Consider the following 55,374-nt stretch of genomic DNA (forward strand, 5'->3'; position numbering starts at 1 on the left):
CGCGCTGCAGCCGGCCCGGTAGCCCCCTCAGACCGCGCGCGGCCAGTCGTGGATGGCCGCGCGCACCACTCCCGGCCGGGGCGCGCACCGTCGTGGGATGCGCGCCCCGGCCGTAGGAGCGCCTCCGGCCGCACGCGCCGCGCGTGACGCGCGCGCCGCCCGCCGAGGGGCACGTTGTCGTCCCTTTCGCGCGCCGAAAGCCACAACAACGTGCCCCTCGGCACCTCCCGGCACGATGGGTCGGGCGCGAACGCGCGCTAATGCTTGTGTAGCCGCGGGGTGAGATGCGGAATTTCGCATGGATCATGTATCGTCGTAGCTACGGGTCGGCGTCGAGAAATCCGCCGGCTCGTTGGTAGACGGAGGCGCGAACGGGTACGCACCTCCTGTCGATCACCATGCTGCTCCTAGTGCAGCGCTTCGATGCCCCCAGCCGGTCGGGTTCCGCTGGGGGCATCACCCGTTTCCGCTGCGCGGGCGCGCGGCACGCGCCGGCGCCGGTGCCGCGAAGATTCGTGACGAAACCCGACATTCGTGCCACGAATCCCGACATTCGTCACGAATCCCGCACTCCCGATGCGATGCGCGCGGCGTGCGCGAGGCGGTTCAGAGGGCGGCGATCGACCAGGAGGCGGTCGCCGACTCGCCGGGGGCGAGCACGATGAGGTCGTTCCCCGAGTTGTAGGCGTCGGGCGGGCAGGTCATCGGCTCGACGGCGAGACCCAGTCGGTCGAGCTCCGGGATGTCGTTGTCGGCCGTGTGCACCTGCACCCACGTGCACGCCTCGTCCCACGTCATCGCCACGCCCGTGCCGGCGGCCGAGCGCACCGTGACCGTGGCGCGGCCGTCGGCGTCGCGTCGCAGCCCGGTGAACGCGTGGTCGATGAAGGTGTCGGCGATCGGCCGAGGCGAGCGGAAGTCGAACACCCCCGCACCCTCCGTCGCCACATCGACCAGCGCGACGGGGATGAGCCGGTCCTCGGTGACCGTCAGCACGTCCGACGCGGGGAGCTCGAGCGTCCAGTCGTCCACGCGCCCGTCGCCGCCGACGAGATACGGGTGCGGACCGGTTCCCCAGGGCGCGGGCGTCGGCCCCGAGTTCGTGCCGGTGACGGTGGTGTGGAGGCCGTCCTCGTCCAGCTCGAACGCGACCGCCACCTCCACCCGGTGCGGGTAGCCGGCCTGTGCCTCGATGGTCGCCGCGAGCGTGACGCTGCTCGCCGAGCGGTCGACGGCGGTGAAGTCGAGCCAGGCGGCGAGGCCGTGGAGGGCGTGACCGCGGGTGGGCTCGGTCAGCGCGAGCTGGTACTCCTCACCGCCGAACGCGTAGCGTCCGTCGACGACGCGGTTGGGCCACGGCGCGAGCGTGGCGCCACGGAAGGCCGGACGCACTTCGTCGGCGTCGAACGGGACCACGAGGTGGCGGCCGCGGTGCTCCAGGGTGCGCAGCGAGGCGCCGACCGACGCGATCGTCGCGTGGTAGTCGCCCGCGGTCAGGCCGTAGTGGGTTCCGGAGATGGGGATGCTCATCCGCCCATTCTGGCCGGAACACCGCAGACGGCACGAATTCGTGTGGAAACCGCCGGGAGCGGCGGAGTGCCCGGCCGTTCCGCTGCTTGTGACGCGCGCGAAACGTGGGGAAACCTGCGGGAAACGGTGCATAGGTAGCGTCCTGCCATGGGCGATCTGTTCGGCGGCTACGCAGCGCAGGCCACGCGCCGCCGCCGCGGCCGGGCCCGGCCGTTCGACGAGATGTTCACCGACACGCGTGGAGCGGTCGCCGAGCGCACCCGGCCGGCGTACCGCGAGCTCTACACCGCCCTCGCGGCCCTGACGCAGGAGGAGCTGCGCGGCCGCACCGAGGCGCTCGCCAGTTCGTACCTCGCCCAGGGCGTCACGTTCGACTTCGCCGGAGAGGAGCGGCCGTTCCCGTTGGACGCCGTCCCGCGCGTGATCGAGCAGGCCGAGTGGTCGCGCATCGAGCACGGAGTGAAGCAGCGCGTCCGAGCGCTCGAGGCGTTCCTCAGCGACGTCTACGGCGCGCAGAACGCCGTCCGCGACGGCGTCATCCCGGCCGGGCTGATCACGTCGTCCGCGCATTTCCATCGGGCGGCGGCCGGGGTGGAGAGCGCCAACGGCGTGCGCATCCACGTGTCGGGCATCGACCTCATCCGCGACGAGCAGGGCGGCTGGCGGGTGCTGGAGGACAACGTGCGGGTGCCCAGCGGCGTCTCCTACGTGATCTCCAACCGCCGGGTGATGGCGCAGACCCTCCCGGAGCTCTTCACCTCGATGCGTGTCCGTCCCGTCGGCGACTATCCCTACCGGTTGCTCCAGGCCCTCAAGGCGAGCGCCCCGGGCGGCATGGAGAACCCGAACGTCGTCGTGCTCACCCCGGGCGTCTACAACTCCGCGTACTTCGAGCACACGCTCCTCGCCCGCTTGATGGGGGTCGAGCTGGTGGAGGGCCGCGACCTGTTCTGCTCGGGCGGGACAGTGTGGATGCGCACGACCTCCGGGCCACAGCGAGTCGACGTGATCTACCGCCGCATCGACGACGACTTCATCGACCCGCTGCAGTTCCGGGTGGACTCGGTGCTCGGGACCCCCGGCCTGATGCTCGCGGCCCGGCTCGGCACGGTCACCATCGCCAACGCGGTCGGCAACGGCGTCGCCGACGACAAGCTCGTGTACACCTACCTCCCCGACCTGATCCGCTACTACCTGGCCGAGGAGGCGATCCTCCCCAACGTCGACACCTGGCGGCTGGAGGAACCGGAGGCGCTCGCCGAGGTGCTCGACCGGCTCGACGAGCTCGTCGTCAAGCCCGTGGACGGTTCCGGCGGCAAGGGGCTCGTGATCGGCCCCGACGCCGATCGGGCGGAGCTGGCCCGGCTGCGGACGCAGTTGCTGGCGGACCCGCGCGGCTGGATCGCGCAGCCGGTGGTGCAGCTTTCGACGATCCCCACCCTGGTGGACGACGGGATGCGCCCGCGGCACGTCGATCTGCGGCCGTTCGCGGTGAACGACGGCCGCGACGTCTGGGTGCTTCCCGGCGGGCTGACCCGGGTCGCGCTGGCGGAGGGGCAACTCGTCGTCAACAGCAGTCAGGGCGGCGGGTCCAAGGACACCTGGGTGGTCGGCGCGCCGGGCGCCGATCCCGTCGCCGACGCCCGGGCGGCGGAGCAGCGTCCGCGCGCGGACGGCAAAGCGAGGGTGGAGGGCAGGGGCGTTCCCGGGCTCGTCGCCGATCAGGCCTCCGCGTCACCGCCACCGCTGCCGGCGCCCGACCACTCCGAGCAGGACGCCCCCCGCACCGACCAGCAGCAGCAGCAACAGCAGCAGCAACAGCAGCAGCAACGGGAACGGCAGGAACGGCTGCACACACGACGGCGGCGGCAGCAGGCCGCGACGGCCGCGATCGCCCGGGTCGCGGGAGAGGAGTCCCCCTGATGCTCAGCAGGATCGCGTCGTCGCTGTTCTGGATCGGCCGCTACGTCGAACGCGCCGACGGCACGGCCCGGATCCTCGACGTGCACCTGCAGCTGCTGCTGGAGGACCCGTGGATCGACGAGGACACCGCGTGCCGGTCGCTTCTCGGTGTGATGGGCTCCGCCGCCGTCCCCGGTCCGATCACACGGGAGGACGTGCTGCGCATCCTCGCGGTCGACCGCGGCACCCCGGCCTCCATCGGGTATTCGCTGACCTCGGCTCGCGAGAACGCGCGGCGCGCCCGCGAGATCGTCTCGAGCGAACTGTGGGAGTGCCTGAACACGACGGCCGCGCGGGTGCCGCGGCGCGTCGCCGGCGACAAGGTGCACGACTTCTTCACCTGGGTGCGCGAGCGCACGGCGCTCGCGGTGGGCATCGTGGACTCCGGCACGAGCCGCGACGAGGCGTTCCACTTCTTCACGCTCGGCCGCAGCCTGGAGCGCGCCGACATGACCGCCCGGCTGCTCGCGACCCGTTCGCTGACCGAGGCCAGCGGGCCCAGCTGGACGACGATCCTGCGGTCGTGCGGCGCCTACGAGGCGTACCTGCGCACGTACCGCGGCGTGCCGTCCACGCGCAACGCCGCCGAGTTCCTGCTGCACGACCGTCTGTTCCCGCGGTCGATCCTGTACGCGGTGTCGCGCGCGGTGGACAGCCTGCGCGACATCGAGCCGCGCCACGAGCGGGCCGGCGTGTCCGACCGCGCGGTGCGGTTGCTGGGTCAGGTGCAGAGCGAACTGGAGTTCCGCCCGGTCGCGGAGGTGCTCGACGACCTCCCGGCGTACATGTCGACGATCCAGGACGCGACGAGCGCCGCGACGTCCGCGATCACCCACCGCTATTTCCCCGAGAATGCTGCGCCGAGCTGGACGGGGGAGCGGCTGTGAAGCGGCTGCGTGTGACGCACTCCACCGGCTACCGGTACGGCGCCGAGGTGTCGGCCTCCTACAACGAGGCTCGGATGCTGCCCGTCAGCGGTGACCGGCAGCTGGTGCTGCACGCGACCCTCGACGTGCAGCCGGTGTCGTCGCACCACCAGTACACCGACTACTGGGGCACCCGGGTGCTCGCGTTCGACGTGCTGAACCCGCATCGCGAGCTCGCCATCACGGCGACCAGCCTCGTGGAGGTGCTGGAGACTGCCCACGCAGCGGAGCCGCTGGGATGGCAGGAGCTCGCCGCCACGGTCGCACGGTCGGGGGAGTGCGTCCAGCAACTGCGGCAGACCGCGCTGACCGAGCCCCCGGCGTCGCTCGTCGCCATGGCGGCGGAGGCCGGTGCCGCGGGCGAGGACCCCTGCGCCGCGGCGCACGCGATCGCGGTCGCGGTGGGGGAGGCGATGGCCTACGAGAGCGGCGTCACCGGGGTCCGCACGACGGCCGGCGAGGCGTGGGAGGTTCGCCGGGGGGTCTGCCAGGACATCGCACACGTCGCGATCGGCGCGCTGCGGTCGGCGGGGATCCCGGCCCGGTACGTCTCCGGCTACCTGCATCCCAAGGCCGACGCGGCCGTCGGCGAGACGGTGGTCGGGGAGTCGCACGCGTGGGTCGAGTGGTTCTGCGGCGAGTGGCACGGCTACGACCCGACGAACGGGATCGAGATCGGCGACCAGCACGTGCGTGTCGGTCACGGCCGCGACTACACCGACGTCGCTCCGCTGCGCGGCGTGTACTCTGGGGCGGCCGGGTCGGAGCTGTTCGTGTCGGTGTCGATCACGCGGGAGGGGTGAGCGTTCCCGTCCTGTCGCTGTAGCGTTGCGGGATGCGGATCGCAGTGCTGTTCGGAGGCTCCGGCGAGGAGCGGGATGTGTCGATCGCGAGCGCGGCGCCGGTGGTGCGCGCGCTGCGGGGGCTCGGGCACGACGTGCTCGCCGTCGACACGGCCTCCGGTGCCCTCGACGCGGCGGAGGAGGCTCGCGTCCTGACCGGCGCGGTCGGGGTCGCCCCGCCCGATACGGCGGCGCTGGCGCGGCTGGCGGGCGCGGGCCGGGCGCTGCGGCTGCCGGCGGATGTCGCGGGGGTCGACCTGGTCTTCCTGGCGCTTCACGGCGGCTCAGGAGAGAACGGCGAGCTGCAGGCCCTGCTGGAGCTGGCCGGAATCCGCTACACGGGGTCCGGTCCGCTCGGCAGCGGGCTGGCGATGGACAAGGAGCTGACGAAGCGCGTCCTCCTGCAGGCGGGTGTCCGGACACCCGCCTGGCACCTCGACCCGCTCGAACCGGCCGCCGCAGCCGCCGAGCTCGGGCTGCCGGTGGTGGTGAAGCCGAACGCGCAGGGCTCGACGGTGGGGTTGACGGTCGTGCGACACCAAGCCGAGCTGCAGGCCGCGCTCGAGCGTGCGGCGGTGTTCGGGCCGGTGCTGCTGGAGCGCTTCGTCCCCGGTCGGGAGCTGACGGTCGGCGTGCTCGGCGACCGGGCGCTCGCCGTCGGGGAGATCGTGCTCGACCCGGATGCGGCCTTCAGCTACAGCGAGAAGTACCAGCCGGGCGCGGTGCAGGAGACGTTCCCCGCCGATCTGCCCGCCGAGATCGCGGCGGAAGCGCAGGACGCCGCGCTGACCGCGCATCGGGCGCTCCGGCTCTCCGGCTACAGCCGCACGGATTTCCGGCTCGACCGCGACGGCGTGCTCTGGACGATCGAGGTCAATTCGCTCCCCGGCCTGACGGCCACCAGCCTGCTTCCGCAGTCGGCGGCGGCCGTGGGGATCGGGTACGACGACCTCTGCCGCCGGATCTGCGACCTGGCGCTGCGGTGACCCGCTACCTGAACGACCTGTAACGATCGGCCCGTCGGGGTTGCTCCGGAGGCGGGGGCCGCTTGAATGGGGTCATGCGTAGTGTCGGCTGGTCGTTGTTCGGGTTCGCGCTGGTGGTCGGCGCGGTGGCGCTGGGCGCGCTCACGACTCCCGCGGTCGACCACGGCCTGGCCACCGTCGCCGTGGAGCACCATGCCGGGCTCACCCGCCGGCAGTGGGTCGATCTGGCGATCGCCGCGCTGTTCTTCATCGCCGCCGCCGCGGCGGCGGGCGCCCTCATCGTCACCCGCCTGCGCGCCTCCCGCCGCGACCGGCACCCGCAAGCCCCCTACCCCGCCACCGCCGACGCCTGACCCCGCCGCGCGCACCCAAGGGCCCCCGAGGGGCCCCCGAAGTGCTCCCGAGGGGCCCCCGAAGTGCCCCCGAAGTGCCCCCGAAGGGCGTCCGAGGGGCACCCGAGGGGCCCCGAAGCGCTCCCGAGGGGCCGCCGAGGGGCGTCTAACGGCCCCTAAAGTGCCCGAATAGGGGCGCTAAGACGCCCCTCGGGCGCCCCTCGTCGGCCCTTCGCGCACCCCTCGGACGCCCCTCGGGTGCCCCTCGGGGGCCCCTCGGCGGCCCTCGAACGGAAGGGGCGGCTCACCCGGCGGCGCGGAGCGCCGCGTAGAGGTCCGCGCGCGCAGCGAAGCCGCCGAGGTCGCGGCCGAGCAGCCGCTCGGCGTCGGCGACGCGCGCCCGCAGGGTGTGCCGGTGCATGCCGAGCCGGCGCGCCGCCACGTCGTAGACGCCGTCGGCGTCCAGCCAGGTGCGCAGGATGCCGGGCAGCGCCGGGTCGGCCTCCGCCAACGGCGCCAGCGCGGTCGCCGCCACCGCTCGCGCGTCCGGCGTCTGCAGGAGGGCGAGCATCCCGGCCGCCGCCACGTCGTCGAACGACGGGACCGGCTCGTCGGGCGTCGACCGTCGTGCCGCGACGTCCGCCTGCGTCACGCCGGCCGCCAGCGCGTCGAGCGCGACCGGCGCCGAGGAGCCGCCGCGCAGCTCGAACCGCGCGGCGAGCTCGCCTACGGTCTCGGGTGTCGCGCCGACGACGACCAGGTTCTGGCCGTCGCGCGCGAAGAAGCCGTCGCCGTCGGCTTCCAGCCAGTCGGCCGCAGAGGCGCCCGCGGAGCCGTGCAGCACGGTCACCCGCACGGGCCCGGCGGGCAGGGCGCCGAGCACGGGTTCCGCGATCGTCTCGGCCAGGGCACGTTCGCCGGCCAGGAGGGCGCGCCAGACGGCCGTGCGCAGCCGGGAGCGCGCCGCGTCGGTCGCGCGGCTCTGCTCGAGTGCGAGCCCGGCGAGCGCGACCACGCCGGTGACGACCTGCTGGGCGGCCTGATCGAGGCCCTCCGATCCGACGGCGAGCACCCCGCGCAGGCGCCCGGCGGCGCCGAGCGTCTGCAAGGCGAACGGGCCGGCGGCGGTGCCGGCGGTCCCCGCGGCGCGGCGGCGGCTCCGCAGCAGCGGCTCGGCCGCTTCGGTCAGCGAAGCGCGGGCGGCCGTGTCGAGAGCACCGGACGGCGCGATGCGGTCGAGCGTTCCGTCGGCACCGAACAACGCGACGGGCCGCTCGAGCTGGCGCGCCAGCTCGCCGAGCACGGCGCCGAGGGCGTCCGGCCGCAGCGCCGCGAGCGAGATCGCCCGGGAGGCGCGCAGCGCCCAGGTGTTGCGGGCGTAGGCGTCCGCCGCGACGCGGTCGGCGACGAACCGGGCGACGGCGATGAACGGCGTGCGGTAGGGCACCTCGAAGAGCGGGAGGCCGTGCCGGGTGCAGGCCTCCACGAGCGGTTCGGGGGTCTCCCGCAGCACCTCCGTCCCGAACCCGAGCCCGGCGATCCCGTGCGCCACCAGCCGGGACACGTACGGGTCGACGTCGTCCGGCGTCTCGGTCACCAGCAGGACCTGCCCGGGCGACAGGAAGGGCGTCGGGTCCGGGAGGTCGGAGCTGTGCGCCCACGCCAGCGGCGCGTCGAGGTCGCCGCTGTCGGCCGGGGTGAGCAGCCGGAGGCCGAGCTCCGGTCGCGCGAGGAGCTGGGCGAGGGTCGCGGGCATCGGGCACTCCATCCGCCAGGGTGTCGAATCCAGTTTCTGAAATTGTACGGTCCGTCCAGGCGGCGGGCATGCCCCGCTCCTTACGATTCCGCCATGACCATCGTTTCTCCCGCCTCCGCAACCCTCGTCGGCGGACCCTCGCTCCCGCAGGAGCGCCGGCTCGTCACCCCCATCCCCGGACCGGAGTCGCGCAAGCGCGCCGAGCGCAAGGCCCAGGCCGTCGCGGCCGGTGTCGGTGCGACCATCCCGGTCTACACCGTCGCAGCGGGCGGGGGTGTGCTCGTCGATGTCGACGGCAACTCGCTCATCGACTTCGGCTCCGGCATCGCCGTGACCGGTGTCGGCAACGCCGCCCCCCGCGTCGTCGAGGCCGTCACGCAGCAGGTCGCCGCGTTCACCCACACGTGCTTCACCGTCGCGCCGTACGACTCCTACGTCGATGTCGCCGAGGCGCTCAACCGGCTCACCCCTGGCGACTTCGCCAAGCGCAGCGCCCTCTTCAACTCGGGGGCGGAGGCCGTGGAGAACGCGGTCAAGATCGCCCGTCACTACACGGGCAAGCAGGCCGTCGTCGCGTTCGACCACGCCTACCACGGCCGCACCAACCTCACCATGGGCCTCACCGCGAAGAACCAGCCGTACAAGAACGGCTTCGGCCCGTTCGCGCCCGAGATCTACCGCGCGCCGCTCAGCTACCCGCTGCGCGACGGCGGCCTCTCCGGCGCCGAGGCGGCCAAGCGTGCCATCACGATGATCGAGAAGCAGGTCGGCGCCTCCAACCTGGCCGCCCTCATCATCGAGCCCATCCAGGGCGAGGGCGGCTTCATCGTCCCGGCCGACGGCTTCCTCCCGGCTCTGCAGGCCTGGGCGAACGAGAACGGCGTCGTGTTCATCGCCGACGAGGTGCAGACCGGCTTCGCCCGCACCGGCACCCTGTTCGCGTCCGAGCAGTTCGGCATCGTCCCCGACCTGATCGTCACCGCCAAGGGCATCGCCGGCGGCCTCCCGCTGTCGGCCGTCACCGGCCGTGCCGAGATCATGGACGCCCCGCAGGTCGGCGGCCTCGGCGGCACCTACGGCGGCAACCCGCTCGCATGTGTGGCCGCGCTGGCCGCGATCGAGACCTACGAGCAGGAGGACCTGGCCGCGCGCGCCCGCGCCATCGGCGAGATCCTCTTCGAGAAGCTGGGTGCCCTGCGCGACGCCGACGCGCGCGTCGCCGAGGTGCGCGGCAAGGGCGCGATGGTCGCCATCGAGCTGGTGGACCCCGAGACCGGTGAGCCGGATGCCGCGCTCACCGCCAAGGTCGCCGCCGCCGCGCACGCCGCGGGCGTCGTCCTGCTGACCTGCGGCACCTTCGGCAACGTGATCCGGTTCCTGCCGCCGCTGAGCATCCCCGACCACCTCCTCATCGAGGGGCTGGACGTCGTCGCGGAGGCGGTGGCCAACGCATGAGCGCCGTCGACACCACCACCGGCACGCAGCTGGGCGCCCGCGAGGCGGATCTCCTCTCGCGCGTCCCCGACGGACTCTTCATCGGCGGGGCCTGGGAGCAGGGGAGCCGCCCGCAGATCCAGGTGCAGGACCCGGCGACCGGCCGCGTCATCAAGCGCATCGCCAACGCGACACCCGAGGACGGCATCCGCGCCCTCGACGCCGCCGTCGAAGCACAGGAGGCCTGGGCGGCGACCCCGCCGCGCACCCGTGCTGAAATCCTGCGCCGCGCGTTCGACCTCCTGCAGGAGCGACGCGACGACTTCGCGCTGCTGATGACGCTGGAGATGGGCAAGCCGCTGGCCGAGGCGAACGGCGAGGTCACCTACGGCGGTGAGTTCCTCCGCTGGTTCTCCGAGGAGGCCGTGCGCATCGCGGGCCGCTACGGGCAGAACCCGGAGGGCACCGGCACGATGGTCGTCTCCCAGCGGCCGGTGGGTCCGTGCTTCTTCATCACGCCGTGGAACTTCCCGTTGGCGATGGCGACGCGCAAGATCGCGCCGGCGCTGGCCGCGGGCTGCACGGTCGTCGTGAAGCCGGCGGAGCTGACGCCGCTGACCACGCTGTTCTTCGCCCAGCTGCTGGCCGATGCCGGGGTGCCGGCCGGTGTCGTGAACGTCGTTCAGACCAACACCTCCGGTGCCGTCTCCGCCCCGATCATCGCCGACCCGCGGCTGCGCAAGCTGTCGTTCACCGGCTCGACTCCGGTCGGCCGCGCGCTGCTCGCGCAGGCCGCTCAGAACGTGCTGCGCACCTCCATGGAGCTCGGCGGCAACGCGCCGTTCGTCGTGTTCGACGACGCCGACCTCGACAAGGCCGTCGAAGGCGCCCTGCTGGCGAAGTACCGCAACGTCGGCCAGGCCTGCACCGCCGCCAACCGCTTCATCGTGCACGAGTCGGTCGCCGACGAGTTCGCGAAGCGGGTGGCCGCGAAGGTCGCCGCGATGCGCGTCGGCCCCGGAACCGAGGACGGCGTCGCGATCGGCCCGCTCATCGACGACCGGGCGGTCGCGACGATGGAGACTCTGGTCGGCGACGCGGTCCGGCGCGGCGCCCGCGTCCTCACCGGCGGCAAGGCGCCCGAAGGCGACGGCTTCTTCTACGAGCCGACGGTGATCGTGGACGTGCAGCCCGGCAGCGAGATCCTCCGCGAGGAGATCTTCGGGCCGGTGCTGGCGATCACCACGTTCGCCACCGAGGACGAGGCCGTCGCGCGCGCCAACGAGACCGAGTACGGCCTGGTCGGCTACGTGTTCACGCAGGATCTCGCCCGCGGTCAGCGCATGATCGACCGCATCGACACCGGGATGATGGGCCTCAACACCGGGCTCGTCTCCAACGCGGCCGCTCCGTTCGGCGGCGTCAAGCAGTCGGGTCTGGGCCGCGAGGGCGGCTTGGAGGGCATCCACGAGTACCTGAGCACGAAGTACACGCTCATCCCCGCCTGATCCAGCGAACCGAATCCCGACCACGAGAGAAGTCACCATGACCAGCACCCCGCGCATCCTCGTGTGCTACACCGCGACCCCGGCGGGCGAGGACGCCCTCGCCGCCGGGGCCGCGTTGGCCGCCTCGTTCGGGGCCGACCTCGACGTGGTCCTGGTGATGCCGGACACGTCGCGGCGCGGCAACGTGCCGAACGACCCGGCATACGACGCCCTCCTGCGCGACACCGCGGAGGGCTGGCTGGCGGAGGCGCGCACCCGCGTGCCCTCGTCGGTCGCCTTCAGCGGGCGGGTCGCCTACGGCGACTCGCTCGCGGAAGGGCTGCTGAGCTCCGCCGAGGAGCTCGGATCGACGCTGATCGTCGTCGGCGCAGCACGCGGCGGCCTGCTCGGCCGGTTCACCGTCGGCTCGGTCGCCGGCGCGCTGCTGCACGCGTCGCCGATCCCCGTGCTGCTGGCGCCCGAGGGATGGCGGGAGCACGCTCCGGGGCTCACGCGCGTGACCAGCATGGTCGGCACGCGGGCGGGTGCGGAGGCCGTGCTCGCCACGGGCGAGCGGCTGTCGGCCGCCGCGGGCGTACCGCTGCGGCTGGTGTCGCTGCTCGCGCTCGACCTGCCGGGGGACGCGCAGGCGCCCAAGCAGAACGTCGGCGAGCACCACGCGGCCAGCGTGCTGCAGGAGGTCAGTGCGGCGACCGGTGTCGTCGCGACGGCGGTCGTGGCGAAGGGCGACAGCATCCAGGACGCGGTGTCGCGGCTGGACTGGGAGCCCGGCGAGGTCGTGGTGGTGGGTTCGAGCCGGCTGGCGCAGCCCTCCCGGCTGTTCCTCGGCTCGACGGCCGCGGCGATGCTGCGCGAGCTGCCGGTTCCGATGATCGTGGTGCCGCGCCCGGAGTGAGGCTCCCTGCGACTCTTCACAGTTGAATCTGTGTAAGGCGAGGCTTACCTTACAATCGAATCCGGTCGGAACCCGCCGACCGTGATCCGCCCGCCTCCGCAAAGGAACCTCATGTCCCCCTTGGGTGTCGCCGCTCTCGGCGCCGTCGCCGGCCTCACGATCTTCCTCGGCCTCCCGGTGGGCAGGATCCGCTCCAACGGCGTCACCCTCAAAGCCGCGCTGAACGCGCTGGCGACGGGCATCCTGATCTTCCTCCTGTGGGATGTGCTCTCGCAGGCGTGGGAGCCGGTCGACACGGCGCTCACGTCGCACCGGCTGGGTCCGGCGCTCGGGCAGGGGCTGCTGATGACCGCGTGCATCGGCGTCGGCCTGCTGAGCCTGACGTACCTCGACCGGTACCTGAAGCGCCGCGCGCTCGCGATGGCATCTCCCGTGCGACCTCCGGCGGGGTCCGGCCCGGTGCCGCACGTGCACGCGCTGGGCGCGGCGCACACCCCGGGCGCCGGGCACGCGCCGGGCGCGGGTGCGGCCGGCGTCGCCACGACCACGGGCGTCGCGATCGTCGCGGCGACCGAGGCGGAGTCGCGGGCCGGCGCGCGCCGCCTCGCGCTCACGATCGCGATCGGGATCGGCCTCCACAACTTCGCCGAAGGCCTCGCGATCGGCACCGCGGCAGCGCAGGGTGAGCTCGCGTTCGCCGTGCTGCTCATCATCGGGTTCGGCCTTCACAACGCCACCGAGGGCTTCGGGATCGTCGCGCCGCTGAGCGGCACGCGACCCTCGTGGGGCTACCTGGCCCTGCTCGGGCTGATCGGGGGAGGACCGACCTTTCTCGGCACGGTCATCGGCCAGGCGTTCAGCAGCGACATCGTCTCGATCGCGTTCCTCGGCCTCGCGGCCGGCTCGATCCTCTACGTGATCATCGAGATGCTCGCCGTCGCGCGTCGCACCGGACTGAAGACGCTCGTCGCCTGGTTCATCCTGGCGGGCATCGTCGCCGGGTTCGCCACCGACGCGATCGTCACCGCTGCCGGCGCCTGATTCCGCTCGCCCCGGCGTGGTGATTCAGTAGGGGTGACCCGCACCCGAAAGGGAGGGCGCGCAGCCGCCGGGCTGTCGGCGTTCACATTCGCACGGCAGAAGTCGAAGCTCGCGGGCACCATCCGAGGCGCGCGCGTCGTGATCACGGGCGGGTGCTGAGGCTCCGCCCCGCGTTCGTCAGGTCTGCGGCTCCACCTGGGCGGCGAGCTCGCGCTTGACGTCGTGTTCGATCAGCACGGGGATGAAGTCGCGCACCGGCGCGCCCGTGTAGTCCAGGTGGCGCTCGTGCACCAGGTCGACGATTCGGTCGCGCGGGACGAGCGGGAACCGCTGCGCCAGGCGGTCGACGGCGTGGCCGATCGCGATCTCCTCGTCGGCCTTCTCGCCGGGCGGTGCCGCAGCGGTGATGTCGTCGTCCAGGGGTGGCACGGAGGCGGCTGGTTCGTCGCTCATGGCGAGATTATCGCGCGCGTGACAGGGTGGAGGCTATGGATGAGATCGAGGTAGTGGTCGTCCGCGTCTTCACCGACGAACGGGGCGCCAACGGGAACGAGCTGGGCATCGTGACGAGCTCGCCGGTGACGGCGCGGCGCGAGCAGGAGATCGCCGCAGCTCTGGGGTTCAGCGAGACGGTGTTCATCGACGAGCTGGACGAGCCCGCGGGCCTCGCGACCATCCGCATCTTCACGCCGGCCGCCGAACTGCCGTTCGCCGGCCACCCGAGCGTCGGCACCGCGTGGTGGCTCGCCCACGAGCGCACGCCGGTCGGCGCGCTGGCCGAGAAGGCCGGCGATGTGGCTGTCTCGGTCGACCTCGACGCCGACGCGGCCTCCATCGACGCACGCGCCGAGTGGGCGCCCGCCTTCACCTGGCTGCCGCTGGAGACCCCCGCCGATGTCGACGCCCTCGACCCGTTCGCCTTCACCGAGGGGCAGCACTACGCCTACGCCTGGATCGACGAGGGGGCCGGGACCCTGCGCGCCCGCATGTTCGCGCCGGCCATGGGCATCGTGGAGGACGAGGCGACCGGTGCCGCCGCGGTCGCCATCACCGCCAAGCTCGGGCGCGCGCTGCGCATCCGCCAGGGCGAAGGCTCCGAGCTGGTCACGGAGCCGCTCGGCGACGGGCTGATCCGCGTCGGCGGCACGGTCGTGTACGACCGCACCATCGACGCCACGCTGTGAACGTCGAGACGATCGTCGTCGGACGCCCGGAGGACGACCTCGTCGGCGTCGCGGCGACCGAAGACGGCGCCGTCTGGTGCACCATGGCCGCCGGGCGCGTGGGGAGGATCGGGCCGGACGGCGACGTCGCGATCCTCGACCTCGGCGAGGCGGCCACCCCCACGGGCGTGACGGCTGTGACGGAGTCGACGGTGTGGGTGGTCGACAGCACGGGAGGCCGGCTCCTGTACGTCGGCGCGGACCTGACCGTGGACCACGAGGTGGTGGTCCCGACCCCCGACGCCCACCCGCTGGCCGCGGTCACCCTCCCCGATGGAACGACCTGGTTCACGGAGCAGTTCGGCCAGGCGCTCGGCCGCGTCGGCATCCTGGGCCGGGTGGAGGAGTTCCCGGTCGGCGCCGACGGCGGCCCGTCGGGCATCACGGCGGCGGGTGACAACGTCTGGTTCTCGCTGCAGGGGCATCGGCCGGCGCTCGGTCACGTCCGCGGCGGCGACGCCGCGATCGAGTTCGTCGAGCTGCCGCTGGGCTCCGGCCCGGGCGGCGTCGCCGTCGCCGACGACGGTGCGGTGTGGACCGCCCTGCACGCGGCCGATGCGCTCGCTCGTGTGGCGCGCGACCGCACGGTCGCGGTGATCCCGCTCGACGAGGGCGCGAGCCCGTGGGCAGTGGTCGCCGACGGCGACGGTGTGTGGGCGTCGCTGTGGGGAGCCGACGCCCTGGTGCGCGTGACGGCCTCCGGGGAGACCGAGCGGGTCGGGCTGCCGGCCGGGCCGCGCGGTCTGACGGTGGCGCCGGACGGCACCCTGTGGGCGTCGCTGGTCTCGGGCGCGCTCGCGCGCGTCGCCAGCGGAGGAGTTTCGGCCGCGCACCCCGCTGAAACGCAGTGAACGGAGGAGATCCGGGCGGTCCTGACCCGGATCTCCTCCGTTCGCCCGCGGTCGGCAACGGAGGAGTCCTGCCCGATCCGAGCCCGGATCTCCTCCGTTACCCGACGCACGCGGGCGTGTCGCGTCGGATCTCCTCCGTTGCCTACTCGCCCACCCCGACGAACTCCGCCGCCTGGTCGGCATCCCGTACGCCGGACTCCAGCCGCGCCCGCAGCGCCGCACCGAGCGCCGCGTCCACGTTCGTCCAGTACTGGATCGCCCGCTCTCGGATGTCCTCACGGGTCACGCCGCCGACGGCTCCCGCGATGGTGTCGAGGAAGCGCTCACGCGCGGCGTCGTCGAAGACCTCGCGGTAGAGCGTGCCCGCCTGACCGAAGTCGTCGTCCTCTGCGTGCAGGGTCGCCGCTGCGCGCACGAGCGCACCGTCCGACTCCCACGATCCCTCGCCGGCGGCAGCGGCCGAGGCCGACGGTCCGCCGAACGAGTTCGGCGCGTACACCGGGGCGGAGGCCGGCTTGAAGCCGTGGCGACCCGCGCCGTCCTGCGAATAGTTGTTCACCGGCGCCACGGGCGCGTTGACCGGCAGCTCGTTGTAGTTCGTGCCCACGCGGTAACGCTGCGCGTCGGGGTACGAGAACACGCGCGCCATCAGCATCTTGTCGGGGCTGATGTCGATGCCCGGCACGGTGTTGGCCGGCGAGAACGCCGCCTGCTCGATCTGCGCGAAGAAGTTCTCCGGGTTCTCGTTGAGGGTGTGCACGCCCACCTCGATGAGCGGGTAGTCGCTGTGCGGCCAGACCTTGGTGAGGTCGAACGGGTTGAACCGGTAGCTCGTGGCGTCCTCGTACGGCATCACCTGCACGCTCACCTTCCATGCCGGGAAGTCGCCGCGTTCGATGGCCTCGTACAGGTCGCGACGGTAGTAGTCGGCGTCCTCGCCCGCGATGCGCTCGGCCTCGGCTCCGTGCATCTCGTCGTTGCCCTGCAGCGCGTGGAAGTGGTACTTGACCCAGAACCGTTCGCCGGCCGCGTTGATCCACTGGTAGGTGTGCGAGCCGTAGCCCGGCATGGTGCGCCAGGAGCGCGGGAGGCCGCGGTCGCCCATGAGGTAGGTGACCTGGTGCGCCGACTCGGGCGACAGGGTCCAGAAGTCCCACTGCATGTCGGCGTCGCGGAGGCCGGAGCCGGGCAGGCGCTTCTGCGAGTGGATGAAGTCGGGGAACTTGATGCCGTCGCGGATGAAGAACACCGGGGTGTTGTTGCCGACGATGTCGTAGTTGCCCTCGGTCGTGTAGAACTTCACCGAGAAGCCGCGCACGTCGCGCCAGGTGTCGGGCGAACCCTGCTCCCCGGCGACCGACGAGAACCGCTGCAGCGTACGCGTGGTGGTGCCCGGCTGGAACACGGCGGCCTTCGTGTAGGCGGTCACGTCGCCGGTGACGACGAACTCGCCGAACGCGCCGCCGCCCTTGGCGTGCACGATCCGCTCCGGGATGCGCTCGCGGTTGAACTGCGCGAGCTTCTCCACGAGGTACCGGTCGTGGAGGGCGGTCACGCCGTCGTGCCCTGCCGTCAGCGAGTGCGCGTCGCTTCCGACCGGGGTGCCGGTCTGGGTGGTCGTGTGGTTGTGCGTCATGGTTCTCCTCACCTCATTCGGCGCGCGACGGGGCTTTCGCCGCACGCTCCTGACAGGACGGGCACAGTCCCCAGAAGGTCACCTCGGCCGTATCGACCACGAACCCGCCCGCATCCGACGGATGCAGGCAGGGGGCGTGACCGACGACGCAGTCGACGTCGGCGACCGCCCCGCACGACGTGCATACGACGTGGTGGTGGTTGTCGCCGACGCGACGCTCGTAGAGCGCCGGCGAGTGCGCCGGCTCGATCCGGCGGAGGAGACCGGCGACCGTGAGGTCGCCGAGCACATTGTGGATGTTCTGGATCGAGGTGCCGGGCAGTGCGGGTAACACCGCGCGGTACACCGATTCGGCATCCACATGGGGGTGCGTGTCGAGGACGCGGAGGACGGCGAGCCGCCCCTGCGTCACACGGAGCCCGGCCGCGCGCAGCGCGTCCTCGTGCTGTGCCGTGTCCATCCCTCCACGCTATCGGAATGGTTTTGACTTATTCAAAACAACCTGCCGTCCCGGGCGTGGCGCGAACGGTGCACGCGCACCGCTCAGCGCAGGATCGACTCCATCTTCTTGCCCCGGGCCACCTCATCGACGAGCTTGTCCATGTACCGCAGCTTCTGCATCATCGGGTCGTCGATCTCCTCGACCCGAACGCCGCAGATCACTCCCGTGATGAGCGAGGCGCGCGCATTCAGCCCCGGCGCCTCGTCGAAGAAGGTCTTCAGGTCGACACCGCGGTCGATCGCCGACCTCAGCCCCTTCTCGTCATAGCCGGTCAGCCACCGCACGACCGTGTCGACGTCGGCGCCCGTGCGGCCTTTGCGCTCGACCTTGGCGACGTAGAGCGGATAGATGCTCGCGAAGCTCGTGGCGAAGATCTTGTGCATGACCTCAGGGTAGCTCTCGGGGTGGCACCCGTCTCGGGTGCAGCCGTGCTCTCCCGTACGCTTTCATGAGACATATCACCAAGACGGAAGACGGTTTCCCATGACGCACGATTTCGTCGTCGACGCGCTGGGTGTCGGGCTGCGAGTGGAGGTCGACGGGATGTCCCGCGACGACTTCCGACGGCTGCGCGCCCAGTGGAGCCGGGTGTCGGCCCCGCGGAGCCGGGTAGCGGCCCCGCGGAGCCGGGTGACGGCTCAGCGAGCGCCGTCGGGCACGATCTCCGCCGTCCTCGGAGAACCGGCCCACGGTGCAGACGTGTCCGGCCGGGACTTCGACGAGGTCAGCGTCGCCCTGCGGCAGATGATCAACCTCCGGGCGATCGAGAGCAGGCGGGAGGAGCTCCTGATGTTCCACGCCGCGGGTCTGGCCGATCCCACGACCGGCCACGTCATCGCCTTGATCGGCCCCTCGGGCGCGGGTAAGACGACGGCCGCATCGACGCTCGGCAGGGTCCTGGGCTATGTATCGGATGAAACGGTCGCCGTCGATGCGTCGGGCGAAGTGCACCCTTTCCCCAAGCCGCTCGCGGTCAAGCAGCGCAACACCCCGCGCAAGTCCATCGCCGGCCCCGACGCGCTCGGACTGGTCGACGTGCGCGCTCCGCTGCAGCTCACCCGCCTCGCCCTCCTCGACCGTCGCGAGGAGCCCGTCGCCCCGGCGATCACGACGCTGGGGATGGGGGAGGTCCTGGCCCAGGTCATCGAGCAGACCAGCTACTTCGCCTCGCTTCCCCGAGCGTTGAGGCGGCTGGAAGCCCGGATCCGGATCTCCGGCGGGGTGCACGTGATCCGCTATCACCGAGCGGCCGACCTGCACGACCCGGTTTGCGAGCTGCTCCGGCGGCCCGCGGCCCATCTCGCGCAGGAAGAGGGCCCGGCTGTGCGTGACGTCGAGGCCGTGGCCGGCGCCCTCCCGCCGGGCGCGTACGGGCGCCAGGAGGTCGACGACTGGATCGATACCGGTAGGGAGGTCCTGATCCTGGTCGGGGGCAAGACCTCCCGGCTCTCGCCTCTCGGCTCGGTGCTCTGGAACGCCCTGGAGACCCCGCTGCCGCTGGACGACCTCGTCGCTCGGGCCGAGGCCGTATTCGGACCGGCGCCCGAGGACGCCGCCCGGATCACCGTCCAGTCGATGCTGGACGAGTTCGTCGCTGCCGGGTTCGTCAGACGGAACGGGAAGGACGCGCAGGGCGGATCGGCCGAGAACGACACCGAAGGCGACGGGCTCCCCAGCGACGTGGCCTCGCTCTCGAGCTGAACCGTGTGGTTTCACCCGCCGCCGGGTGGAGGAGTGTGGACGAATCCCCGTGGATCACCGCATCCCGAGCCCCGGTTCCTGTCCGACTCACGCGGTTCGCTCGAGCATTCACCACCGCGCAATGCGCCACCGCGCGGCGCCACCGTGCGGCACCACCGCGCCACTACCGCGCGCGTGACCGCAGCCGGGTCTCCTCGATGTCGAGCATCGACTGTGCCTCGGTGAGGATGCGCGACGGGTACGCCCCCCGAGCGCGCTCGAGGAGCAGTCGGTTGCGCTCGGCGTCGACCACGGCGAGCCGCAGCGTGCGGTAGATGTGGTGCGGGCGGCTCTCCGGGGGCGCGTCATAGAGCACGATGCGTTCCCATGCCGACTCGGCGCGCAGGTACGTCGTCTGCCGCACGCGCTCGACGACCTCGGGGTCGACGGGGGACGGGGTGCCCGCCGCGGTCTCGGGATCGTCCAGGACCGCCAGTCCGGCCTCGCTGAGGTCGTCGAGGAGCTGCGCGAGCAGCCGCCTGTCGTCTTTGATGTCGACGCCCTGGAGCCCGAGGACCCGGATCAGCCAGGGCAGTGTGCCGCCCTGGACGACCAGGCTGACGAACGCGACCGTGAAGGCGATGAGGATGAGTTGCGGACGGTAGGGGATGTCGCCGGGCAGCGACTGCGCGGCCGCGAGGGTGACGACGCCGCGCATCCCGGACCAGCCGAGAACGACGCCGCCCTTCCAGTCGATCGCCTCCTGGCGGAACTCTTCGAGGTCGCTGCGGTGGCGTTCGTAACGCAGCTCGGCGCGATGCTTGCGTTGCGCCTGCCAGCGGTAGCGCACCGGATGGTCGCGGAAGTAGCTGATCATCAGCCACTCGCGCAGCACGTGCTTCTCGGCCCGTTCGCCGCGTCTTCGCAGGAAGAAGATGAGCGGGCCGATCAGGATGAACCGGATCACGACCAGGGACGCCATCGCGATCAGCCCGATCCCGACCGCATCCCACACGCTCAGGATCTCGGGGTGCTCGACGTCGGCGATGAGCGTGCGCAGCTCGAGGCCGATGAGCAGGAAGACGCCGTTCTCGAGCAGGAACTGGATGGTGCGCCAGTTGATCTGGTCGCTGATGCGGGCCTGGGCGCTGAACTGCCGGGGTGCGGCGTGCCCGGTGTAGAGGCCGGTGATGACGACGGCGAGGACTCCCGAGCCGTGCAGCGCCTCCGTCGGCGCGAAGGCGGCGAACGGAACGATCACCGACAACGCGGTGTCGAGGACCGGGTCGTTCAGCTTGGAGCGCACCCACACCGAGACGAAGCCGACGACCAGGCCGATCACGAGCGCGATGACGACGGCCGAGAAGAAGTCCAGCACGCCGGCGATCGGCGTCGCGAGGGCGCCGACGGCCGCTGCGAGCGCGGTGCGCAGCAGCACCAGGGCGGTGGCGTCGTTGACGAGCCCCTCGCCCTCCAGCACGGTGAGCAGCCGCGGCGGCAGGCCGAGCTTGCGGCCGATGGAGGTGGCGGCGACGGCGTCGGGCGGGCTGATGATCGCGCCGAGCGCGATGGCCGCAGCCAGGTTGAGGTCGGGCAGCATCGTGTAGAGCACGAAGCCGGAGGCGAAGGCCGTGACGACCACGAGGAAGACCGACAGGCCGGCGATCGGCGCCAGGTTCCGGCGGAAGTCGGTGAGCGGGACGCTGATCGCGGCTGCGTAGAGGATGGGAGGCAGCAGGCCGTCGAGGATGATCTCGGGCGGGACCTCGACCTCGGGCACACCGGGCAGGCCGGACAGGGTGACGCCGACGATCACGAGGATGATGGGCGCGGCGACGCCGAGCTTGCGGGCGGAGGCGGCTACCCCGACGATCACCGCGACGGCGATCACTGCATAGACACCGAGCTCCATTCCTCCAGCCTAGGGAACGGAACGGCCTGGTCTGAACGCTCTCTCAGGTTCAGCGAGCGCGCAGTCCGTCGATCGCCATCGCGATCACCCGGTCGCGCTGCTCGTCGTCGTCGAAGGCGACTCCGGCGATGCCGGACACCATGCGGATGACGTCGCCGATCGAGGCGTCCGGCCGCAGTTCGCCGGCCTCCTGGGCGCGGCGGACCAGCGGTTCGCCGGCCGCGTAGAGCGAGGTGCGGCAGCTCAGCAGCACGGGGGAGTCCTTGTTGAGGCCCTCCAGCAGCGCCTTCTTGGTGCCGACATAGAGGAGGAACCGGCGCAGCCAGGCCTGCACGGCCTCCCAGGGCTCGAGCGTGGTGGCATCGTCCGCTGCGCGGACGACGGCCTCGACCTCTTCGACGTAGACCGCCTCCACCAGGGCGTCGCGGGTGGGGAAGTTGCGGTAGAGCGTGCCGATGCCGACGCCCGCCCGCCGCGCGATGTCCTCGAGGGAGGCGCCGGCGCCGTCTGCCGCGAACGCGTCGCGCGCTGCGGCGAGCAGCGCGTCGAAGTTGCGGCGGGCGTCGGCGCGCTGGGGGCGCGCGATGAGGGGAGTGGCGGTGTCGGTGCCGGTCACGGCAGTGGTTCCTTCCAAGGTTGCGCAGATCACGGGTTGCGAAACGGAGGCACCCTCCGGTATTGTCTTACCTGTAACCGGAGGCAGCCTCCGATCGGAGCCTCCCTCCAATTGTAGCTCTCCGCAGCGAAAAGAACACCGTCAGAAAGTCATCCGGTCGGCCATGCGCCGCCCTCCCATTCGAGAAGAAAGCCGTAGCCGTGTCTCGATCCCGTCCCTCCGCCACCTTCGCCGTTCTGGCTCTCAGCGTGGCCTCCTTCGCGACTCTCCAGTCGCTCGTCGTCCCCGTCCTGCCGGTCATCCAGCAGGACCTCCACACCACCACCGCCGGCGTCACCTGGACCATGACCGCGTGGCTGATCGCCGCGGCGGTCGCCACGCCGCTGCTCGGCCGCGTCGGCGACCTCGTCGGCAAGCGACGGGTGTTCGTGCTCGCCCTGCTGGCCGTGGCCGTCGGCAGCGTCATCGCCGCCGTCGCGCCCTCCATCGGCGTACTCATCGCCGGCCGTGTCGTCCAGGGCCTCGGCGGTGCCATGTTCCCGCTCGCGTTCGGCATCATCCGCGACGAGTTCCCCGCCCACCGGCTGCCGTCGGCGATCGGCGCCATCGCGTCGATCATCGCGGTGGGCAGCGGTCTCGGGACCGTGCTCGCCGGCCCCCTCGCCGACCTCCTCAGCTGGCGCGGGCTCTTCCTCGTACCGGTCGCCCTCACCGTGACCGCGGCCGTGCTCGCCCTCGCCATCGTCCCCGAGTCGCCGACCCGGGCGACGGGAGGCGTCAACCCGTGGTCGGCCGCGCTGCTCTCCGGCTGGCTCATCGCCCTCCTGCTGCCGCTCAGCACCGGCGCACAGTGGGGCTGGTCGTCGCCGCTGGTGATCGCGCTGTTCGCGCTGGCCGCCGTGCTTCTCGCCGCGTGGGTGGTCGTGGAGTTGCGCTCCCGCCACCCGCTGGTGGACATGCGTCTGATGCGCGAGCCCGGCGTCTGGTCGATGAACGCCGCCGCCGTCTTCATCGGAGCCGCCATGTTCGCGGTCTTCGCGTTCTTCCCGCGGTTCGTGCAGACTCCGGCCTCCACCGGCTACGGACTGGGCGCGAGTGTGGCCGAGTCGGGGCTCCTGATGCTCCCGATGCTCGTGACGATGGCGGTGACCGGTTTCATCAGCGGACCCCTCGAGCGCTGGCTCGGCTTCCGCACGCAGATCGTGATCGCCGCGGTCGTCATGGCGGCGTCGAGCCTGTCGATCGCGTTCTTCCACGGCTCGCTCTTCGCGGTCGCAGCGGCATCGGGCGTGTTCGGCATCGGCCTCGGTCTCATCTACGCGGCGATCACCAGCGTCGTGGTGCAGAGCGTCCCCGCGACGCAGACCGGGATCGCGAGCGGGATGAACGCGAACCTCCGCACCGTCGGCTCGGCCATCGGGGCCGCGGTGATGACCGCGCTCGTGACCGGCACGACCGGCGTGGGCGGTTTGCCGGCGGAGTCGGGTTACACCGAGGGTTTCGCGACGGCCGGGGTGCTCGCGTTCGGCGCGGCCGGCGTCACGGTCGCCGCGGCGATCGTGATCCGCTCGCGCACCCGCGCGGCTGCCGACCTCGCCGCCGTCGCCGGGCTCGCCCGGCTCGACGCGGAGGCCCGCATCGCCGAGGCGGATCCGCTGCGGGCGGCCGCCGAAGCCGCCGCCGTCGAAGCCGCCGAGATGGCTCGACTCGTCGAGAAGGTGGAGGCCGACCGCCCGACCGAGCCGGTCACCTCCGCCGCGTAGTCGCGCGGGCAACTCCGGAGCCCGCCCCCGGAACGCCCCGGATCTCCGGAACCCACGGACATCCACACGGCGTGTCGCCCGCGAGCTCCGGAGTCGCCGACCGACCCGTTCACGCGCGGGCCGCGGCCTCGCTGCGCCAGCGCGCGAGCAGCTGCCACGGGTCCGGCGTCCGCAGCGATGCGACGTGCCCGAGCAGCGCGTCGTCGGTCTCGAACCACTCCGTCCCCGGGATGCGCAGGGCGGCGAACTGCGCATGCCTGCGCTGCTCGACCGTGCGGTCGCCGCGCTCGAACGCCAGCACCTCGTCGTGCGGGAGGCTCGCGAACCGCCGGGCAGGATTGGCCGACGTGCCGATCTTGATGCGGTCGCGGAACCGCAGGTAGTAGACGACGTCGACGCGCGAGGCCGTCGTCCCGTCGGGAGGCAGCTCACCGACGCTCCACTCGCAGACGGCGCACAGCCATCCCGACGGGTAGCGCACCCCGAGCCGCGACCCGCAGAACGCGCAGGGCGACGGCAGCAGGTCCGTCTGCCCGTACTCCGCCTCCACCCACTCGTGCGCTTCGAGCAGGTGCGCCAGGCACAGCGCGACCGGCGCTCCGGGATGTGCGGGAGCGCCGCAGAGCGAACACGACGCGGTCACGTCGCGACCGTACCGCCCGCCGCCGACAGGCGACGAACGGCCGGTCTCGCCCCGCGCGGGTGGGCAGCGCGCCCGAGCGACGCGCGGCGAATCGTCGCGGCGCGCGGTGATTGCGCACGCGCACGCTAGGTTGAGGGAATGCGTGCGAGGGAGGGCCGTGCGGCGCCGGGGGTGCGCCGGCCGCGGTCGTTCTGGCTGCAGCGCAGCCGCGCGCAGAGCGGGACCCTCGTGGCGACCGGGCTGGTCATCGTGGTGGTCGCCGCGCTCGCCGGCGCGATGTCCGGTCTGGCCTTCCGTTCGCCGACGGCCGCCGTTCGCGCCACGCTCGCCGACGAGCCGGCGGCGGTGACCTCCCTGGCCCTCGAGTCTTCGGCGCTGTCGGACCTCGAGGCGCAGGACGCGGAGGTGCGCCGGGCGCTCGAGCACCGGTTCTCCCACCTGCCGGTGAGCGTCGCAGGCACGTTCTCCGCGCCGCAGGTCGCTGTCGCGGGAGGCGGCTCCGCCCTCCTCCTTGTGGCCGACGGCGCCCTCCGCTCCCGGGTCGTCGTCTCTGCCGGCCGCTGGCCCGCCTCGACCGGAGAGGCCGCCGTCGATGAGGCGTTCGCCCGCGCGCACGCGATCCGCGTCGGCGACCGGGTGCAGTTGCAGGGTGGCGCGGCGCCCGTTCCGGTCGAGGTGACCGGCGTGTGGCGTCCGGTCGACGCGTCGGCCCCCGCCTGGCTCGGCATCACCGACGGCCAGGGCGGCACCGACGGCCGTGTCGTGGTGGTTGCCGCGACCGCGATCGCGGCGAGCGACGGGCTGACCGGTCGATGGGTGGTGACCCCGGACGGCCGGCGCACGTCGGCCGCGCACCTGCCCCGCCTCCATGCAGCGCTCGCGGGCGCCGCCGACGAGCTGAGCCGGGACTCCGCAGCGGGCAGCAGCCCGTTCTCCACGCAGGGCGACGCGGTCGCGACCGTCGCGGCGATGCAGCGGTCGGTGGTGGCGCTGCACGCCGTCATCCCGGTTCCGCTCGCCGTGCTGGCCGTCTGCTCGGCGATCGCGCTCGTGCTGCTCGCACAGTTGCTCGCGGGCGCCCGACGCGTCGAGACCCGGCTGTTGCGCTCGCGCGGCTTCACCATCCCGGCGCTCGCCCGCGCGACCGCCGTCGAGTCGGGTGTGGTGGCGGTGCTCGGTGCCGTGGTGGGCACCGTCGCGGCCCAGCTCGTGCTGCTTTCCGCGGTCGCGCCGCCCGCGCAGGCGCTCGACGTGCTGCTGCCGCCCGCGCTGACCGTCGTCGTCGCCGTCGTGGCGTCGACGCTCACTGCCGTCGTGTCGGCCCGAGCGGCCTCCGACTCGCCGGGGGCCGTGGAGGCCGGCCGCAGCCGGACGGTCGTGTCGGGAGGTCTCACCGTCCTGGCGGTGATCGCCGCCGCCGTCACGCTCTGGCGCTTCGTCGCCTTCGGCCCGGCGGTGGGCGGTGGTTCGGACGCGGTCGATCCGACGGGGGTCGTCGCACCCGCGGCCGTCCTCTGCGCGATCGCGTTGGTGGGGCTGCTGTTGTTCGGCCCGGCGGCGGCCCTCGTGGAACGTGTCGCGGGCCGCGGTCGCGGCGTCGGCGGTGTGCTGCCCGCGCGGCAGGTGGGGCGCGGTGTCGCCCTGTTCGCCGGGCCGGTCGCGCTCATCGTCCTCGCGGTCGGCTCCCTCACCTTCGCCGCAGGCTACGCCGGGACGTTCGGCGGGTTCCTGCGCGACTCCGCCCTGCTCGTGACGGGCGCGGACGTGCGCGCCGACCTCGGGGTGAGCGGCTCTCCACACGGCCCGGACGACATCTCCGGCGCTGCGCGTCTGGCCGCCGTCCACGGCGTGACGGCCCTGTCGCCCGCTATCGTCGACGACGGGACGGTCGGTGACTCCGACGTCGTGGTGGTCGCCGCCGATGCCAGTGCGCTGCCGACGCTGCTGCCGGTGGGGGGTTACCTGCTCGACGCGGCCGACCTGGCCCGGCGGGTGCAGGTGGGCGGGGCGCTCGCCGGCGCGACGGTGCCGCCGGGATCGCGCGAGCTGACGGCCACCGCGGCGGTGACCGCCGGGGTGGGGACGGTCGGCCTCGCCGGCGCGACAGCCTGGCTGGCCACCCGGGAGGGTGAGGTGGTGCCGGTGAGCGGCTCGCTCCGGGCCGAGACGATCACCTTCCCCGTCCCCGACGGCGCCGACCGGCTGGTCGCGCTCGACGTGGAGCTGGAGGCGGCGGACGGCGCAGCCGACTTCGCCGTGCGGGTGTCGGGTCTGCCCGCCGGCGCGGAACGCTGGGTATCGGCGCCGGCGGCGTTCGGCCAGGCCGGAGCGTTCCGCCCCGACGGCGCGCTCGCCGCGCGAGGAGGGTCCCTCGACGGGGACGCCTCGATACGCTTCGTCCCGCCGGGCGGCTCGGACCTCCCGCTCGCCGTCACGACGGCGCTCGCACAGGACGACGCGCTCCGGGTGGGCCAGAAGATCGAGGTGCGCAGCCCGGTCGGCGACCTGCAAGGACGCGTCGCAGCGATCGTGCCCGCACTGCCCGGCACCTCGGCCGAGCGCGCGGTCTTCGCCGACCTGCCCGCCCTCACCGGCCGGTTGTTGCGGACGTCGGCCTCGGTTTCGCGCGCATCGTCGGTGTGGCTGGCGGCCGAGGGCGGCACGGAACAGGCCGTCGCGAGCGCGGTGCGCGCGGAGGTCGGCCCGGACGCGACGGTGACCACCGCGTCCGGTGCGTTCGTCTCCCGCTTCCTCTCCGGGGCGGTCCTCAGCACCTGGCTGGGAGCCGCGGGCTGCGCGCTGCTGGCGGTCGCGGCGGTGGTGGCGGCCGTCACCGCGGCGCTCGGGCGGCGGCGCGGCGAGGTCGTCGTGTTGCGAGCGATCGGGCTCTCGGGTCGTCAGCAGGCGCGGGCGCGCCGGTTGGAGGTCATCGGCGTCGCCGTCGCCGCCGGTCTCTTCGGCCTCCTCGGCGGTGTCGTGGTGGTGCTCCTGGTCGGCAACACCCTCGCTCGGCTCTCGGTCGTCACCGCGCCGACCACCCTCTCGGTGCAGGGCCGCGTCGACCCGCTCGGGATGGCGCTCGGCGTCGTCGCGCTGGTGGCGGCGCTCGCGATCGTCGTCTGGGGCTACGGGGCGGGTGTGCGCCGCCAGGCCGCCGACACCGCGTACCGGGAGGAGACCCGATGACGGCCGGCTCCCGTGGCGCAGCCGCCCGCGAGCCGGGTCCCGGCCCGGGCGGGGCGGCCACCGCATCGCGGCGGACCTCCCGTCTCAGCGACGCCGGTCTCGCCCTGCGCGCCGTGACGGCCTTCCGGGGCGGCCTGCTGCTGCTCGCCCTCGTGACCGTCGTCGTCGCCGTCGCCCTCGCCGCCTGGCCGCGGGTGGCGAGCGGCCTGCTCACTGCCGAACTGCGGCACGAACTCGCACAGGCGGGCGCCGGCGGCCGCGACCTGACGACGGCGATCCGCACCGGTGGCTTCACCTCGGGTCCGGTGCTCGATCCCGCCGCCGTCTGGAGCGGTCTCCCGGGCATCGTCACCTCGGTGCGGGCGGGGTTGAAGCCTCCGCTGAGGGAGGTGGTGGCCGCCGGTGACACGGCGATGAGGAGCACGGATGTCGCCGTCGAGCCGCCTGCCGGCGCCGCGGCGAACAGCCGGTTCACCGTCGGTGTTGAGGCGTACCGCGGTCTGCGGGAGCAGGCACGACTCGTCGAGGGGTCGTGGCCGGCCCCGGTCTCCGCCACGGCTGCGCAGGGCGCGGTGGTGGAGGTCGTGCTCAGCAGCGACGCAGCGCACCTGTTCGGCTGGAGCGTCGGCGCCGAACGCCGCACGGCCACGGAGGCGGGGCTGCGGCTGAAGCTCGTCGGAATCGTGGCGCCGAAGAGTCCCGACAGCGACTTCTGGAGCCTCGACGCCGTGCGCGCGCGGGGCCACTTCGTCGATGCGGGCGACGCGGGCAAGCAGTTCGGCGCCGTGGTCTGGCTCGACCCGGCGTCCTGGCCGCGGGTCGCATCGGCGTTCGACGGCGCGGTCGCGGCCCTGTGGTTCCCCGTCGTCCCGGCGTCGTTCGAGGTGGCGGACCTGCCGGCGGTGCGCAGCGCGCTCGGCGGCTTCCTGGCGCTCCCTCCCGTCGCGTCCGTCGGCGGTGTCCCGGTGCCGCTCACGGTCAGCACCAGCCTGCACGGACCGCTCGACGACTTCCAGAGTCGCGCGCAACCGGCGAACACGCTGTTCGCGATCCTCGCGGCCGGTCCGCTCGTGGTCGCGCTCACGGTGCTCGCGCTGGGGGCCCGGCTGGTCGTGGGGCGCCGCGGGGATGCGCTCGCCCTGATGGCGGCGCGCGGCGCGTCCCCCGGGCGGCTGCGCGGAAGCCTCGCCCTCGACGGCGCGCTGGCGTCCGTCCCGGCGTCGTTCGTCGGCCTCGTCCTGGCATTCGCCCTGACGCCGGGAGCGACTCCGGTCCTGCTGCCTGTCGTGCTCGCTCTGCTCTGCGCAATGGCGCCGCCGGCGGCCCTGGTGATCGCCGCCGGGTCGCTCGCCCCGCGAGCCGCGGGGCCGACCGCCCGGTCGCGGTGGTTGTGGGTCGCCGAGGTGACCGTGGTGGGGCTCGCCGTGCTCAGTGTCGTGCTCCTGACCCGTCGCGGGCTCTCGGCCTCGGGCGGAGGCCTGGAGGTCGATCCGCTGACGGCGCTGACTCCGGTCCTCGTCGCCCTGGCCGCCTGCGTCCTCGTGCTGCGGGTGACGGGCGTCCCTCTCGGCTGGCTCGCCGGGGTGTTCCGCCGCGGTCGCGGAGCGGTCGCGTTCCTCGGCGCCTCCGGCGCGCGCGGAACCGGCACGAGGGGTGGCCGAGGCGCCGTGCTCTGGCCGGTGTTCGCGCTGGTCGCCGGTGTCAGCATCGCGCTGTTCTCGGTCAGTGTGCTGGCGACGGCGCGCGACGGCCTCGACCAGGGCGCCCGCGCCCGGGTCGGCTCGGATCTGTCGCTGACCGCGGCCTCCACCCTGAGCCGCGAACAGCTGGCCGAGGTCGGGCGCATCCCCGGCGTCGCGGCGACCGCGACCGTCGACTGGGCCGGCGGGATCGCCGTCACCGCGGGTGGGACGGGCGAGGTCGTCTCCGGCTACCTCGTCGATCCGCGGCAGCTGGCGGCCGTGCAGCGCGGGCTGCCGGTCGCCGCGCGGCTCTCGACGCTCCTGACCGGGGGCCTTCCGGGTCGCACGGGCGCGGTGCTCGGGGGCTGGGAGAGCCGGATCCCGGTCACGAGCGCCCTCATCGTCGGCGAGGGCACCAACGTCCACCTCGCCGTGACGCAGCTGGACTTCGCTCCGGGCGTGTACGTGCGCGACTCCCAGTGGGTCATCGTCGACCGCACGACGCTTCCGGCGTCGAGTGGGATCACCGGCTCCCCGCAGACGGTGCTGGTGGCGCTGGCCCCGGGCGCGGACGCTTCGCGGGTCCATGCCGAGCTGGCGCGGATCGGCGGCACCGGCGCCCTCGTGGGTGATGCGGTCGCCGAGCGCGCCGCCCTCCGCGCCTCGCCGCTGGTCGCCGGCACCGAGGCGATCGCGCTGCTCTCGATCGCCCTCACCGTCCTGCTGTGCATCGCGGCGCTCGTGCTCACGCTGGTGATGAACACCGCGTCGCGGATCCGGCTGGTCGCGACGCTGCGCACCGTCGGCTTCAGCGCACGCCAGACCGCCGGTGTGCTGGCGTGGGAGCTCGGCCCGGTGCTCGTCATCGGCTTGCTGGCCGGCGCGATCGTCGGACTGCTGCTGCCCTGGATCGTGCTCGCACCCCTCGATCTCCGCGGGTTCACCGGCAGTCCCGTGCAGCCGGCGGTCGCCCGAGACCCGTGGCTGACCTCCGCGGCGCTCGCCGGGTTCGCAGCGGTGGCGGCGGTGGCGACGGTGGTGGCGCTGGCGGGCGCTCGGCGTTCGTCGCCCACCGCCGTGCTGCGCGCCGCCGGAGACCTGCCATCGACAGGAGGACAATGACCAGGATGACGACGCAGGAGACCGCGCACAGCGCTCCCGGTCCCGCACGCGCCGATGCAGCCATCCGCTGCTCCGACCTCGTGCGGATCTTCACCGCGGACGGAGTCGAGGTGCAGGCACTGCAGGGCCTCACCCTCAGCGTCGACAGCGGCGAGCTGGTCGCGATCGTCGGTGCCTCCGGGTCGGGCAAGTCCACCCTCCTCGGTATCCTGTCGGGGCTCGACAAGCCGACAGCGGGCTCCGTATCGGTCGCCGGCCGCGACCTCCTGTCGCTGTCGTCACGGGAGCGCGTGGACTATCGGCGTCGCACGGTCGGTTTCGTCTGGCAGCAGACGTCCCGCAACCTCCTCGGCTACCTGACCGCACGCGAGAACCTGGCGCTCGCCATGTCGCTGGCCCGGAGCCCCGACCGGGAGCGCCGCTCGGCCGACCTGCTCGATCTCCTCGAGGTCGGGCACTGCGCCGACCGCACGCCGTCGGAGATGTCCGGCGGAGAGCAGCAGCGGGTCGCCATCGCCGTCGGGCTCGCCAACGAGCCGCGCGTGCTGCTCGCCGACGAGCCGACCGGAGAGCTCGACGAGGCGACCAGCGCCGAAGTGCTGGAGGCCATGCGCGGGGTCAACCGCGAGCTCGGAGTCACGACGCTGATCGTCACCCACGATCCGACGGTGTCGGACCACGTCGCCCGCACCGTTCAGATCCGCGACGGCCGCACCGCGACCGAGGTCCTGCGCCGCGCGGGAGTCACCGCCGAGGGCGATGAGCACATGATCGCGGAGGAGTACGCGGTCCTCGACCGGGTCGGCCGGCTTCAGCTGCCCCAGGAGTATCTCACCTCGCTCGGGATGCGCGAGCGGGTTCGCCTCGCGCTCGAGACCGACCACGTGGGCGTCTGGCCGCACGGGCACCACGAGAAGGAGGCCGCGGATGACGACCGTTGAGGCTCTCGCCGAACGGCCCGGCCCCGCGGACGATACGCCGCTGCTGGTCGCCGAAGGAGTGAGCCGGGTGTTCGAGACCTCGGCGGGTCCGGTGATCGCCCTCGCCGAGGCGACGCTCCAGGTGCGCCCGGGCGAACTCGTCGTGGTCACGGGGCGCTCGGGCTCCGGCAAGACCACGCTCCTCAATGTGCTCGGCGGGCTCGACCGCCCGACGTCCGGGCGCGTGGTCGTCGACGGCGTGGACGTCGGGACGGCCGACGAGGCCGCTCTCGTCGCGGTGCGCCGGCGCAGTGTGGGTTTCGTGTTCCAGTCGTTCGGTCTCATCCCTGTGCTGTCGGCCGCCGAGAACGTGGAGGTGCCGCTCCGGCTGCTGGGTACGCCGTCCGCCGACCGCGACGCCCGCGTCGCCGAGCTGCTCGACAGGGTGGGGCTCGCCGCCCACGCGAAGCAGCGGCCGACCGAGCTGTCGGGAGGGCAGCAGCAGCGGGTGGGAATCGCCCGTGCTCTCGCGGCCGACCCTCCGCTGTTGTTCGCCGACGAACCGACCGGTCAGCTCGACAGCGTCACCGGGCGCCAGATCATGGACCTCCTGGTCGAGCTGGTGCACGGCAGCGGGGTGGCGGCGGTGGTGACGACGCACGACCCGCTGCTGATGGCGAGGGCCGATCGCGTGCTCGAACTCCACGACGGCCGGCTCGGCGGCGGAGCGCCGCGGAGAGGCCGTCACGCGGCGGAGGGCTGAGGGCTTTTCCGGGCGAGCCGGTTCGCGGCGCGTCTGCGCTGCCCGGCCGTGAGCGTCACGAAGGTCAGGGCGATCCCCAGGTAGGCCTCCCACACGATCTCCGGGAGGGTCGCGACCGCGGAGACCGGCGATCCTTGGCTCCACAGACCGAAGAGCACGCCGATGCCCGACAGTGCGACCAGCGAGCCGCCGGCGATTCCCACGACCGCCAGGGCGCGGGGCACCAGCCCTGCCCGCAGCAGCAGCCAGCCCAGCAGAACACCGTTGCCGAGGCCGGCGACGAAGCCGGGGCCGAGCAGGAAGGTCCAGTTGCGCAGGGCGACCAGCGTCTGTGCCGACACGCTCACGACGTCGGGGCCGGCGCCGGACGCGGCGAGTTCGCCGGCGTGGAGGCGCAGGGTCACGACGGTCAGCACGCAGAGCATTCCCACGGCGATGAAGACGCACTCGATGACGCGCGCCACGACGTAGCCGAGCGCGAGCCCCTCGGTGCGGCGGCGGAGCAACGGGTAGAGCGCGAGTGCCGTGCCCACGTTGGCGACGATCAGCACGACTTCGCAGAGCACGCCCAGGACGACCTGCGTGTCGGCTCCCGCGCCCAGGACGTAGCCGGGGCCGTCGAGCACCGGGGCGTAGAGCTGCACCCCGGCGATGGCGGAGACGAACGTGACCAGGAAGAGCACGCCGGCCGTGAGGACGCGGTGGCGGTCGGCTGAGGCGGGTTCTGTGGATGCGGGTTCGGTGGATGCGGGTTCCGTGGGCATGACGGTCTCGATTCGAAGGACGCGACTAGGATGGTGTACGCCGTACACCTGAACGATAGGTGTACGGCGTACACCTTGTCAAGACCGAATGGCGCCGCGTGTGCGCCCGGAGGGAGACAGCATGCCGGAGGGGACCCGTCCGCGCCTGACCCGCGACGCCGTCCTGCAGCGAGCGCTCGAACGCGCCGACGCCGCGGGACTCGACTCGCTCACGATGCGGTCGCTCGCGGCCGAGCTCGGCGTGGTGCCGATGGCCCTGTACAAGCACGTCGCCAGCAAGGACGAGCTCGTCGACGGGATGGTCGACCGGGTCTGGGCGGAGGTCGAGCCGCCCACCGGCCCGACCTGGCGTGCGGCGATGCGCGCGAGGGCGGTGTCGCTGCGCTCGGCGCTCCTCCGGCATCCCTGGGCCGTCGGCCTGCTGGAGTCGCGGATGAGCCCGGGCCCGGCCAACCTCGCCGCCCACGACGCGATGATGGGCTGCCTGCGCGAGGCCGGCTTCCCGTTCCGCACCACCGTGCACGTCACATCGGTGCTCGACGCCTACGTCTACGGGTTCGCCCTGCAAGAGAAGACGCTCCCGTTCGACAGCGCAGCGGAGTCGGGCGCGGTCGCGGCTGAGAAGGAGCGATCCGTCCCTCCCGAGCTGGCGCAGCGTTTCCCGTACCTGCTGGAGGTCGTGGCCGAGCTCGCGCGGGCCGGCTACGACTACGACGAGGAATTCGCCACCGGCCTCGACCTCATCCTCGACGGCGTGGAGCGTCGCTGGCCTTGACGCCGGCTACCTCCGACATTCGTGACGAATCACGACATTCGTGGCACGAATCGCGACATTCGTGACGAATATCGCGGCGGATGTCTTCCCTCAGTCCAGGTGGTCGAGGTAGCGCAGGATGATTCCCTCGCGCAGCGCCCACGGGCACACCTCGAGCTCGGCGACGTCGAGCGCGCGCATGGCCTCGCGGAGCACGACGCCGCCCGCGACGATCTGGAAGGTGCGGTCGGCGGTGATCCCCGGCAGCGCGGTACGCGCCTCGGCGGGGAGCTGCGCCAGGCGCGGCACCCAATCCGCCAGCTCCGACCGGCGCAGGAGGCTGCGCTCCGTGCCTCCGGGGCCGGGCGTCGTCGAGCCGGCCAGTCGCGCGAGCGACCGGATCGTCTTGGAGGTCCCGATGACGTGCTCGCGACCGCGACCGGTGAACTGCTCGACGGCCTGGGCGAGGGTCGTCCTGGCGTGGTCGCGCAAGGCGGCGAGCTGTTCGTCCGTCGGCGGATCGTCGTGCAGGAAGCCGATCGTGCTGCGTCCCGCCCCGAGCGGGAGGGACACCGCGGTGTCGGGGTACTCGTCGGCGCCCGACGCGATCTCGAGCGAGCCGCCCCCGATGTCCAGCAGCAGCAGCGAGCCGGACGACCATCCCGACCAGCGCCGGACGGCGAGGAACGTCAGCCGCGCCTCGTCCGCCCCCGAGAGCACCTGCAGTTCGACGCCGGTCTCCTCGCGGATGCGCTCCAGGATCGCCGGTCCGTTCGCGGCCTCGCGGATGGCGGATGTGGCGAACGGCAGCAGCTCGTCGATCCCCTCGGCCTCGCCGACCTCGACGGCCGATCGGATGGCCTCCAGGATCGCAGCCTCGCCCTCGGCGCTGATCGACCCGTCGTCGGTGATGTAGCGCATCAGGCGCAGCACCGACTTGTGCGTCGCCGCGGGAAGCGGCCGGGCGCCGGGGTGCGCATCGACGACGAGCAGATGGATGGTGTTCGATCCCACGTCGAGGACTCCGAGTCGCATAGTCAGAGAGTAGCGGCCGGCGCGTCGGCCGCCGACACGCCGTGACACGCCGGCCGACGACGCGACACGCCGTGCCGATTCCCCCCTTTCGGAGGGGGCGATGTCGGTGGTTCCGCGTAATCTCGCAGGCAGACGGCACCGGGGCGAAAAAATCCCGAAAACACTACATGTAGTGGAATGACAATCGTGTCATTCGGGTTATATAGTGGGTAAACACCGCGAGACACGCGGCGAAACAGACTTCAGTTCTAGTGAATCGGGGAGGCCATCATGGACTACGAAAACGACACCGTCGGCGGCTACGCAGTTCCCGTCGACCCGATGGATCTGCTGCAGTGCGACAGCTGCCAGTAATCCGCTGACACAGCTTCGAGAGCCCCGGCGCTTCTGCGCCGGGGCTCTTCTGTTCGTAGAATCGTCGGGTGCCAGTGAATCCAGAGCTCGTCGGGCGCAGTTTCCCGCCGACCCCTCCCTACCTCGTCGGTCGTGAGAAGGTGCGCGAGTTCGCCGCGGCCGTGCTCGCGACGGATCCGATCAGTTTCGATGTGGCCGCCGCGCAGGCCGCCGGGCATGCCGACCTCGTCGCACCTCCGACCTTCGCGGTCGTGGTGCAGCAGCTGACCCTCGATCAGCTGCTCGCCGACCCGGAGGCGGGCATCGACTTCAGCCGCGTCGTCCACGGCGATCAGCGGTTCACTTTCACCCGGCCGGTCGTCGCAGGCGACGAGCTCACCGCGACGCTCACCGTGACCTCGGTCAAGTCGCTCGGCGCGCACTCGATGGTCACCGCCGAGACCGTCATCGTCGACGATTCCGGCGAGCACGTCGTCACGACCGTGTCCACCCTGGTCGTTCGAGGAGACGAGTGATGCCCGCACCCGATTTCGAGTCCCTCGCCGTCGGCGACATCGTCGCCGAGCGCACCTTCGAACTCAGCAGGGATGCGCTGGTCCGCTACGCGGGTGCGTCCGGCGACTTCAATCCGATCCACTACCGCGATGACGTCGCCACATCGGTCGGTCTCCCCGGTGTCATCGCGCACGGCATGCTCACGATGGGGCTGTCGGTGCAGCCGGTCGTCGACTGGGCGGGCGACCCCGCTCGCGTCGTCGACTACCAGGTGCGCTTCACACGTCCCGTCGTCGTCGACCCGGTGAGCGGCGCGAGCGTGCAGGTCACGGCCACGGTCGGTCAGCTCGATGCGGAGGCCCGAGTGGCGCGCATCGACCTCACGACGACGTTCAATGCCGAGACCGTCCTCGGCAAGGCGCAGGTCCGCGTCTCGCTCGCATGACGGAGGCGACGACCGGCATCCCCGCGCTCGCGGAGCTCACGACGATGCGGGTGGGGGGCGTTCCGGAGAACCTGGTGGCTCCCTCGGACACCGCAGCGCTCATCGCGGCCGTACGGGACATCTGGGCGACCGGAGAGGAGTGGCTCCTCCTCGGCGGCGGCTCGAACACCGTCGCGAGCGACGACGGGTTCGAGGGCACGGTCATCCACGTGGTGACGCACGGCATCGAACGCCTCGACGCTCCCGAGGGGCGGGTGCGGCTCCGCGCACAGGCGGGCGAGCCGTGGGACGAGCTCGTCGCTCTGACTGTTCGGAACGGATGGTCGGGCATCGAGGCGCTCTCGGGCATCCCGGGTTCGACGGGCGCCGCGCCGGTCCAGAACATCGGGGCGTACGGGCAGGAACTGGAGGCCGCGCTGGTCGGCGTCGAGTTCCTCGACGCGGCGACGGGCGAGGTGACGTGGGTGTCGCGCTCCGAGCTGGAGCTCGGCTATCGCACGTCCGCGCTCAAACGCGGCCGGCCGGGCGTCGTGCTCGCGGTGGACCTGGAGCTGTCGGACAACACGGTGCCTGGCGCCGTGGGGGCGCCGCTCAGCGCGCCGGTCGCCTATGCGCAGTTGGCCGACTCGCTCGGCGTCTCGCTCGGCTCGCGCGTGCCGGTCGCGGAACTCCGCCGGGCGGTTCTCGCCCTACGGGCTTCGAAGGGCATGGTGCTGGACCCGGACGACCCGGATTCCGTCAGCTCGGGCAGCTTCTTCACGAATCCGATCGTCTCCGAGTCGTTCGCGCGCAGCCTCCCCGCGAACGCGCCGCGCTGGCCGGTCACCCCTCCCGAGCCGGATGTCGTGATCGGCCTCCCTGCGGACGGCGTGCACCCTCTCGATATCCCGCCGCTGGCCGACGGACCGTACGACGTCAAGCTGTCGGCCGCGTGGTTGATCGAGAACGCCGGCATCCGCCGCGGCTTCGCGCTCCCGGGCTCCGGAGCGGCGATCTCGTCGAAGCACACGCTCGCGATCGTCAACCGTGGCGGAGCCAGCGCCGCAGACGTCGTGCAGTTGGCCTCGTTCATCCAGGCGCGCGTGCAGTCCGAGTTCGGAGTGCTGCTGCGCCCGGAACCGGTGCTGGTGGGGCTCTCTCTGTAGGCGAGCTGATGGACTTCTCTGAGAGGACTCTCACGCTCGGTTCCTAGGCTGTGCCCCATGGGATTCCTCGATCGCCTCCTGGGCCGCGACGAGCCGCAGGATCAACGCGCTCAGCAGCACCCGCCCGCGCAGGCTCCGGCGTCGCCGCGCACGCCGGGCACGCCGTCCGCGCAGCGTACCGACGATGAGATCGCAGTGGAGCGCTATCGCTACCTCCTGCGCACCGCGCCGCCCGAAACCATCGAGCAGGTGCACGAGGAGGCTTTCGCCGCGCTGACACCGCAGCAGCGTCGGCTCGTCTTCGAGCAGCTCAGCGCGAACGCGCCGTCGGGCGAGCAGCCGCGAGCCGACGACCCGCGCTCGCTCGCTCAGGCAGCCACCCGCTCCGAGCTCCGCCAACCGGGAACCCTCGAGGGCTCGCTCGGCGGTCGTACCAGCGGCATGGGCACCGGCGGCATGGGCACCGGCGGCATGGGCTTCGGCGGGATGTTCGCGAGCTCGCTCCTCGGAAGCGTGGCAGGCTACGTCATCGCCTCCAGCCTCGTCAGCGCTTTCCTGCCCGCACCGGGCTTGGAGCAGACCCCCACCGATGGCGGAGCGGCCGATACCGCTGCGGACGGCGCGGTCCCGGGCGACGGCGGTTCCGGCTGGGACGGAGGCACGGGCTGGGACGGAGGCACGGGCGGTGACAGCGGTTCTGGCGGGGACATCGGATCCGGGGGATTCGGCGACTTCGGTGGTGGCGACTTCGGTGGTGGCGACTTCGGCGGCTTCATCTGATCGTGCCGTCGGTCACGCCCGAAGGGCGGCGGCGAACGGCAGCACGGAATCGGCTCCCGCTCGCCTCAGCTCGCGCCCGGCGACCGTGATCGTCCACCGACTGTCGATCAGGTCGTCCACGAGCAGCACGCGTGCCCTGGGCGGAACGTCGACCGCGCCGGCATCGAAGCGATCCCACACCCCCGCCAGCCGGTAGGTGCTGTTGCCACCGGGGCTTCCCGAGGGACCGCCGCGCCGGAGGCTCAGAGCCCCGAGGTAGGGCAGCCGGCCGATCTCGGCCAGCCCGCGTGCAAGGCTCTCCGTGAAGAGCGGCCGGCTCCGTGACGGGAGCGCGACCACCGCGTTCGGCCGCTGTGCCCAGTCCCATTGCGCGAGCACCTGGACGCACGCCCTCAGCACCTCGGGCGGGCACTCCGCGTCCGGCGCCTCCGGCGCCAGCAGACCGCGGAGCCGCCCACCCCAGCCCAGGTCGGTCATTCGGGCGAGAACCCGCCCGGTCTCCACCTGTTCGTCCGGCGCGATTCTGCCGCGGACCGGTACGCCGACGGCGTCTGCGCCGGTGGGCCAGAGCTTGCGGGATTCGACCGGGACGCCGGCGCGATCGAGCTCCGAGGCGATCGCGTCCGCCGCGTCGGCCCTCACGTCGCTCGGATACCACACGCCCGCGCACCGGTCGCATCGTCCGCACGGCCCGGCGTCCGGATCGTCGAGCTGACGCTGCAGGAACTCCATCCGGCAGCCCGGAGTGCGCTCGTACTCGATCATCGCAGCCTGCTCGGCCTCGCGCGCCGCGGCGATGCGCTCGTATCTTTCGCGGTCGTACGTCCAGGGCCTCCCGGTCGCGATCCAGCCGCCGGGCACGCGGCGCACAGCGCCGTCCACGTCGAGCACTTTGAGCAGGAGTTCGAGCGTGGACGCCCGCAGATCGACGCGGCTCTCGAGGACCCGCGTCGACTGCGCGTGTTCGCTGAGGGCGCCGAGCAACGCCGACGCCTTCTCCTCCGTCGGCATGGCGGCGGTGGCGAAGTAGTGCCAGATCGCGCGGTCCTCCGGCCCGGGAAGCAGGAGCACGTCCGCCGTCTCGGTGGCGCGGCCGGCGCGTCCCACCTGCTGATAGTAGGCGACCGGCGACGAGGGCGCGCCCAGATGCACCACGAATCCCAGGTCGGGCTTGTTGAACCCCATGCCCAGGGCGCTCGTGGCCACGAGGGCTTTGATCTCATTCCGTTTGAGGCGCCCTTCGAGCTCCTCCCGCTCGGCCGGGTCGGTCTGCCCGGTGTACGACGCGACGTCGTGCCCGGCCTGTCGCAGGACGCGAGCGGTGTCGTCGGCCGCCGACACCGTCAGCGTGTAGACGATGCCGCTGCCGTCGAGGTCGGTGAGGTGGCCGGCGAGCCAGGCGAGCCGGGCGGTGGCGTCGTCGAGCGTGAGCACGCCGAGTCGTAGCGACCGCCGCGCCAGCGGCCCTCTGATCGTCCGCACGGAACCGGCGCCCGCCGTGCCGCCCAACTGTTCCTCGACGTCGGCGACCACCCGCCGGTTGGCCGTGGCCGTCGTCGCGAGCACGGGCACGCCGTCGGGCAGAGCGCGCACCAGCTCACGCAGGCGCCGGTAGTCGGGCCGGAAGTCGTGGCCCCAATCGGAGATGCAGTGCGCCTCGTCGATGACGAGGAGCCCGCACCGATCCACGAGCGCGGGCAGCTGCTGATCGCGGAAGTCGGGGTTGTTCAGCCGCTCGGGCGAGACCAGGAGCACGTCGACCGTGTCGTCGTCGAGCCGGGCGACCACGTCGTCCCACTCGTGGCGGTTCGCGGAGTTGATCGACAGTGCCCGCACGCCTGCGCGCCCGGCGGCCTCCACCTGGTCGCGCATCAGTGCGAGCAGCGGTGAGACCAGGATGGTCGGGCCGGCTCCGCGCTCGCGCAGCAGCATCGTCGCGACGAAGTAGACCGCGGACTTGCCCCACCCGGTCCGCTGCACGACGAGCGCCTTGCTGCGGTCGTCGACGAGCGCCTCGATGGCCTCGAACTGGCCGTCGTGGAACTCGGCCCCCGGGCGACCGACGAGAGCGCGGAGGCGGGACAGGGCTCGGTCGCGGGTGGTCTCGGACGCGGTGTCGGTGGTGCTCATGCAGCCATCGTTTCAGAAGCGACCGACGGAGAGCGGCCCATGGCCCGATCTGTGGATGACTCCCACGCGAAAGCGCTTGTGAGGGAAAGCCGCCGTGGGTGACGGTCAGGATGAAATGCCCGCAGCGATCCGCGGATCGGCGGAGAACGGCGGGCCGTGCATGGGTTCCGGCACCTACAGTTCCACCGTGTCCACTACTACCCGCACCCACCCGCACTCCGCGCTCCGACCCTTCGAGCTCCGGCTCCGCCTTCCGAACGGCACCGCCGCCGTCGTCGTCATGGACGCGCGCAACATCGGCGAGGCCCTCGACAAGGCCCGCAACGCTCTCGGCGACGTCCAGGTCATCGACCCCAACTGAGATGGCGTCGGCATCCGCCGCTGACGACCCGCTCCGTGTGATGCACGTGGTCGACAACCTGGGGCAGGGGGGCGCGCAACAGGTCGTCGTCGATCTCTCCAACTGGCTCGCGCGCCAGAACGGGATCGACGTCACCGTCTTCGGCGAGCGGGGGAGCGCCGTCGACCTGCTGGAGCGCTCCGTACGCTTCATCCCCGCAGCACGCAGCGGCTTCCTCGGCCAGACGAAAGAGCTCCTGGCAGCGACCCGGGAGGTCCGCCCTCACGTTCTTCACGCCCACCAGCGTCGAGAAGCGCTGCAGGCGCTTCTCGTGGGCCGGGCACTGGGCATCCCCGTCGTCGAGCATGCGCATACGCGTCTCCCGAGCGTTCGCCCGCGCGCGCTCTCCTTCCGGAGCCGAACGATCTTCGCCGTCGGGCCGGCCGTCGCCGATATGGTCGTGAACGAAGCAGGCCGGCCCCGCGAACTCGTGCAGATCGTGGGGAACGCACCGGCACAGCGGCAGGCGGGAGCGCCGTCGGCCCCGAACGACACCACATCGACGCTCCGCGTGCTCGCGATCGGACGTTTGACCGAGCAGAAGGATCCCCTCCGCTTCGTGCGCGTCATCGCGCGGCTCTCTCGCGACGTCGCTGTGGAGGCGACCTGGGCCGGCGACGGTGAGCTGAGCGCCTCCGCGCGACGGCTGGCGCGCGAGCTCGGAGCGCCCATCCACTTCATCGGCCACGTCGACGACATCTCAGCCCGACTCGACGAGGCGCATTGCCTGGTCATGACCTCACGGTGGGAGGGCACCTCGCTGGCGGTGCTGGAGGCATTCGATCGACGCCGCCCCGTCGTGGCGACCGTGTCGGCCTCGAACGGTCTGCTCGCCGGCGGACGCGGCTTCGAAGTCGCCGACGACGCCTCGGACGCACAGTTCGCGGCGACGATCGGCCACCTCTTCGAGAACGACGAGGAGCGGATGAGAGCGATCGATGCCGCGAAGCGCTGGGTCGACGCGGAGGCCTCGCCCGAGCGCGTGTTCGGACCGGTTCTTGCGGCCTACCGCCGCCTCTGCGACCCGGCGCGACGGTCGTGAACCCCGTCTTGCTGGTCTCTCTCGCGGGGGGCCTTCTCGGCGCCGTCGCGCTCATGCTCCTGGTGCCCCCGCGGTTGATCCGGGGCGTAGCCGTGGGGATCGCCATCTTCGTCATCGCGTTCGGCTTCCAGGGCGGCGCGCCCCCGGCTGTCTGGCAGACGAGCGGACTGGTCGCGATCTCCGTTCTGGTCCTGGCTCTCATCCGCGCGCGCGCGGCCCGTTCCGGCGGGGTCCGGTACTGGGCCGTCAGCGCATGGCTCGGCTACATCTCGCTCGGCATCGTGCTGACGGGCAGCTGGCCGCTCGCGTTCGCGGTGATGTACTTCGGCCTGGCGGGCCTCCTCGCGTGGGTCGTATCGACCGTCGATCCGACAGAGCTCCGGATCGTCTATGCGTTCATCGCGGCCACCGCCGCGTTCCAGGTCGCGCTGGCCGGCCTCGAACTCACTGTCCTGCCCGAACCGATCTGGGGCTACGTCGGCGGTGCGCGCGACAATCCGTTCGTCAACAACGAACTCATCCGCACGCAAGGCACGTTCGGCCACCCCATCCCCTTCGCCGTCTTCTGCGGGTTCTCGCTCCTCATCGCGTGGTCGAACCCGGGTGGGTGGTCACAGAAATGGCGGCTGATCAACCTGAGCATCGCGGTCACGGGACTCGCGTTCTCCGGTACGCGCAGTGCTGTCTTCTCGATCGCCATCGGGCTGCTCGTACACATCGCGCTGAGTGCCTCGCTGGCCCGCTGGTTGCGGTCGGTCGTGGTCCTCGCTGCGATCGGGGTCCTTCTGATCAACATCGACGTCGGCATCGCCAGGGTGATGACAGAACTGTTTCAATCCGGCTCCTTCTCCCACCGCCTCGGCGGCCTCGAGTCGGTGCCCGCTCTGCTGGATAAGCGTCCGCCCCTCGAGGTGTGGTTCGGCAACGGCTTCGGAAGTGCGGGGCAACTCTACGACCGTCACCTCATGCACCAGATCTACATGCGGACCGTCGACAACATGCTCGTGTATGCGCTCGGGACGATGGGGATCGTCGGCCTCAGCGCACTCCTCGCACTCTCCGTCGTGACAGCTGCGCTCGCCGACCGCACGGGTCGTGCGATCCTGGCGATGGTCTTCGCCATGTATTTCTCGTTCGACTTGTGGACGTGGTTCAACATCGGCGCGTTCACGTGCATGTTCATGGCGATGCCGCGCTCCGACCGCACCGTTGACGGACTCGTGATCTCGCGTCAGGCGTTGGTGTCCGCCACCCCACGCATGAGGTCATGAGGCTCGACGAAACGGAACGGCCCGGTCGTGCTGACCGGGACGTTCGGAATGCGCCTCGGCGCGTGCTTCGACGGCTTTCCTCTTAGCGCCCGCTGCGGAGCTCCTTGCGCGAGCGGATCGACCGCGGTGCATCCTGGCCGGGCGCGGCCGCGTCGTCGTGATCGGTCTCCTCGGCACGTCCCTCTGCGCTTCCCGGATCCATCGCCTCGACGGGTGCCGCAGCGTGCGAGTCGTTGCTCGTGGCCTCGTCGGAGATGTAGTAATCGGTGCGGTAATAGCCGTAATCGTGCGAATCGACGCCCTTCGGCGGGATCTTGTTGAGCACGGCGCCGAGGACCTTGCCGTTGACGCGTGTCACCGAGCGGTAGGCCTTGTCCAGCTGCTCGCCGGTGACCTGCCGGGCGCCGACCGTGATCAGAATGCCGTCCGCGATGGTCCCGAGGATGGCCGCGTCGGTGACCGACAGCAAGGGTGGTGCGTCGAGGATCACGGTCGCCACCTCCGACAGGGCGCTCACGAGTTCCTTCATCGTGCGTGAACCCAGCAGCTCGCTCGGATTCGGCGGAACGCGACCGGAGGACAGGACGCGGAGATGCGCGTTGCCCGAGGGCGCCTGGAGCGCATCGTTGAGCGGGACCCGTCCGCTCAAGACGTCTGTGAGCCCGACGCCGCCACGCAAGGAGAAGAGCGAGGACTGCACGGGGCGCCGGAGGTCGCAATCGATCACCACCACATTGGCGCCGGCGGACGCGATCGCGTCGGCCAGGTTCGCGGTCAGCGTCGACTTCCCCTCTCCGGGGATCGTGCTCGTGACGACGATGACCCTGGGCGGATGGTCGACGTCGATGTAGCTCAAGTTCGTGCGGAGCTCGCGAAGCGCCTCGGCGATCGTGAACAGCTCGGCCGCGTCCGCGCCCGATTCGTGTTCGATGACGCGCTGGCGGTCACCGAGGATCGGGCTGGCCGGGATCGTGCCGATCACCGGAGAGTCGAGCAGGCGCTCGATCTGCTCCACCGTTCGCACCCGGCGGTCGAAATGAGCTCGGAGCAGGGCGTAGACAAAGGCGAGCGCGACACTGGCGAGCACAGCCAGGATGAGCGCTGTCTGCACATTGGGCGACGACGGCAGGTACGGTGCGCGCGCGGATGCGAGCGGCACGAACGAGATCGCGGGCTCCGCGACCGCCCCCTGCGGGGTCTCGAGCTCCTTCACCTGTTCCGCCAGTGCGGCGATCCAGGCGTTCGCGAGCTTCGCCGCACCCTCGGCGGTATTGGACGTGGCCGTGATCTCGATCACGGCCGTGTCGGGCGGGAGGACCGCTCGTACGCTGCCGAGCAGGCTTCCGATGGATCGGTCGGTGCCGAGGGCCTTCTGAGCCCGCTTCGCCACGACGTCCGATGTCGCGAGGCGCACGTAGGACTCCGCTCGCGACTTGGCGAGGCTCTCGCCGGCCATCGCCATCGACAGGCTCTCACCGGTCGCCGCCTGGGTCAGCCCGGTCGCCGTCGACTGATACGCCCTGGGCTGCACCGCCGTGAACAGCGCCACCGCCGCGATCGTCAGGAGGACGATGGCTACCTCGCCGAGCCAGTATCGCCGGATCATCTGGACGAGGTCGCGCAGATCGCGCCCCCGTCCGCGAGACTCAGCGGTGTCGGTCTGCGAAGTCATCTCACAGCCCCCTTCTGCCGTTGGACGGCTTCACGTCACCCGGCTGGGGCCGGGTCGATTCGAGCAGGCCGAGCTGCTCGAGTTCTTCGATCAAGGCGGCGCAGTCGTCGGCCGCGGTCTCCGGGTGGTCGGGATACAGCGAGAGGACGGTCGCGATCACGACAGCGTCGCTCCGCTGGCCGTCGAAGTGCTTCCAGAGTTGCGCGGAGGCGCCGCTGAGCTCGAACTGACGGAAATCCCGGGTGTCTGCGACGACGCAGCCGTTCATGACCGTTTCGACCCAGACGATGGTCTGCCTGTGCCGATGCTGCGCGATTCCGAATTCACCCGTGCCGTCACCCGAAGCAGCATCGCCGGTCAGGTCCGCCATTCGAGTACTCCTGCCTCGATCAGCTCGTGGATGACGCGCTCGAAGTGCTCCTCGTCGTCGGGTACGCGACCGTGTTCGGCGCGCAGCCGATCCAGGAGGACGGCTGCGGGCGTCGGCCGAGCGGTCTCGCGCCAGACCGTCATGGCGATTCCGGACAGGTGCGTCACCTCGCCTCCGCGCGCGGTCAGCAGCGCATCGGAGAACTCGATGGCGTCATCCACCGGCGCCTGCAGAAGCCCCCGTCCGCCGGCTTCGTGCGGGTGGCGCCGCGGAGCGAGGCGATACGCGAGGTCGCCGTCAGCCAGCGGGGGAGAGGCAGGGGGGCCCGAGGCCGGGTCGATGTCACGGGCATCGCGGTAGACGAGCCGCTCGAACCCCCCGATGCGCCGGTTGAGCCGAGCGAGCGCCACCAGCGGCGCAGGGAGCGAGCTCAAGTCCGAGAGCTGCGGAATCACCGCGAGGATCCCCTCGACGGACCCCAGCCGGGTCACCGTCGGCGGGCCCGCCGCCTGTTCGTCCCGGCGGTCGATGACCAGCACCCGCGCAACCGGCGCGGTGCGGGAAGGGTGGATCGCGAGTCCGAGTTCGGCCGGGGATGTCTGCGCCTTCTCGAGTCCGGCACGGACCACGGACAGCGGTTTCGGATACGGGACGACCCCGCCGTCGTCATCGACGAGGCACGTCTCGTCCGAGAGATAGGAGGTCCGGCCCGCGAGATGCGAAACCGCAGTCGTCTTGCCGGCGCCAGACGGACCGACAAGCAGGACGGCCGCACCGCGGGCATCGGCGCAGGCCGCCGCATGGAAGAGCAGGCCCTGGCCCGCGCTCAGCCCGATGAGCGCGAGCGTGATAAGTGCCGAGGCTCGGGCCTGGGCTGCCGCGATCGATTCCGCGTCGTCGGTCCGGACGTCGATCGTCAGCTCACGATCGACGTCCAGGCCGTCCTCCTCAGAGCACAGAAGATGGCCCCACGCCGTCGAGAACCGGGCCGCCGCCGCCACCGCACCGCCGCCGACCATCAGGATGCGCAGCCGATGGCGGAGCGTCGCGATGACGAAAGCCGTGCGCGGCGGGCGCAGATCGCTCGGGTTGGCGAGCATGGGTCTCCTCGGGACGTGAGCGGGTGCAGACCAGTATCGGGCGATCGCTTTTCATCGCGACGACCAGCGTCTGGGAGGGCGTGGCGCGGTGCCGTCCCACCGATCAGGTGACGAGCGACTCCTGATGCCGGCAGGTCAGCCGAAATCCCGGGTGAAGCGAGGCCGCGCTGCCCGAGAGATCCCGGCGGGAGCCCCCGGCGACGCCGTCGGCGAGAGGCATCCTTACTCACCTGCCAGGCAAGCCGCGGCCGGTGCCGCGCCGCCATCGATCGAGGGGAGAACCGATGCCCGACCTGCCCTTCTCCATCCTCTTCGTCTGCACGGGGAACATCTGCCGATCGGCGATGGCGGAACGCCTGCTCGTGTCACGCCTCGACGCGTCCGCCAGGAACGCCGTCGCGGTGACCAGCGGAGGGACCCGGGCGGTCGTGGGGCGCCCGATGTCGTCCCAGACGCGCCTGCGTCTTCGAGCGCTGGGTGGAGATCCGGGCGGCTTCGTCGCCACCCAGTTGACCGAGGCCCGGATCGCCTCCGCCGACCTCATTCTCGGGATGGCGGCCGAGCACACCGACCGCGTCCTGTATCTCGACCCGGGGGCGTTCGCGCGCACGTTCCTGTTCTCCGAGTTCGGTCGCGCGGTCGAAGCCCTCGGCGGATCCCCGCATCCCGGCGACCCCGCTCGATGGCGCCGACTCGCGGATCAGGCGATGGAGGCGCGCCGCCAGGGCCTCGTGCCGCCACGTGACGACGACGACATCGCCGATCCCTACGCCCGCGACGACGCGGCGTTCGACGCGATGGCCCGCCGCCTCGTTCCGCTCGTGGACCTCCTCGTCGGGCGCCCGATGGTCGGGCGATGAGCACAGCGTTCGACGAACTCGGCCTCGTGGCTCCGCCCGGGGGTGATCGATCCGCACGAAAACAGGGCGAGCGGAAGAAGAGACGCCGACGGCGCGTGTGGATCGCGGTCTTCGCCTGCCTTGTGGTCGTCGTCCTGCCGCTCGCCCTGGTCGGGGGTTACCTCGGCTGGATCGGCTCATCCTTCGACGACAACGTCGGCCGGATCGCCGACGCCTTCCCTCCCGCGGAGGGGCGGCCCGCCGGTGTCCCGGGTGCCACGAACATCCTGCTCATCGGCTCGGACTCGCGCACGGGCCTCGGCGACGCGCTGAGCGGCGCCGCAACGGGCGACCGATCGGACACTCTGATGCTGGTCAACATCCCCGCCGATCGTTCGGGGGTCAGCATCATCTCGCTGATGCGGGACTCGTGGGTGCCGATCCCCGGTCATGGCGAAGCTAAGCTGAACGCCGCGTTCAGCTGGGGAGGCGCCCCGCTGGTCGTGCAGACCGTCGAAGGCCTTCTCGGCGCGCGGATCGACCACGTCATGGTGGTGGACTTCGGAGGCTTCGGATCGCTGGCAACCGCGCTGGGAGGCGTCGAGGTCTGGTCCGCGCACGCATTCACGACGAAGAACATGCCCGGCTACAGCTTCACCGAGGGCCTCAACCGGGTCGAGGGGTCTGCAGCACTCGCTTTCGTCCGGGAGCGCTACGCATTCGCGGACGCCGACTTCCAACGCGTCCGCAATCAGCAGGCGTTCATCCGGGGCGCCCTGAACGGCTTCATCTCGGCCGGCACGCTGCTGAACCCGATGCGCGCGCACGACGCGGTCACGACGCTCGCCCGGCACCTCGTCGTCGACTCCGGGCTGACGGCGGCTGCGGCCGGGCGGCTGGCGTTCGAGCTGCGAGGCCTGAAGCCGGAGGGCATCCTCACGTTCACGCTCCCGACCGCGGGGACCGGGACCTCGCCCGACGGCCAATCGATCGTCCGACTCGACGAGACGCGGATGTCGGTTCTGAAGAACGCGCTCGCCCACGACGACCTCATCAGAGTTTTCACCAGCGGCGCGCTGGGTGACGGGAGGAAATGATGCTGCGAACCGACGTCCCGCGACCGCACCGACCGGATTCTCTGAGCCTGCGCGAGCGCAACATCATCGCCCTCGCGGTCACCGACGCGATCGCCATCGGTGGCGCGCTCGCCGCGGCGCACACCATCCGTTTCGGCGGAGGCGGCGACCTGCTGTTCGCGCTCGATACGTCGTACGTCGTGTTCTCCGCCATTCTCGGCGTCGCATGGCTCATCGCACTCGCCGCCAGCGGCGCATACGTCACCTGGCCGAAGCGGCTTGAAGGGCCGTCGTACCGGGCGCCGCTTCGGGCGACGATCAAGCTCGTCGCGATCCTTGCGGTCGCATCCCTCGCCCTTCAGCTCGATCTGTCACGCGCCTACCTCGCGTTCGCCATTCCGAGCGGGCTCGTCGCGCTCCTGCTGATCCGGCTCGTGTGCCGCTCCTGGATCTACGCCCACCGCAGCCGCGGCCACTACATCCGCCGGGCGCTCGTCGTCGGGACGCCCGAGCGTGTCGCCGAGCTCGCCCGCGCCTTCGGGGAGCGCGCGGCACCCGTCGCGGTCGACGTCGTGGCGACGACGGGCATCGAGAATGCGAGAGGCCCGCACCTGCGCTCGTTGGTCGCGCAGCACCGTGTCGACATCGTCGTGCTGACCGAGGAGCGGGAGGGCGCCAACGTCCGGCAGCTGCTTTGGGACATGGAGGGGGCCGGGGCCGTCGTCTGGCTTTCGATCGACGTTCCCGAGCTCGCCGCGCCGCGTGCCGCGTACCATCCCATCGACCGCCTGCCGATCATCGAAGTGGAGCCGGCCGACCGCTCGATCAGCAGCAGACGGGTGAAGCGCGTGTTCGACATCGTGTTGAGCTCGATCGCGCTGTTCCTCCTGCTGCCGGTCATCCTCGTCGTGGCGATCCTGATCAAGCTCGACAGCCCCGGGCCGGCCTTCTTCCGTCAGTCGCGCATCGGCCGCGACGGTGCGACCTTCGGGATCGTGAAGCTGCGGACGATGCGCGTCTCCGCCGAGGAGGAGCTCGCCGACCTTCTGCACCGAAACGAAGGAGCGGGCCCTCTCTTCAAGCTGAAGGACGATCCGCGCGTCACGCGTGTCGGGGCTTTCCTCCGTCGGACATCGATCGACGAGCTCCCCCAGCTGTGGAACGTGCTGAAGGGTGAGATGAGCCTGGTGGGTCCGCGCCCGCCGCTCCCGTCCGAAGTCGCGGAGTACGACGGTCCGAGTCATCGCCGGCTCATCGTCAAACCGGGAATGACCGGCCTCTGGCAGGTGAGCGGTCGTTCCGACCTGACGTGGGAGCAGGGCGTGCGCCTCGACTTGTTCTACGTCGAGAACTGGTCGGTGGCCGGAGACATCCGCATCCTGTTCCAGACCGTGGGTGTGATCTTCCGACCGAATGGAGCGTACTGAGCCGCTCCGGCCCCTGCGGCGTCAGCGACTCCCGGTCAGCGACCCCTGCGCGGCGCACGCGCGAGCATGACGAGCCCGCGAGGCAGCACCCGGAGTCCTCGTGCCCACCGGGCAAGGTAGCTCGCGACCAGCTCGCCGGGTCTCAGGCTCTGGCGGGTGCTCTGTTTCACCAGGGCGGAGACGGGCGGGAAGAGGGCGTGCCGGAGCTTCGTCAGACGCTCGCGAGGGGTCGCCTGCTTCCAGAGCAGGGCCCGGCGATCGATCGCCTCGGGGAACTCCGTTCGAATACGCCACTCCGCGGACGGCGTGCCCCAGTCGAGCTCGGTGTGCATCGGCAGGAGGCGTTCCAGGAACGGCCGGCTCGTCGCGAGCGCCCCGAGTTCACGTGCCCGCCCGACCAGGAGGTCGATGTCCATGTGCCGGCACCGCTTGACGAGATAGGAGAACTCGGCACGATGGTTCGCAGCCCAGAGCGACCGGATGGAATGGACGGCGCCGATCAGGATCGCGTCCGCCAGCCCCGGTATCAGGACCGGCTGATTGCCGCACCAGTACGTGGTCCGCTGCGCCCACAGCCGCTCGAAGACGACGTCCGCGTCCTCCTCGAGACCGGGATAACGGAAGTGCACGTCGATGTCCGCCGCCCAATGGGGGTGGTAGACGCTGACGCTGTGCACCGGAAAGGTCTCGGTGTCGGGGTCGTGCGCGCGTCTCACCCACCCCCGGACTTCGAGCGTCGCGACGAAGGCCTCGTAGTCGTCGGGAGACACGATGACGTCGACATCGCTGCTCGCCCGCGGGAGCCTGAGGTTGTACTCGGTGGCGGCGACGCCCTTGATGATCAGCACTCGAACCCCCTCGAACGCGGCGAGACGGGCGACGGCGGCCGTCAGGAGCAGCGTGGACGGGGCTAACGGGGAGGGCCGGGGCCCGACGTGCTTCACCATGCTTTTCACTCCACCTCCCGCGGCCGGCTGCCGCGCAGTCGGCTGTCGACGCGGGGAGCCTCGACGTCTGACCGGCGGGTTCGCCGCCGACAGCCGAGGATCCGCGTAGCTCGCGCGTGTCTTCTCCTCATAGTCACCCGGGTCGGCGTGCCGCAGGACAGCGCCGTGTCCCGGTGGGAGAACAGGGCCGGAGGTGACGATCGGCCCGGTGGAGGTGAACTCCGCGGCGAAGAGTGATCGCCGGAATGCGGTGCGCTCGGCTTTCCTCGTGAACGCGTCCGATCGCGTCGTGCACGATTGCCGGATCGCGATACGTCGAAGGGGGACCACGTCGATGGGCAACAGGACGAAAGCCGGACCCGGCCACACCGAAGTGCACACCATGGCAGAGACCGGCCGGACGATTCGGGTGCTCTGTCTCTGCGACCGCGGCAGCGATCACCGCTACCGCGACCGCTCAGAGGGAACGGCGACGGCGATTGCGCTGGGCGGCGCCGATAGCGCCCAGCAGCGCTGACACGACGATCACGAGACCGAGCAGCGCGACCCACAGTGCCCACGCCGCGCCCGGCGTCAGCGAGGCGATCCACACGGTCACGCCCGCCAGTCGTATGGGCGACGAGACCACGATCAGAGTCACGGTCGCGAACGCGACGAGCAGGATGCCCCAGACGATTCCGGCCCAGCGCACCGGCGGCCGCCCGGCGGGCGCGCTCGCCGAGACCGGGAGTGTCGCAGTGGACAGGGGCGGGTGCAGGGGAGGCGCGGGGGTGGCGGAGCCGGACTGTGCAGCGTCCTCCAGCGAGATCGTGTCGGGCGCGTCCGGTCCGCTGCCCGGCGCCGTGGGTTCGGTGGCGGGGTGGTCCGCGTTCGTGGGCATCTCGTTCTCCTTCACTTCTGGACTCGTTCGACGTGGATGTCGTCGATCTGTGCGATCCGGACGACGACCTGCGGGGAGGACCCGGGTCCGACGAGCAGGTCCGTGCTGCAGCCGCCGAAGAACGCGGGGTCGCAGCGGTGCACCTGGTCGTCCCCCGACGGGGCCGTGACGACCACGGCTGAGACCGTCGCTGCCTGCAGCCGCACAGTCGCGTCGGCGGGGACGACGACCGTCGTCGCACCCGGCCCTTTCGCGAGGTTCACGACGGGTGTTCCGGACGCGGTGAGGTCGCGGGACAGGTCGATGGTCGTCTCGCCCCAGCCTTGCAGGCAGTTGGCGCTGCCGGTCGGGCTGACCGACAGCTGCGATCCGTTGCTCGCGCCCGCATCCAACCGCACTCCGGGCGACGTCGGCAGCAGCGCCGCGAGCGCTGTGAGGGCGGCGAGCAGGATGCCGAGGAAGATCAGGAAGCCGCTCCTGCGCCGTGCGATACCGGCGATGAGCACCGTCACGCCGAAGACGAGCGTCGCCGCGGCGAGCGATGCCGTCAGGGCGTAACCGGGCAGCCCGGTGAGCGTTCCCCAGAGCGCGCCGGCGAGGGAGCCGGCGACCAGTGCCAGGCCCACGGCGAGCCAGCCGATGGCCGCGCCCACGCGCGGATTGGCGGCGCGATAGGACGCCCGGCGGGCCTCGGCCTCCGCGTTCGCAGCGGACGCCTGCGCCCGCAGCTCGGCGGAACGCTGCGCCTTCACGGCGCGCATGTCGTCGGCCAGCCGCTGCTTCCATTGATCGTGCTCGGCCCTCCACTGCGCCTGGCGCTCACGCCAGTCGGCGACCTCCTCCTCGGTCGCCGCCGCACCGGGCGCCGGGGGCGCCGGCGGCTCGGAACCGATGGCGACGGCGGGCGGCGGGGGAGCGGACGCGCTCGCCGCAGCGGCCGGAGCGGCCGGAGCGGACGGAGCGGCTGCAGCGGCCGGAGCGGCTGTCGTGCCACCCGCCGGTGCCGGGCCGCCCCTGCCCGCTCGTCTGTCGGCATTGCGCACGGCGACGACGATGAGCGCGGCGGCCGCGCCGAGAACGACGAGAGTCCAGAAGATGCGCCCGACGATGTCGAACCAGCCGGGGTCGTGCCCGAACGGGCTGCCGAACCACCAGACCCCGTTGGTCCAGGGCAGCAGCGAGAGCACGATCAGCACGCCGATCGCGACGATCGGAGCCTCGAACTCGCCCTCGAACAGGCGCTGCAGGTGGATGCGGCCTTCTCGATCGGGGAGGAGCGCCCAGGCGATCGCGTAGAGCAGCACCACCGGGGCGCCGAGAAGGGCGGCGACCACCGCGATTCCCCGGACGATCAGCGGATCGATGCCGATCCGGTACGCGATGCCCGCGCAGACCCCGCCGACCCAGCCGTCGGTGCGTGTAACCCCGAGGCTGCGCATCCAGTCGAAGAACCGGGTGCCGCGTCCGGAGAAGCCGGTCTGCGGGCCGCCGTAGGGGCCGGCCGGGTTCTGTGCTGCGCCGGGCGTCGCCGCGCCGGGCGTCGGTGCGCCGGGAGTCGCCGCGCCGGGCGTCGGTGCGCCGGGAGGGGGAGGGGTCGTACTGTCGTTCGCCATGACTCGATCGTGGCGTGCAGCGAGCGCACGGCGCTATCGGGGGTCCCCCTGAGCCGACCCTGATTCCGGCGACCCGCGCTGTCGGGCCGCCCCGCCGTCTGCTTGGATTCCAGGTATGGCCTCTGCACCCCTGCCCGGCGAGCGCGTGAAGCGCCCGCCGCTGGCCCGACCCCGCGACTGCGTGGTCGGCGGTGTGAGCGTCGCGCTCGCCGACCACCTGGGCTGGCCGGTCGCGGCCGTGCGCTGGATCCTGGTCGGCACCACCCTCCTCGGTGGCGCCGGCGTCCTCTTCTACCTCTGGCTGTGGGCGCTCACCCCGCTGCGCGACCCCGCTCCGGGCAGCTCGGACGAACGTGTCACCCGGCGGGTCGACGTGCCGTGGGTGCTGGCGATGGGCGGTGCGGTGTCCGGCGTCGTGTCGATCGTCCTGGTCGCCGCCGGTGCCGCGAACGGGGCGTTCGGCGCCGTCGTCGCGTCGATCGTGCTGCTGGTGGCGGCCGTGCTCTGGCAGCAGCTCGTGGACGACGAGACCCCCGCACCGTCACGGCTCACCCCGACCGGGTTCCGGCTCGCGTCCGGCGGGTTTCTGGTCGCGCTGGCCCTCGTGCTCAGCGGGATGCAGGGCGGCCGTTCGTCCGGCCTGCTGTGGCTCGCCATCATCGGGGCGACCTTCGCGGGAGCAGCGGTGATGGTGGGGCCCTGGGCGCTCCGGCTCTGGACGGAGCTGATCGCCGAGCGCACCGCGCGCGTCCGCGAGGAGCAGCGCGCCGAGATGGCCGCGCATCTGCACGACTCCGTCCTGCAGACGCTCGCCCTCATCCAGAACCGGGCGGGGGCCTCCAGCGAGGTCGGCAGGATCGCGCGCGCCCAGGAACGCGAGCTGCGCGACTGGCTGTACGCGGAGGCGGGGGAGGGCGCCGTGCCCGACGCCGAGGATCTCGCGATCGAGCTGCGCTCCGTGGCCGCAGCGCTGGAGGTCGACCACGCCGTGCACTTCGACGTCGTGAGCGCGGGGGAGCCGGTGCGGCGTGCGCCGGCGGAGCTGGCGGCCGCCGCCCGCGAGGCGATGCTCAACGCGGCCAGGCACGCGGGAGGCGATGTCTCGGTGTACATCGAGTCCGGAGGGGGCTCCGTCGACGTCTTCGTGCGCGATCGCGGCCCCGGCTTCGACATCGACGCGCTCCCGGAGGGGCGCCTGGGCGTGCGCGAGTCGATCATCGGCCGGATGCGCCGGGCGGGAGGCCGGGCGACGGTCACAGCGCGCGACTCGGGAACCGAGGTCCACCTGACGGTCGAGCTGCCCGGCGAGCGAGAATGAAGGCATGACCGACGAGACGCCGCGTCCGATCACCGTCGTGATCGTCGACGACCATTCGATCTTCCGCTCCGGGCTGCGGGCCGACCTCGACGACCGCCTCCGGGTGCTCGCCGAGGCGCAGGACGTCGACGGGGCCGTGGAGGCCATCCTCCGCACGCGCCCGGAGGTCGTGCTGCTCGACGTGCACCTCCCGGGCGGGGCAGGCGGAGGCGGCGCCGAAGTCGTGCGCCGCACGGTGGCCGAGAACCCCGGCACGCGCTTCCTGGCCCTGAGCGTGTCCGACGCCGCCGAGGACGTGGTCGGCGTGATCCGCGCCGGGGCGCGCGGCTACCTGACGAAGGGGAGCTCAGGGCGTCAGGTGAGCGACGCCGTCGTGGCGGTCGCGGGCGGCGACGCGGTATTCTCGCCGAAGCTCGCCGGCTTCGTGCTCGACGCCTTCGGGGCGACCGCCGGGGAGCAGGCGGAGACCACGGACGAGCTCGACCGGCTGTCCGCCCGCGAGCGGGAGGTCATGCGTCTGATCGCCCGCGGCTACTCGTACAAGGAGGTCGCGGCCGAGCTCTTCATCTCGGTCAAGACCGTCGAGACCCACGTCTCGGCGGTGCTCCGCAAGCTCCAGCTCTCGTCGCGTCACGAGCTCACCGCCTGGGCGCTGGAGCGCAAGCTCCTGTAGCCCGCGGCGTTTTTGCGAGGGGGTCGTGCGTCCCGTACACTGGATCGCGGTGGTTGAATCTGCCAAGCTTTTCTGCGCCTATTTTCGCGAAGCCAGGAGGGTTTCGCGGTTCACAATCCCTAGGGCGGTAGCTCAATTGGCAGAGCAGCGGTCTCCAAAACCGCAGGTTGCAGGTTCGATTCCTGTCCGCCCTGCAAACCGGCATTCCGATGCCGGTCCACGAAAGGTGTAACGAGGTGGCCCGAAAGGTAATCGACGAGCCGAGCGAGGAAATCGTCGCCAACGCCAAGAAGGACCGCGCCGCCAGGCGCAACCCCTTCGCGCGGATCGCCCTGTTCATCCGGCAGGTCATCGGCGAGCTCAAGAAGGTCGTCACGCCGACGCGCAAGGAGCTTCTGAGCTACACCGGCGTCGTGCTCGTCTTCGTGGTGATCATGATGGCGATCGTGTCCCTGCTCGACTGGGTGTTCGGTCTCGGCGTCGTGTGGGTCTTCGGCAACCCGAAGTAAGCCCCGCCAGCCGACCGGCCGCACGGCCATACCGACAGAAATGGAATGAATTCAGTGTCTGAGACGAACCGCGACGACGTGGACTGGGCGACCGCCGCCGAGCAGTCCTCCGAAGACGACGAGGCGCAGACGGGCAACGTCCTGGAGCGCGACGAGGAGTCGTCCGACCCCGCGGAGCACGAGGCGCTGCACATCGTCTCCGAAGACGGCACCGAGATCGATCTCGACGCCGTGCTCGACGCGATGGCCGAGGCCGTCGACCCCGAGGCCGACCGCGCCGTCGACGAAGCGCTCGAGGTCGACTCGGCCGAGGAAGCCGAGGCCGCTCAGGAGGCCGTCGAGGACGAGGACGAGGTCGCTGCGGACCCCTACGAGGAGTTCCGCGCAGAACTGCGCGCCAAGTTCGGCAAGTGGTACGTCATCCACTCCTACGCGGGCTTCGAGCGCCGCGTGAAGTCCAACATCGAGAACCGCATGGTCTCCATGAACATGGAGGACTTCATCTTCGAGGTCCAGGTCCCCATGGAGGACGTGGTCGAGATCAAGAACGGCCAGCGCAAGATGGTCAACCGCGTGCGCATCCCCGGCTACGTGCTGGTGCGCATGGACCTCAACGAGGACAGC

General features: G+C 71.8%; 50 protein-coding genes and 1 tRNA gene (1 of these 51 only partly in view). 33 read left to right on the plus strand and 18 right to left on the minus strand.

Annotated features, from left to right (window positions below; translation table 11 throughout):
• Positions 1-606: 606 nt before the first annotated feature.
• The gene (locus tag Q0Q23_RS12360) at positions 607-1,530 is read right to left on the minus strand and encodes an aldose 1-epimerase family protein (RefSeq protein ID WP_295124036.1); all 924 of its coding nucleotides are present in this window, start codon (positions 1,528-1,530) and stop codon (positions 607-609) included.
• 147 nt (positions 1,531-1,677) lie between these two features.
• Here Q0Q23_RS12360 and Q0Q23_RS12365 point away from each other — a divergent pair, with 147 nt between their 5' ends.
• The 5 genes from Q0Q23_RS12365 (at position 1,678) to Q0Q23_RS12385 (ending at position 6,599) form a co-directional block, all read left to right on the plus strand.
• Positions 1,678-3,453 (plus strand): circularly permuted type 2 ATP-grasp protein, encoded by a 1,776-nt coding sequence (locus Q0Q23_RS12365; RefSeq protein ID WP_295124039.1) that lies wholly within the window; start codon positions 1,678-1,680, stop codon positions 3,451-3,453.
• Positions 3,453-4,379: an alpha-E domain-containing protein gene (locus tag Q0Q23_RS12370; protein ID WP_295124042.1), complete on the plus strand. Its 927-nt coding sequence runs from the start codon at positions 3,453-3,455 to the stop codon at positions 4,377-4,379. The genes Q0Q23_RS12365 and Q0Q23_RS12370 overlap by 1 nt, the downstream gene beginning before the upstream one ends.
• Positions 4,376-5,221: a transglutaminase family protein gene (locus Q0Q23_RS12375; protein ID WP_295124045.1), complete on the plus strand. Its 846-nt coding sequence runs from the start codon at positions 4,376-4,378 to the stop codon at positions 5,219-5,221. The genes Q0Q23_RS12370 and Q0Q23_RS12375 overlap by 4 nt, the downstream gene beginning before the upstream one ends.
• Before the next feature lie 32 nt (positions 5,222-5,253).
• Positions 5,254-6,246, plus strand: coding sequence for a D-alanine--D-alanine ligase (locus tag Q0Q23_RS12380; RefSeq protein ID WP_295124048.1), 993 nt, complete (start codon positions 5,254-5,256; stop codon positions 6,244-6,246).
• Positions 6,247-6,320: 74 nt separating this feature from the next.
• Entirely contained in the window at positions 6,321-6,599 is a 279-nt protein-coding gene (locus tag Q0Q23_RS12385; protein WP_295124051.1) for a hypothetical protein, read from the plus strand.
• A gap of 283 nt (positions 6,600-6,882) precedes the next feature.
• On the opposite strand, the gene Q0Q23_RS12390 is transcribed toward Q0Q23_RS12385, so the two are convergent.
• Positions 6,883-8,334 (minus strand): PucR family transcriptional regulator, encoded by a 1,452-nt coding sequence (locus tag Q0Q23_RS12390; RefSeq protein WP_295124054.1) that lies wholly within the window; start codon positions 8,332-8,334, stop codon positions 6,883-6,885.
• A 93-nt stretch (positions 8,335-8,427) separates the two neighbouring features.
• On the opposite strand from Q0Q23_RS12390, the gene gabT reads away from it, so the two are divergent.
• From gabT to Q0Q23_RS12410, 4 genes are all read left to right on the plus strand, one after another.
• Positions 8,428-9,789 carry a 4-aminobutyrate--2-oxoglutarate transaminase gene (gene gabT / locus Q0Q23_RS12395; RefSeq protein ID WP_295124059.1) on the plus strand — a complete coding sequence of 454 codons (1,362 nt, stop codon included), beginning with the start codon at positions 8,428-8,430 and terminating at the stop codon, positions 9,787-9,789.
• On the plus strand, positions 9,786-11,276 hold the full coding sequence (locus Q0Q23_RS12400) for an NAD-dependent succinate-semialdehyde dehydrogenase (RefSeq protein WP_295124062.1): 1,491 nt from the start codon (positions 9,786-9,788) through the stop codon (positions 11,274-11,276). The genes gabT and Q0Q23_RS12400 overlap by 4 nt, the downstream gene beginning before the upstream one ends.
• 37 nt (positions 11,277-11,313) lie before the next feature.
• Entirely contained in the window at positions 11,314-12,171 is an 858-nt protein-coding gene (locus Q0Q23_RS12405) for a universal stress protein (RefSeq protein WP_295124065.1), read from the plus strand.
• Between the two features lie 111 nt (positions 12,172-12,282).
• Positions 12,283-13,212, plus strand: a complete 930-nt coding sequence (locus Q0Q23_RS12410) for a ZIP family metal transporter (protein ID WP_295124067.1) — start codon at positions 12,283-12,285, stop codon at positions 13,210-13,212.
• Positions 13,213-13,389: 177 nt separating this feature from the next.
• On the opposite strand, the gene Q0Q23_RS12415 is transcribed toward Q0Q23_RS12410, so the two are convergent.
• Entirely contained in the window at positions 13,390-13,665 is a 276-nt protein-coding gene (locus Q0Q23_RS12415) for a three-helix bundle dimerization domain-containing protein (RefSeq protein WP_295124070.1), read from the minus strand.
• Between the two features lie 35 nt (positions 13,666-13,700).
• Between Q0Q23_RS12415 and Q0Q23_RS12420 the strand changes: the two genes are divergently transcribed.
• Positions 13,701-14,396 carry a PhzF family phenazine biosynthesis protein gene (locus Q0Q23_RS12420; RefSeq protein ID WP_295124073.1) on the plus strand — a complete coding sequence of 232 codons (696 nt, stop codon included), beginning with the start codon at positions 13,701-13,703 and terminating at the stop codon, positions 14,394-14,396.
• Complete coding sequence (locus Q0Q23_RS12425) at positions 14,393-15,286, plus strand: hypothetical protein (protein WP_295124076.1); 894 nt, start codon at positions 14,393-14,395, stop codon at positions 15,284-15,286. Before Q0Q23_RS12420 ends, Q0Q23_RS12425 begins: the two co-directional genes overlap by 4 nt.
• Before the next feature lie 142 nt (positions 15,287-15,428).
• Here the strand turns inward: Q0Q23_RS12425 and Q0Q23_RS12430 are convergent, their stop codons facing one another.
• The 3 genes from Q0Q23_RS12430 to Q0Q23_RS12440 all read right to left on the minus strand — a co-directional run bounded on the left by Q0Q23_RS12430 (position 15,429) and on the right by Q0Q23_RS12440 (position 17,807).
• Entirely contained in the window at positions 15,429-16,922 is a 1,494-nt protein-coding gene (locus tag Q0Q23_RS12430; RefSeq protein ID WP_295124079.1) for a catalase, read from the minus strand.
• Positions 16,923-16,935: 13 nt separating this feature from the next.
• Complete coding sequence (locus Q0Q23_RS12435; RefSeq protein ID WP_295124081.1) at positions 16,936-17,382, minus strand: Fur family transcriptional regulator; 447 nt, start codon at positions 17,380-17,382, stop codon at positions 16,936-16,938.
• A gap of 83 nt (positions 17,383-17,465) precedes the next feature.
• Complete coding sequence (locus tag Q0Q23_RS12440) at positions 17,466-17,807, minus strand: DUF2200 domain-containing protein (protein ID WP_295124083.1); 342 nt, start codon at positions 17,805-17,807, stop codon at positions 17,466-17,468.
• Between the two features lie 100 nt (positions 17,808-17,907).
• Between Q0Q23_RS12440 and Q0Q23_RS12445 the strand changes: the two genes are divergently transcribed.
• A complete protein-coding gene (locus Q0Q23_RS12445; RefSeq protein WP_295124085.1) occupies positions 17,908-19,125 on the plus strand; it encodes a PqqD family peptide modification chaperone in 1,218 nt (405 codons plus the stop codon).
• 163 nt (positions 19,126-19,288) lie between these two features.
• Here Q0Q23_RS12445 and Q0Q23_RS12450 read toward each other — a convergent pair whose 3' ends face one another.
• Positions 19,289-21,016, minus strand: coding sequence for a sodium:proton antiporter (locus Q0Q23_RS12450; protein WP_295124087.1), 1,728 nt, complete (start codon positions 21,014-21,016; stop codon positions 19,289-19,291).
• Positions 21,017-21,065: 49 nt separating this feature from the next.
• A complete protein-coding gene (locus tag Q0Q23_RS12455) occupies positions 21,066-21,632 on the minus strand; it encodes a TetR/AcrR family transcriptional regulator (RefSeq protein WP_295124090.1) in 567 nt (188 codons plus the stop codon).
• Positions 21,633-21,832: 200 nt separating this feature from the next.
• Between Q0Q23_RS12455 and Q0Q23_RS12460 the strand changes: the two genes are divergently transcribed.
• Positions 21,833-23,395 (plus strand): MFS transporter, encoded by a 1,563-nt coding sequence (locus Q0Q23_RS12460; protein WP_295124093.1) that lies wholly within the window; start codon positions 21,833-21,835, stop codon positions 23,393-23,395.
• Between the two features lie 109 nt (positions 23,396-23,504).
• On the opposite strand, the gene Q0Q23_RS12465 is transcribed toward Q0Q23_RS12460, so the two are convergent.
• On the minus strand, positions 23,505-24,038 hold the full coding sequence (locus Q0Q23_RS12465; protein WP_295124096.1) for a GIY-YIG nuclease family protein: 534 nt from the start codon (positions 24,036-24,038) through the stop codon (positions 23,505-23,507).
• Between the two features lie 138 nt (positions 24,039-24,176).
• Here Q0Q23_RS12465 and Q0Q23_RS12470 point away from each other — a divergent pair, with 138 nt between their 5' ends.
• Genes Q0Q23_RS12470 through Q0Q23_RS12485 form a run of 4 tightly spaced genes read left to right on the plus strand, consistent with a single transcriptional unit; the run spans position 24,177 to position 31,711 of the window.
• Positions 24,177-27,224, plus strand: a complete 3,048-nt coding sequence (locus tag Q0Q23_RS12470) for a hypothetical protein (RefSeq protein WP_295124099.1) — start codon at positions 24,177-24,179, stop codon at positions 27,222-27,224.
• Positions 27,221-30,028, plus strand: a complete 2,808-nt coding sequence (locus tag Q0Q23_RS12475) for an FtsX-like permease family protein (protein ID WP_295124102.1) — start codon at positions 27,221-27,223, stop codon at positions 30,026-30,028. Before Q0Q23_RS12470 ends, Q0Q23_RS12475 begins: the two co-directional genes overlap by 4 nt.
• A 5-nt stretch (positions 30,029-30,033) precedes the next feature.
• Positions 30,034-30,969, plus strand: a complete 936-nt coding sequence (locus Q0Q23_RS12480; RefSeq protein WP_295124106.1) for an ABC transporter ATP-binding protein — start codon at positions 30,034-30,036, stop codon at positions 30,967-30,969.
• Positions 30,956-31,711 (plus strand): ABC transporter ATP-binding protein, encoded by a 756-nt coding sequence (locus tag Q0Q23_RS12485; protein WP_295124109.1) that lies wholly within the window; start codon positions 30,956-30,958, stop codon positions 31,709-31,711. The genes Q0Q23_RS12480 and Q0Q23_RS12485 overlap by 14 nt, the downstream gene beginning before the upstream one ends.
• Here the strand turns inward: Q0Q23_RS12485 and Q0Q23_RS12490 are convergent.
• On the minus strand, positions 31,693-32,475 hold the full coding sequence (locus tag Q0Q23_RS12490) for a DUF4386 domain-containing protein (RefSeq protein ID WP_295124112.1): 783 nt from the start codon (positions 32,473-32,475) through the stop codon (positions 31,693-31,695). The two genes, Q0Q23_RS12485 and Q0Q23_RS12490, sit on opposite strands and share 19 nt — an antisense overlap.
• Positions 32,476-32,596: 121 nt before the next feature.
• Between Q0Q23_RS12490 and Q0Q23_RS12495 the strand changes: the two genes are divergently transcribed.
• Positions 32,597-33,250, plus strand: a complete 654-nt coding sequence (locus tag Q0Q23_RS12495) for a TetR/AcrR family transcriptional regulator (RefSeq protein ID WP_295124115.1) — start codon at positions 32,597-32,599, stop codon at positions 33,248-33,250.
• A 90-nt stretch (positions 33,251-33,340) separates the two neighbouring features.
• Here Q0Q23_RS12495 and Q0Q23_RS12500 read toward each other — a convergent pair whose 3' ends face one another.
• On the minus strand, positions 33,341-34,264 hold the full coding sequence (locus tag Q0Q23_RS12500) for a Ppx/GppA phosphatase family protein (protein WP_295124119.1): 924 nt from the start codon (positions 34,262-34,264) through the stop codon (positions 33,341-33,343).
• Positions 34,265-34,686: 422 nt separating this feature from the next.
• On the opposite strand from Q0Q23_RS12500, the gene Q0Q23_RS12505 reads away from it, so the two are divergent.
• From Q0Q23_RS12505 to Q0Q23_RS12520, 4 genes are read left to right on the plus strand one after another with little or no spacing between them, the layout of a single operon-like run.
• Positions 34,687-35,133: a MaoC family dehydratase N-terminal domain-containing protein gene (locus Q0Q23_RS12505; protein WP_295124122.1), complete on the plus strand. Its 447-nt coding sequence runs from the start codon at positions 34,687-34,689 to the stop codon at positions 35,131-35,133.
• Positions 35,133-35,558 (plus strand): MaoC family dehydratase, encoded by a 426-nt coding sequence (locus Q0Q23_RS12510; RefSeq protein WP_295124125.1) that lies wholly within the window; start codon positions 35,133-35,135, stop codon positions 35,556-35,558. Before Q0Q23_RS12505 ends, Q0Q23_RS12510 begins: the two co-directional genes overlap by 1 nt.
• Complete coding sequence (locus Q0Q23_RS12515; RefSeq protein WP_295124128.1) at positions 35,555-36,703, plus strand: UDP-N-acetylmuramate dehydrogenase; 1,149 nt, start codon at positions 35,555-35,557, stop codon at positions 36,701-36,703. Before Q0Q23_RS12510 ends, Q0Q23_RS12515 begins: the two co-directional genes overlap by 4 nt.
• 57 nt (positions 36,704-36,760) lie before the next feature.
• Positions 36,761-37,483, plus strand: coding sequence for a hypothetical protein (locus Q0Q23_RS12520; RefSeq protein WP_295124131.1), 723 nt, complete (start codon positions 36,761-36,763; stop codon positions 37,481-37,483).
• Positions 37,484-37,495: 12 nt separating this feature from the next.
• Here Q0Q23_RS12520 and Q0Q23_RS12525 read toward each other — a convergent pair whose 3' ends face one another.
• Positions 37,496-39,613 (minus strand): ATP-dependent DNA helicase RecQ, encoded by a 2,118-nt coding sequence (locus Q0Q23_RS12525; protein WP_295124134.1) that lies wholly within the window; start codon positions 39,611-39,613, stop codon positions 37,496-37,498.
• A 187-nt stretch (positions 39,614-39,800) separates the two neighbouring features.
• Here Q0Q23_RS12525 and Q0Q23_RS12530 point away from each other — a divergent pair, with 187 nt between their 5' ends.
• Genes Q0Q23_RS12530 through Q0Q23_RS12540 form a run of 3 tightly spaced genes read left to right on the plus strand, consistent with a single transcriptional unit; the run spans position 39,801 to position 42,326 of the window.
• Positions 39,801-39,974 carry a hypothetical protein gene (locus Q0Q23_RS12530; protein ID WP_295124137.1) on the plus strand — a complete coding sequence of 58 codons (174 nt, stop codon included), beginning with the start codon at positions 39,801-39,803 and terminating at the stop codon, positions 39,972-39,974.
• A 1-nt stretch (position 39,975) separates the two neighbouring features.
• Positions 39,976-41,055, plus strand: a complete 1,080-nt coding sequence (locus Q0Q23_RS12535; protein ID WP_295124140.1) for a glycosyltransferase — start codon at positions 39,976-39,978, stop codon at positions 41,053-41,055.
• Positions 41,052-42,326, plus strand: coding sequence for an O-antigen ligase (locus Q0Q23_RS12540; protein WP_295124143.1), 1,275 nt, complete (start codon positions 41,052-41,054; stop codon positions 42,324-42,326). The genes Q0Q23_RS12535 and Q0Q23_RS12540 overlap by 4 nt, the downstream gene beginning before the upstream one ends.
• 82 nt (positions 42,327-42,408) lie before the next feature.
• Here the strand turns inward: Q0Q23_RS12540 and Q0Q23_RS12545 are convergent, their stop codons facing one another.
• From Q0Q23_RS12545 to Q0Q23_RS12555, 3 genes are read right to left on the minus strand one after another with little or no spacing between them, the layout of a single operon-like run.
• Positions 42,409-43,998, minus strand: coding sequence for a polysaccharide biosynthesis tyrosine autokinase (locus Q0Q23_RS12545; protein WP_295124146.1), 1,590 nt, complete (start codon positions 43,996-43,998; stop codon positions 42,409-42,411).
• A gap of 1 nt (position 43,999) precedes the next feature.
• Entirely contained in the window at positions 44,000-44,368 is a 369-nt protein-coding gene (locus Q0Q23_RS12550) for a PqqD family peptide modification chaperone (RefSeq protein WP_295124149.1), read from the minus strand.
• A complete protein-coding gene (locus Q0Q23_RS12555; RefSeq protein ID WP_295124152.1) occupies positions 44,356-45,468 on the minus strand; it encodes a hypothetical protein in 1,113 nt (370 codons plus the stop codon). The genes Q0Q23_RS12550 and Q0Q23_RS12555 overlap by 13 nt, the downstream gene beginning before the upstream one ends.
• A gap of 284 nt (positions 45,469-45,752) precedes the next feature.
• On the opposite strand from Q0Q23_RS12555, the gene Q0Q23_RS12560 reads away from it, so the two are divergent.
• The 3 genes from Q0Q23_RS12560 to Q0Q23_RS12570 are packed head-to-tail and all read left to right on the plus strand — an operon-like array spanning position 45,753 to position 48,810.
• Positions 45,753-46,328, plus strand: a complete 576-nt coding sequence (locus Q0Q23_RS12560; protein ID WP_295124155.1) for a low molecular weight phosphatase family protein — start codon at positions 45,753-45,755, stop codon at positions 46,326-46,328.
• Complete coding sequence (locus Q0Q23_RS12565; RefSeq protein ID WP_295124158.1) at positions 46,325-47,404, plus strand: LCP family protein; 1,080 nt, start codon at positions 46,325-46,327, stop codon at positions 47,402-47,404. The genes Q0Q23_RS12560 and Q0Q23_RS12565 overlap by 4 nt, the downstream gene beginning before the upstream one ends.
• Positions 47,401-48,810: a sugar transferase gene (locus Q0Q23_RS12570; protein ID WP_295124160.1), complete on the plus strand. Its 1,410-nt coding sequence runs from the start codon at positions 47,401-47,403 to the stop codon at positions 48,808-48,810. The genes Q0Q23_RS12565 and Q0Q23_RS12570 overlap by 4 nt, the downstream gene beginning before the upstream one ends.
• 35 nt (positions 48,811-48,845) lie before the next feature.
• Here the strand turns inward: Q0Q23_RS12570 and Q0Q23_RS12575 are convergent, their stop codons facing one another.
• The 3 genes from Q0Q23_RS12575 to Q0Q23_RS12585 form a co-directional block, all read right to left on the minus strand.
• Positions 48,846-49,757, minus strand: a complete 912-nt coding sequence (locus Q0Q23_RS12575) for a nucleotidyltransferase family protein (protein WP_295124163.1) — start codon at positions 49,755-49,757, stop codon at positions 48,846-48,848.
• Between the two features lie 457 nt (positions 49,758-50,214).
• A complete protein-coding gene (locus tag Q0Q23_RS12580) occupies positions 50,215-50,637 on the minus strand; it encodes a hypothetical protein (protein WP_295124166.1) in 423 nt (140 codons plus the stop codon).
• A gap of 11 nt (positions 50,638-50,648) precedes the next feature.
• A complete protein-coding gene (locus tag Q0Q23_RS12585; protein ID WP_295124170.1) occupies positions 50,649-52,250 on the minus strand; it encodes a PspC domain-containing protein in 1,602 nt (533 codons plus the stop codon).
• Between the two features lie 115 nt (positions 52,251-52,365).
• Here Q0Q23_RS12585 and Q0Q23_RS12590 point away from each other — a divergent pair, with 115 nt between their 5' ends.
• The 5 genes from Q0Q23_RS12590 to nusG form a co-directional block, all read left to right on the plus strand.
• Complete coding sequence (locus tag Q0Q23_RS12590) at positions 52,366-53,568, plus strand: ATP-binding protein (RefSeq protein ID WP_295124173.1); 1,203 nt, start codon at positions 52,366-52,368, stop codon at positions 53,566-53,568.
• A gap of 4 nt (positions 53,569-53,572) precedes the next feature.
• Positions 53,573-54,241, plus strand: a complete 669-nt coding sequence (locus tag Q0Q23_RS12595; RefSeq protein WP_295124176.1) for a response regulator transcription factor — start codon at positions 53,573-53,575, stop codon at positions 54,239-54,241.
• 121 nt (positions 54,242-54,362) lie between these two features.
• Positions 54,363-54,435 (plus strand) — tRNA-Trp (locus tag Q0Q23_RS12600).
• Between the two features lie 42 nt (positions 54,436-54,477).
• On the plus strand, positions 54,478-54,750 hold the full coding sequence (gene secE, locus Q0Q23_RS12605; RefSeq protein ID WP_295124179.1) for a preprotein translocase subunit SecE: 273 nt from the start codon (positions 54,478-54,480) through the stop codon (positions 54,748-54,750).
• A gap of 54 nt (positions 54,751-54,804) precedes the next feature.
• On the plus strand, positions 54,805-55,374 hold the 5' portion of the coding sequence (gene nusG / locus Q0Q23_RS12610; protein WP_295124182.1) for a transcription termination/antitermination protein NusG. 351 nt of this gene lie beyond the right edge of the window; 570 of the gene's 921 nt are visible here — the first part of the coding sequence; the start codon lies at positions 54,805-54,807; its stop codon lies off the right edge, out of view.

Source organism: uncultured Leifsonia sp. (assembly GCF_945957465.1).
Taxonomy (GTDB): Bacteria; Actinomycetota; Actinomycetes; order Actinomycetales; family Microbacteriaceae; genus Leifsonia.

Excerpts from the sequence above, each read along its gene's own strand:
- Q0Q23_RS12500 (WP_295124119.1), bottom strand. The coding sequence starts at position 34,264 with ATGCGACTCGGAGTCCTCGACGTGGGATCGAACACCATCCATCTGCTC.
- Q0Q23_RS12550 (WP_295124149.1), bottom strand. The coding sequence starts at position 44,368 with ATGGCGGACCTGACCGGCGATGCTGCTTCGGGTGACGGCACGGGTGAA.
- Q0Q23_RS12535 (WP_295124140.1), top strand. The coding sequence starts at position 39,976 with ATGGCGTCGGCATCCGCCGCTGACGACCCGCTCCGTGTGATGCACGTG.
- Q0Q23_RS12370 (WP_295124042.1), top strand. The coding sequence starts at position 3,453 with ATGCTCAGCAGGATCGCGTCGTCGCTGTTCTGGATCGGCCGCTACGTC.
- Q0Q23_RS12565 (WP_295124158.1), top strand. The coding sequence starts at position 46,325 with ATGAGCACAGCGTTCGACGAACTCGGCCTCGTGGCTCCGCCCGGGGGT.
- Q0Q23_RS12520 (WP_295124131.1), top strand. The coding sequence starts at position 36,761 with ATGGGATTCCTCGATCGCCTCCTGGGCCGCGACGAGCCGCAGGATCAA.
- Q0Q23_RS12595 (WP_295124176.1), top strand. The coding sequence starts at position 53,573 with ATGACCGACGAGACGCCGCGTCCGATCACCGTCGTGATCGTCGACGAC.
- Q0Q23_RS12385 (WP_295124051.1), top strand. The coding sequence starts at position 6,321 with ATGCGTAGTGTCGGCTGGTCGTTGTTCGGGTTCGCGCTGGTGGTCGGC.
- Q0Q23_RS12470 (WP_295124099.1), top strand. The coding sequence starts at position 24,177 with ATGCGTGCGAGGGAGGGCCGTGCGGCGCCGGGGGTGCGCCGGCCGCGG.
- Q0Q23_RS12475 (WP_295124102.1), top strand. The coding sequence starts at position 27,221 with ATGACGGCCGGCTCCCGTGGCGCAGCCGCCCGCGAGCCGGGTCCCGGC.
- Q0Q23_RS12510 (WP_295124125.1), top strand. The coding sequence starts at position 35,133 with ATGCCCGCACCCGATTTCGAGTCCCTCGCCGTCGGCGACATCGTCGCC.
- gabT (WP_295124059.1), top strand. The coding sequence starts at position 8,428 with ATGACCATCGTTTCTCCCGCCTCCGCAACCCTCGTCGGCGGACCCTCG.
- Q0Q23_RS12480 (WP_295124106.1), top strand. The coding sequence starts at position 30,034 with ATGACGACGCAGGAGACCGCGCACAGCGCTCCCGGTCCCGCACGCGCC.
- Q0Q23_RS12515 (WP_295124128.1), top strand. The coding sequence starts at position 35,555 with ATGACGGAGGCGACGACCGGCATCCCCGCGCTCGCGGAGCTCACGACG.
- Q0Q23_RS12590 (WP_295124173.1), top strand. The coding sequence starts at position 52,366 with ATGGCCTCTGCACCCCTGCCCGGCGAGCGCGTGAAGCGCCCGCCGCTG.
- Q0Q23_RS12365 (WP_295124039.1), top strand. The coding sequence starts at position 1,678 with ATGGGCGATCTGTTCGGCGGCTACGCAGCGCAGGCCACGCGCCGCCGC.
- Q0Q23_RS12410 (WP_295124067.1), top strand. The coding sequence starts at position 12,283 with ATGTCCCCCTTGGGTGTCGCCGCTCTCGGCGCCGTCGCCGGCCTCACG.
- Q0Q23_RS12415 (WP_295124070.1), bottom strand. The coding sequence starts at position 13,665 with ATGAGCGACGAACCAGCCGCCTCCGTGCCACCCCTGGACGACGACATC.
- Q0Q23_RS12445 (WP_295124085.1), top strand. The coding sequence starts at position 17,908 with ATGACGCACGATTTCGTCGTCGACGCGCTGGGTGTCGGGCTGCGAGTG.
- Q0Q23_RS12435 (WP_295124081.1), bottom strand. The coding sequence starts at position 17,382 with ATGGACACGGCACAGCACGAGGACGCGCTGCGCGCGGCCGGGCTCCGT.
- Q0Q23_RS12440 (WP_295124083.1), bottom strand. The coding sequence starts at position 17,807 with ATGCACAAGATCTTCGCCACGAGCTTCGCGAGCATCTATCCGCTCTAC.
- Q0Q23_RS12420 (WP_295124073.1), top strand. The coding sequence starts at position 13,701 with ATGGATGAGATCGAGGTAGTGGTCGTCCGCGTCTTCACCGACGAACGG.
- Q0Q23_RS12360 (WP_295124036.1), bottom strand. The coding sequence starts at position 1,530 with ATGAGCATCCCCATCTCCGGAACCCACTACGGCCTGACCGCGGGCGAC.
- Q0Q23_RS12570 (WP_295124160.1), top strand. The coding sequence starts at position 47,401 with ATGATGCTGCGAACCGACGTCCCGCGACCGCACCGACCGGATTCTCTG.
- Q0Q23_RS12545 (WP_295124146.1), bottom strand. The coding sequence starts at position 43,998 with ATGACTTCGCAGACCGACACCGCTGAGTCTCGCGGACGGGGGCGCGAT.
- Q0Q23_RS12405 (WP_295124065.1), top strand. The coding sequence starts at position 11,314 with ATGACCAGCACCCCGCGCATCCTCGTGTGCTACACCGCGACCCCGGCG.
- Q0Q23_RS12495 (WP_295124115.1), top strand. The coding sequence starts at position 32,597 with ATGCCGGAGGGGACCCGTCCGCGCCTGACCCGCGACGCCGTCCTGCAG.
- Q0Q23_RS12485 (WP_295124109.1), top strand. The coding sequence starts at position 30,956 with ATGACGACCGTTGAGGCTCTCGCCGAACGGCCCGGCCCCGCGGACGAT.
- Q0Q23_RS12525 (WP_295124134.1), bottom strand. The coding sequence starts at position 39,613 with ATGAGCACCACCGACACCGCGTCCGAGACCACCCGCGACCGAGCCCTG.
- Q0Q23_RS12580 (WP_295124166.1), bottom strand. The coding sequence starts at position 50,637 with ATGCCCACGAACGCGGACCACCCCGCCACCGAACCCACGGCGCCGGGC.
- Q0Q23_RS12575 (WP_295124163.1), bottom strand. The coding sequence starts at position 49,757 with ATGGTGAAGCACGTCGGGCCCCGGCCCTCCCCGTTAGCCCCGTCCACG.
- Q0Q23_RS12450 (WP_295124087.1), bottom strand. The coding sequence starts at position 21,016 with ATGGAGCTCGGTGTCTATGCAGTGATCGCCGTCGCGGTGATCGTCGGG.
- Q0Q23_RS12390 (WP_295124054.1), bottom strand. The coding sequence starts at position 8,334 with ATGCCCGCGACCCTCGCCCAGCTCCTCGCGCGACCGGAGCTCGGCCTC.
- Q0Q23_RS12380 (WP_295124048.1), top strand. The coding sequence starts at position 5,254 with ATGCGGATCGCAGTGCTGTTCGGAGGCTCCGGCGAGGAGCGGGATGTG.
- Q0Q23_RS12430 (WP_295124079.1), bottom strand. The coding sequence starts at position 16,922 with ATGACGCACAACCACACGACCACCCAGACCGGCACCCCGGTCGGAAGC.
- Q0Q23_RS12560 (WP_295124155.1), top strand. The coding sequence starts at position 45,753 with ATGCCCGACCTGCCCTTCTCCATCCTCTTCGTCTGCACGGGGAACATC.
- Q0Q23_RS12490 (WP_295124112.1), bottom strand. The coding sequence starts at position 32,475 with ATGCCCACGGAACCCGCATCCACCGAACCCGCATCCACAGAACCCGCC.
- Q0Q23_RS12400 (WP_295124062.1), top strand. The coding sequence starts at position 9,786 with ATGAGCGCCGTCGACACCACCACCGGCACGCAGCTGGGCGCCCGCGAG.
- Q0Q23_RS12585 (WP_295124170.1), bottom strand. The coding sequence starts at position 52,250 with ATGGCGAACGACAGTACGACCCCTCCCCCTCCCGGCGCACCGACGCCC.
- Q0Q23_RS12555 (WP_295124152.1), bottom strand. The coding sequence starts at position 45,468 with ATGCTCGCCAACCCGAGCGATCTGCGCCCGCCGCGCACGGCTTTCGTC.